The organism is Arthrobacter flavus, from assembly GCF_039526005.1.
Lineage (GTDB): Bacteria > Actinomycetota > Actinomycetes > Actinomycetales > Micrococcaceae > Arthrobacter_D > Arthrobacter_D flavus.
Map to the genome: position 1 here is coordinate 27,890 of NZ_BAAAIJ010000047.1, position 56,570 is coordinate 84,459.

The 56,570-nt window shown below is 63.2% G+C and carries 55 protein-coding genes and 3 tRNA genes (1 of these 58 cut by a window edge); 20 read left to right on the plus strand and 38 right to left on the minus strand.

Translation table 11 applies throughout. The annotated features are described in order from the left end of the window. Positions 1–186: 186 nt before the first annotated feature. The 12 genes from tuf to ABD059_RS10205 all read right to left on the minus strand — a co-directional run bounded on the left by tuf (position 187) and on the right by ABD059_RS10205 (position 17,976). Positions 187–1,377: an elongation factor Tu gene (gene tuf / locus ABD059_RS10150; protein WP_024475450.1), complete on the minus strand. Its 1,191-nt coding sequence runs from the start codon at positions 1,375–1,377 to the stop codon at positions 187–189. A gap of 151 nt (positions 1,378–1,528) precedes the next feature. Further along, positions 1,529–3,643 carry an elongation factor G gene (fusA, locus tag ABD059_RS10155; RefSeq protein WP_019481490.1) on the minus strand — a complete coding sequence of 705 codons (2,115 nt, stop codon included), beginning with the start codon at positions 3,641–3,643 and terminating at the stop codon, positions 1,529–1,531. A gap of 42 nt (positions 3,644–3,685) precedes the next feature. Continuing rightward, positions 3,686–4,156: a 30S ribosomal protein S7 gene (gene rpsG / locus ABD059_RS10160; protein WP_019481489.1), complete on the minus strand. Its 471-nt coding sequence runs from the start codon at positions 4,154–4,156 to the stop codon at positions 3,686–3,688. Continuing rightward, positions 4,156–4,530: a 30S ribosomal protein S12 gene (gene rpsL / locus ABD059_RS10165; RefSeq protein WP_019481488.1), complete on the minus strand. Its 375-nt coding sequence runs from the start codon at positions 4,528–4,530 to the stop codon at positions 4,156–4,158. The genes rpsG and rpsL overlap by 1 nt, the downstream gene beginning before the upstream one ends. Positions 4,531–4,869: 339 nt before the next feature. Beyond that, the gene (locus ABD059_RS10170; RefSeq protein WP_343879634.1) at positions 4,870–8,760 is read right to left on the minus strand and encodes a DNA-directed RNA polymerase subunit beta'; all 3,891 of its coding nucleotides are present in this window, start codon (positions 8,758–8,760) and stop codon (positions 4,870–4,872) included. Positions 8,761–8,935: 175 nt separating this feature from the next. Next, positions 8,936–12,445, minus strand: coding sequence for a DNA-directed RNA polymerase subunit beta (gene rpoB, locus ABD059_RS10175; protein WP_343879636.1), 3,510 nt, complete (start codon positions 12,443–12,445; stop codon positions 8,936–8,938). 260 nt (positions 12,446–12,705) lie between these two features. Beyond that, positions 12,706–13,596 (minus strand): prenyltransferase, encoded by an 891-nt coding sequence (locus ABD059_RS10180; RefSeq protein WP_343879638.1) that lies wholly within the window; start codon positions 13,594–13,596, stop codon positions 12,706–12,708. Continuing rightward, complete coding sequence (locus ABD059_RS10185; RefSeq protein ID WP_343879640.1) at positions 13,593–13,973, minus strand: lycopene cyclase domain-containing protein; 381 nt, start codon at positions 13,971–13,973, stop codon at positions 13,593–13,595. The genes ABD059_RS10180 and ABD059_RS10185 overlap by 4 nt, the downstream gene beginning before the upstream one ends. After that, entirely contained in the window at positions 13,970–14,302 is a 333-nt protein-coding gene (locus ABD059_RS10190; RefSeq protein WP_343879642.1) for a lycopene cyclase domain-containing protein, read from the minus strand. Before ABD059_RS10190 ends, ABD059_RS10185 begins: the two co-directional genes overlap by 4 nt. Beyond that, entirely contained in the window at positions 14,299–15,993 is a 1,695-nt protein-coding gene (gene crtI / locus ABD059_RS10195; RefSeq protein ID WP_343879644.1) for a phytoene desaturase family protein, read from the minus strand. Before crtI ends, ABD059_RS10190 begins: the two co-directional genes overlap by 4 nt. 19 nt (positions 15,994–16,012) lie before the next feature. Further along, complete coding sequence (locus tag ABD059_RS10200; protein ID WP_343879646.1) at positions 16,013–16,906, minus strand: phytoene/squalene synthase family protein; 894 nt, start codon at positions 16,904–16,906, stop codon at positions 16,013–16,015. Positions 16,907–16,911: 5 nt separating this feature from the next. Beyond that, positions 16,912–17,976 (minus strand): polyprenyl synthetase family protein, encoded by a 1,065-nt coding sequence (locus ABD059_RS10205; protein ID WP_343879648.1) that lies wholly within the window; start codon positions 17,974–17,976, stop codon positions 16,912–16,914. A 65-nt stretch (positions 17,977–18,041) separates the two neighbouring features. On the opposite strand from ABD059_RS10205, the gene idi reads away from it, so the two are divergent. Continuing rightward, positions 18,042–18,590, plus strand: a complete 549-nt coding sequence (idi, locus tag ABD059_RS10210; protein ID WP_343879650.1) for an isopentenyl-diphosphate Delta-isomerase — start codon at positions 18,042–18,044, stop codon at positions 18,588–18,590. Here idi and ABD059_RS10215 read toward each other — a convergent pair. After that, positions 18,575–19,333, minus strand: a complete 759-nt coding sequence (locus ABD059_RS10215; protein WP_343879652.1) for a glycosyltransferase — start codon at positions 19,331–19,333, stop codon at positions 18,575–18,577. The genes idi and ABD059_RS10215 overlap by 16 nt on opposite strands. A gap of 24 nt (positions 19,334–19,357) precedes the next feature. On the opposite strand from ABD059_RS10215, the gene ABD059_RS10220 reads away from it, so the two are divergent. Together ABD059_RS10220 and ABD059_RS10225 are read left to right on the plus strand one after the other, a co-directional pair. After that, positions 19,358–19,954: a DUF2238 domain-containing protein gene (locus ABD059_RS10220; RefSeq protein WP_343879654.1), complete on the plus strand. Its 597-nt coding sequence runs from the start codon at positions 19,358–19,360 to the stop codon at positions 19,952–19,954. Positions 19,955–20,021: 67 nt separating this feature from the next. Continuing rightward, on the plus strand, positions 20,022–21,224 hold the full coding sequence (locus ABD059_RS10225) for an acetyl-CoA C-acetyltransferase (RefSeq protein WP_343879656.1): 1,203 nt from the start codon (positions 20,022–20,024) through the stop codon (positions 21,222–21,224). Between the two features lie 63 nt (positions 21,225–21,287). Here ABD059_RS10225 and rplL read toward each other — a convergent pair whose 3' ends face one another. The 8 genes from rplL to ABD059_RS10265 form a co-directional block, all read right to left on the minus strand. Continuing rightward, positions 21,288–21,668, minus strand: a complete 381-nt coding sequence (gene rplL / locus ABD059_RS10230) for a 50S ribosomal protein L7/L12 (protein ID WP_019481475.1) — start codon at positions 21,666–21,668, stop codon at positions 21,288–21,290. A gap of 78 nt (positions 21,669–21,746) precedes the next feature. Further along, complete coding sequence (gene rplJ / locus ABD059_RS10235) at positions 21,747–22,355, minus strand: 50S ribosomal protein L10 (RefSeq protein ID WP_343879658.1); 609 nt, start codon at positions 22,353–22,355, stop codon at positions 21,747–21,749. A 531-nt stretch (positions 22,356–22,886) separates the two neighbouring features. Next, positions 22,887–23,978, minus strand: a complete 1,092-nt coding sequence (locus ABD059_RS10240; protein ID WP_343879660.1) for a GNAT family N-acetyltransferase — start codon at positions 23,976–23,978, stop codon at positions 22,887–22,889. Positions 23,979–24,122: 144 nt separating this feature from the next. Next, on the minus strand, positions 24,123–24,830 hold the full coding sequence (gene rplA / locus ABD059_RS10245) for a 50S ribosomal protein L1 (RefSeq protein ID WP_026553551.1): 708 nt from the start codon (positions 24,828–24,830) through the stop codon (positions 24,123–24,125). Positions 24,831–24,982: 152 nt separating this feature from the next. Further along, positions 24,983–25,414, minus strand: coding sequence for a 50S ribosomal protein L11 (gene rplK, locus ABD059_RS10250; RefSeq protein WP_024475782.1), 432 nt, complete (start codon positions 25,412–25,414; stop codon positions 24,983–24,985). A 122-nt stretch (positions 25,415–25,536) separates the two neighbouring features. Beyond that, positions 25,537–26,430, minus strand: a complete 894-nt coding sequence (gene nusG, locus ABD059_RS10255) for a transcription termination/antitermination protein NusG (RefSeq protein ID WP_343879664.1) — start codon at positions 26,428–26,430, stop codon at positions 25,537–25,539. Between the two features lie 60 nt (positions 26,431–26,490). Continuing rightward, the gene (gene secE / locus ABD059_RS10260; protein ID WP_343879666.1) at positions 26,491–26,748 is read right to left on the minus strand and encodes a preprotein translocase subunit SecE; all 258 of its coding nucleotides are present in this window, start codon (positions 26,746–26,748) and stop codon (positions 26,491–26,493) included. 66 nt (positions 26,749–26,814) lie between these two features. Then, positions 26,815–26,887, minus strand: a tRNA-Trp gene (locus ABD059_RS10265). A gap of 249 nt (positions 26,888–27,136) precedes the next feature. Between ABD059_RS10265 and ABD059_RS10270 the strand changes: the two genes are divergently transcribed. Continuing rightward, positions 27,137–28,384 (plus strand): pyridoxal phosphate-dependent aminotransferase, encoded by a 1,248-nt coding sequence (locus ABD059_RS10270; RefSeq protein ID WP_343879668.1) that lies wholly within the window; start codon positions 27,137–27,139, stop codon positions 28,382–28,384. Positions 28,385–28,419: 35 nt separating this feature from the next. On the opposite strand, the gene ABD059_RS10275 is transcribed toward ABD059_RS10270, so the two are convergent. Together ABD059_RS10275 and ABD059_RS10280 are read right to left on the minus strand one after the other, a co-directional pair. After that, on the minus strand, positions 28,420–29,079 hold the full coding sequence (locus ABD059_RS10275; protein ID WP_343879670.1) for a LuxR C-terminal-related transcriptional regulator: 660 nt from the start codon (positions 29,077–29,079) through the stop codon (positions 28,420–28,422). After that, positions 29,076–30,389 carry an ATP-binding protein gene (locus ABD059_RS10280; protein WP_343879672.1) on the minus strand — a complete coding sequence of 438 codons (1,314 nt, stop codon included), beginning with the start codon at positions 30,387–30,389 and terminating at the stop codon, positions 29,076–29,078. Before ABD059_RS10280 ends, ABD059_RS10275 begins: the two co-directional genes overlap by 4 nt. 124 nt (positions 30,390–30,513) lie before the next feature. Between ABD059_RS10280 and ABD059_RS10285 the strand changes: the two genes are divergently transcribed. The 9 genes from ABD059_RS10285 (at position 30,514) to ABD059_RS10325 (ending at position 38,385) form a co-directional block, all read left to right on the plus strand. Further along, positions 30,514–31,983: a PspC domain-containing protein gene (locus ABD059_RS10285; RefSeq protein WP_343879674.1), complete on the plus strand. Its 1,470-nt coding sequence runs from the start codon at positions 30,514–30,516 to the stop codon at positions 31,981–31,983. Continuing rightward, complete coding sequence (locus ABD059_RS10290; protein WP_343879676.1) at positions 31,980–32,231, plus strand: hypothetical protein; 252 nt, start codon at positions 31,980–31,982, stop codon at positions 32,229–32,231. The genes ABD059_RS10285 and ABD059_RS10290 overlap by 4 nt, the downstream gene beginning before the upstream one ends. A gap of 8 nt (positions 32,232–32,239) precedes the next feature. Next, on the plus strand, positions 32,240–32,482 hold the full coding sequence (locus tag ABD059_RS10295; RefSeq protein ID WP_019481463.1) for a PspC domain-containing protein: 243 nt from the start codon (positions 32,240–32,242) through the stop codon (positions 32,480–32,482). A gap of 180 nt (positions 32,483–32,662) precedes the next feature. Then, positions 32,663–33,634 carry an ABC transporter ATP-binding protein gene (locus ABD059_RS10300; RefSeq protein WP_343879678.1) on the plus strand — a complete coding sequence of 324 codons (972 nt, stop codon included), beginning with the start codon at positions 32,663–32,665 and terminating at the stop codon, positions 33,632–33,634. Between the two features lie 2 nt (positions 33,635–33,636). After that, positions 33,637–34,494, plus strand: coding sequence for an ABC transporter permease (locus ABD059_RS10305; RefSeq protein ID WP_343879680.1), 858 nt, complete (start codon positions 33,637–33,639; stop codon positions 34,492–34,494). A 43-nt stretch (positions 34,495–34,537) separates the two neighbouring features. Next, positions 34,538–35,824 (plus strand): sensor histidine kinase, encoded by a 1,287-nt coding sequence (locus tag ABD059_RS10310; protein WP_343879682.1) that lies wholly within the window; start codon positions 34,538–34,540, stop codon positions 35,822–35,824. After that, positions 35,821–36,534, plus strand: coding sequence for a response regulator (locus tag ABD059_RS10315; RefSeq protein WP_343879684.1), 714 nt, complete (start codon positions 35,821–35,823; stop codon positions 36,532–36,534). Before ABD059_RS10310 ends, ABD059_RS10315 begins: the two co-directional genes overlap by 4 nt. A 95-nt stretch (positions 36,535–36,629) precedes the next feature. After that, positions 36,630–37,655: a 6-phosphofructokinase gene (locus ABD059_RS10320; RefSeq protein WP_343879686.1), complete on the plus strand. Its 1,026-nt coding sequence runs from the start codon at positions 36,630–36,632 to the stop codon at positions 37,653–37,655. Between the two features lie 10 nt (positions 37,656–37,665). Further along, a complete protein-coding gene (locus ABD059_RS10325; RefSeq protein ID WP_343879688.1) occupies positions 37,666–38,385 on the plus strand; it encodes a GNAT family N-acetyltransferase in 720 nt (239 codons plus the stop codon). A gap of 12 nt (positions 38,386–38,397) precedes the next feature. Here ABD059_RS10325 and ABD059_RS10330 read toward each other — a convergent pair whose 3' ends face one another. The 4 genes from ABD059_RS10330 to ABD059_RS10345 all read right to left on the minus strand — a co-directional run bounded on the left by ABD059_RS10330 (position 38,398) and on the right by ABD059_RS10345 (position 41,566). Next, the gene (locus ABD059_RS10330; protein ID WP_343879690.1) at positions 38,398–38,850 is read right to left on the minus strand and encodes an ankyrin repeat domain-containing protein; all 453 of its coding nucleotides are present in this window, start codon (positions 38,848–38,850) and stop codon (positions 38,398–38,400) included. A 2-nt stretch (positions 38,851–38,852) separates the two neighbouring features. Further along, entirely contained in the window at positions 38,853–39,950 is a 1,098-nt protein-coding gene (ygfZ, locus tag ABD059_RS10335) for a CAF17-like 4Fe-4S cluster assembly/insertion protein YgfZ (RefSeq protein ID WP_343879692.1), read from the minus strand. 62 nt (positions 39,951–40,012) lie between these two features. Further along, on the minus strand, positions 40,013–40,612 hold the full coding sequence (locus ABD059_RS10340; protein WP_343879694.1) for a nitrobindin family protein: 600 nt from the start codon (positions 40,610–40,612) through the stop codon (positions 40,013–40,015). Positions 40,613–40,822: 210 nt separating this feature from the next. Further along, positions 40,823–41,566: a hypothetical protein gene (locus ABD059_RS10345; RefSeq protein WP_343879696.1), complete on the minus strand. Its 744-nt coding sequence runs from the start codon at positions 41,564–41,566 to the stop codon at positions 40,823–40,825. Between the two features lie 181 nt (positions 41,567–41,747). Between ABD059_RS10345 and ABD059_RS10350 the strand changes: the two genes are divergently transcribed. From ABD059_RS10350 to ABD059_RS10365, 4 genes are all read left to right on the plus strand, one after another. Then, entirely contained in the window at positions 41,748–42,449 is a 702-nt protein-coding gene (locus ABD059_RS10350) for a winged helix-turn-helix transcriptional regulator (protein ID WP_343879698.1), read from the plus strand. A 240-nt stretch (positions 42,450–42,689) separates the two neighbouring features. Beyond that, on the plus strand, positions 42,690–43,751 hold the full coding sequence (gene mshD, locus ABD059_RS10355; protein WP_343879700.1) for a mycothiol synthase: 1,062 nt from the start codon (positions 42,690–42,692) through the stop codon (positions 43,749–43,751). A gap of 74 nt (positions 43,752–43,825) precedes the next feature. Next, positions 43,826–46,048, plus strand: coding sequence for an RNA degradosome polyphosphate kinase (locus ABD059_RS10360; RefSeq protein ID WP_343879702.1), 2,223 nt, complete (start codon positions 43,826–43,828; stop codon positions 46,046–46,048). Further along, positions 46,048–47,013, plus strand: a complete 966-nt coding sequence (locus tag ABD059_RS10365; protein WP_343879704.1) for an NUDIX hydrolase — start codon at positions 46,048–46,050, stop codon at positions 47,011–47,013. Before ABD059_RS10360 ends, ABD059_RS10365 begins: the two co-directional genes overlap by 1 nt. Here the strand turns inward: ABD059_RS10365 and ABD059_RS10370 are convergent. After that, complete coding sequence (locus ABD059_RS10370) at positions 47,010–47,348, minus strand: cupin domain-containing protein (RefSeq protein ID WP_343879706.1); 339 nt, start codon at positions 47,346–47,348, stop codon at positions 47,010–47,012. The genes ABD059_RS10365 and ABD059_RS10370 overlap by 4 nt on opposite strands. Positions 47,349–47,495: 147 nt before the next feature. Between ABD059_RS10370 and ABD059_RS10375 the strand changes: the two genes are divergently transcribed. From ABD059_RS10375 to asd, 3 genes are all read left to right on the plus strand, one after another. Next, positions 47,496–48,344, plus strand: a complete 849-nt coding sequence (locus tag ABD059_RS10375; protein ID WP_343879708.1) for a thymidylate synthase — start codon at positions 47,496–47,498, stop codon at positions 48,342–48,344. Further along, positions 48,341–48,904, plus strand: a complete 564-nt coding sequence (locus ABD059_RS10380; RefSeq protein WP_343879710.1) for a dihydrofolate reductase — start codon at positions 48,341–48,343, stop codon at positions 48,902–48,904. Before ABD059_RS10375 ends, ABD059_RS10380 begins: the two co-directional genes overlap by 4 nt. Before the next feature lie 68 nt (positions 48,905–48,972). Beyond that, positions 48,973–50,127: an aspartate-semialdehyde dehydrogenase gene (asd, locus tag ABD059_RS10385; protein ID WP_343879712.1), complete on the plus strand. Its 1,155-nt coding sequence runs from the start codon at positions 48,973–48,975 to the stop codon at positions 50,125–50,127. Positions 50,128–50,163: 36 nt separating this feature from the next. On the opposite strand, the gene ABD059_RS10390 is transcribed toward asd, so the two are convergent. The 10 genes from ABD059_RS10390 to ABD059_RS10435 all read right to left on the minus strand — a co-directional run. Then, positions 50,164–51,237, minus strand: a complete 1,074-nt coding sequence (locus ABD059_RS10390; protein WP_343879714.1) for a UDP-N-acetylmuramate dehydrogenase — start codon at positions 51,235–51,237, stop codon at positions 50,164–50,166. Beyond that, positions 51,234–51,671, minus strand: a complete 438-nt coding sequence (locus ABD059_RS10395) for a MaoC family dehydratase (protein ID WP_343879716.1) — start codon at positions 51,669–51,671, stop codon at positions 51,234–51,236. The genes ABD059_RS10390 and ABD059_RS10395 overlap by 4 nt, the downstream gene beginning before the upstream one ends. Beyond that, positions 51,671–52,120: an FAS1-like dehydratase domain-containing protein gene (locus ABD059_RS10400; protein ID WP_343879718.1), complete on the minus strand. Its 450-nt coding sequence runs from the start codon at positions 52,118–52,120 to the stop codon at positions 51,671–51,673. The genes ABD059_RS10395 and ABD059_RS10400 overlap by 1 nt, the downstream gene beginning before the upstream one ends. A 51-nt stretch (positions 52,121–52,171) precedes the next feature. Further along, on the minus strand, positions 52,172–52,411 hold the full coding sequence (locus ABD059_RS10405; protein WP_019483700.1) for a hypothetical protein: 240 nt from the start codon (positions 52,409–52,411) through the stop codon (positions 52,172–52,174). A 43-nt stretch (positions 52,412–52,454) separates the two neighbouring features. Continuing rightward, the gene (locus ABD059_RS10410; protein WP_343879720.1) at positions 52,455–53,096 is read right to left on the minus strand and encodes a DUF2797 domain-containing protein; all 642 of its coding nucleotides are present in this window, start codon (positions 53,094–53,096) and stop codon (positions 52,455–52,457) included. A gap of 436 nt (positions 53,097–53,532) precedes the next feature. Continuing rightward, positions 53,533–54,099 carry a type 1 glutamine amidotransferase domain-containing protein gene (locus ABD059_RS10415; RefSeq protein WP_343879722.1) on the minus strand — a complete coding sequence of 189 codons (567 nt, stop codon included), beginning with the start codon at positions 54,097–54,099 and terminating at the stop codon, positions 53,533–53,535. Between the two features lie 95 nt (positions 54,100–54,194). Then, entirely contained in the window at positions 54,195–55,433 is a 1,239-nt protein-coding gene (locus tag ABD059_RS10420) for a MinD/ParA family ATP-binding protein (RefSeq protein WP_343879724.1), read from the minus strand. A 170-nt stretch (positions 55,434–55,603) separates the two neighbouring features. Further along, positions 55,604–55,677, minus strand: a tRNA-Met gene (locus ABD059_RS10425). Positions 55,678–55,735: 58 nt separating this feature from the next. After that, positions 55,736–55,807 (minus strand) — tRNA-Thr (locus ABD059_RS10430). A 129-nt stretch (positions 55,808–55,936) separates the two neighbouring features. Then, positions 55,937–56,570, minus strand: partial view of a DEAD/DEAH box helicase gene (locus ABD059_RS10435; protein WP_343879726.1) — the 3' portion only. 1,301 nt of this gene lie beyond the right edge of the window; only the last 634 of its 1,935 coding nucleotides appear in the window; its start codon lies off the right edge, out of view — the gene reads right to left on this strand; it ends in the stop codon at positions 55,937–55,939.

Genomic DNA, 56,570 nt, shown 5'->3' on the forward strand with positions numbered 1-56,570 from the left:
CCGCCACCACTGCAGCGCACCCACGTTCCTGCAGCTGCGCCACTTTCCTGCCGCCAGGGCTGCAGCGCAACCCGGTCCCTGCAGGAATGGGCACCTTCGTGCAAGCGGGCCCGGGCAACGCTCGCTTAAAAAGAAAGGCCCCGCTGCAACCGCAGCGGGGCCTTTCCATTAGTCACTCGTGAAGAGTTACTTCAGGATCTTGGTAACGCGTCCTGAGCCTACGGTGCGGCCGCCTTCGCGGATAGCGAAGCCGAGGCCTTCTTCCATAGCGATTGGCTGGATGAGCGCAACGGTCATCTCAGTGTTGTCGCCAGGCATAACCATTTCAGTACCCTCGGGGAGGGTAATGACACCGGTGACGTCAGTTGTACGGAAGTAGAACTGAGGGCGGTAGTTGGAGTAGAACGGGTTGTGACGCCCGCCTTCGTCCTTTGCCAGGATGTAGACGTTGGCATCGAAATCGGTGTGCGGGGTGATTGAACCCGGCTTGACGATAACCTGTCCACGCTCAACATCTTCGCGCTTGATTCCGCGGAGCAGGAGACCACAGTTCTCGCCTGCCCATGCTTCGTCGAGCTGCTTGTGGAACATCTCGATACCGGTCACCGTGGTCTTCTGGACCGGACGGATGCCGACAATCTCGATTTCCGAGTTGATCTTCAGGGTTCCACGCTCGGCGCGGCCCGTTACAACGGTGCCACGGCCGGTGATGGTGAAGACGTCTTCAACAGGCATCAGGAATGGCTTGTCCTTGTCGCGGACTGGGTCCGGAACGCTGTTGTCGACTGCGTCCATCAGGTCCTCAACGGACTTGACCCACTCGGGATCGCCCTCAAGTGCCTTCAGGCCGGAGACGCGCACCACTGGTGCCTCGTCGCCGTCGAAGCCCTGCGCGCTGAGCAGCTCGCGGACCTCCATCTCGACGAGATCAAGCAGTTCCTCGTCGTCGACCATGTCGGACTTGTTCAGCGCGACCAACAGGTAGGGAACGCCAACCTGGCGGGCAAGCAGAACGTGCTCGCGGGTCTGGGCCATCGGGCCGTCGGTCGCAGCAACCACGAGGATTGCTCCGTCCATCTGAGCAGCACCGGTGATCATGTTCTTGATGTAGTCAGCGTGGCCGGGAGCGTCTACGTGTGCGTAGTGGCGCTTCTCGGTCTGGTACTCAACATGCGAGATGTTGATGGTGATGCCGCGCTGCTTCTCCTCGGGGGCCGAGTCGATGGACGCGAAGTCGCGTGCCTCGTTGAGATTGGGGTACTTGTCGTACAGCACCTTGGAAATGGCAGCCGTCAACGTCGTCTTTCCATGGTCAACGTGACCGATGGTTCCGATGTTAACGTGCGGCTTAGTCCGCTCGAACTTTGCCTTCGCCACGGGTTCCTCCTAGAACGTTTTGAGAAGATTTGCTTCCCAGCCGCGCTGTTCGCGGCTGAAACTGTTGCAAGTCTACTGGGGGCTTTTACTTTGATGAAATTACTGCATGCTGCGGGAGCCGGGAGGCTCCCGCAGCTGGTCTGCGGAAAGGTTATTCGCCGCGGGTCTTTTGGATGATCTCGTCGGCAACTGCCTTCGGAACTTCCGAGTAGCTGTCGAACTTCATCGAGTACACCGCGCGGCCCTGGGTCTTCGACCGCAGGTCACCGATGTATCCGAACATCCCCGACAGGGGCACCATGGCCTTGATGACCTTGACACCGCTGGCGTCCTCCATGGACTGCATCTGGCCACGACGTGAGTTGAGGTCACCGATAACTTCACCCATGTATTCCTCAGGGGTGCGGACTTCAACTTCCATCAATGGTTCGAGCAGGACAGGGTTAGCCATCCGTGCCGCTTCCTTGAACGCCATCCGGCCAGCGATCTTGAACGCCATTTCAGACGAGTCAACATCGTGGTACGCACCGTCGAGGAGCACGGCCTTGATGCCGACAACCGGGTAACCGGCCAAGACACCGTCGTTGAGGGCATCCTGGATGCCCGCGTCAACGCTGGGGATGTATTCGCGTGGGATACGCCCACCAGTGACCTTGTTGTCGAACGCGTACAGGACGCCGTCTTCAACTTCCATTGGCTCAATGGCGATCTGGATCTTCGCGAACTGACCCGATCCACCCGTCTGCTTCTTGTGGGTGTAATCGTGCTTGGCCACGGCGCGCTTGATGGTCTCGCGGTAAGCAACCTGGGGCTTGCCCACGTTGGCTTCGACGCGGAACTCGCGGCGCATGCGGTCCACCAGGATGTCCAAGTGGAGCTCGCCCATACCAGCGATGATCGTCTGGCCAGTGTCAACGTTGAGGGAAACCTGGAAGGTCGGGTCCTCAGCGGAGAGCTTCTGGATTGCCGTGGACAACTTCTCCTGGTCACCCTTGGTCTTTGGTTCAATCGCAACCGAGATCACTGGGTCAGGGAAGCTCATCGACTCGAGAACGATCTGGTTGGCACTGTCCGACAGCGTGTCGCCGGTAGTGGTGTCCTTCAGACCGATGGCTGCGTAGATATGACCTGCAAGGGCTTCCTCAACCGGGATTTCCTTGTTGGCGTGCATCTGGAACAGCTTGCCGATGCGCTCCTTCTTGTTCTTCGTGGAGTTGGTCACCTGCGTGCCAGCCGAAATCTGGCCGGAGTACACGCGGATGAACGTCAACTGTCCGAAGAACGGGTGGGTAGCAACCTTGAACGCCAAAGCCGAGAACGGCTCTTCGGTGCTCGGCTTGCGAGTCAGCTCGATTTCTTCGTCCCGGGGATCGTGACCGATCATCGGGGGAACATCCAGTGGGTTCGGCAGGTAATCGACAACAGCGTCAAGCATCGGCTGAACGCCGCGGTTCTTGAACGCTGAGCCACACAGGACCGGGTAGATCTCCGAAGCAATGGTGAGCTTACGGATTCCGGCCTTGATCTCGGCAACAGAAGGCTCTTCGCCGGCGAGGTACTTCTCCATGAGCTCATCGTCAGCTTCGGCAACGGCTTCGAGCAGACGCGCCCGGTAGTCATTAGCCTTCTCCACGAGGTCAGCCGGGATCTCTTCGATCTCGTACTTTGCGCCCATGGTGACGTCGCCCTTGGAGTCCCCGCGCCAGGTCAGCGCGCGCATTTCGACAAGGTCGATAACGCCTTCAAAGTCGTTCTCCGCGCCGATGGGCAGCTGGATGACCAGCGGCTTGGCGCCGAGACGGCTGATGATGGTGTCAACGGTGAAGTAGAAGTCAGCACCGAGCTTGTCCATCTTGTTGACGAAACAGATACGGGGAACTTCGTACTTGTCGGCCTGGCGCCAAACGGTTTCGGACTGCGGTTCTACGCCTTCCTTGCCGTCGAACACTGCCACTGCACCGTCGAGGACGCGCAGTGAGCGCTCGACCTCGACCGTGAAGTCGACGTGGCCGGGGGTGTCGATGATGTTGATCTGGTTGTTGTTCCAGAAGCAAGTCACGGCGGCGCTCGTGATGGTGATGCCGCGTTCCTTTTCCTGTTCCATCCAGTCAGTCGTGGAGGCGCCGTCGTGCGTCTCGCCGATCTTGTGGTTTACACCCGTGTAGAACAGGATGCGCTCGGTAGTGGTGGTCTTGCCGGCATCAATGTGGGCCATGATGCCGATATTGCGGACCTTGTTGAGGTCGGTAAGCACGTCCTGTGCCACGGTGTCTCCCTTATTCTTGGGTTTCTAGAAGTCGGAGTCTGGTTACCAGCGGTAGTGTGCGAAGGCCTTGTTCGACTCGGCCATCTTGTGCGTGTCCTCGCGGCGCTTGACAGCTGCTCCGAGACCGTTGGACGCATCCAGGATCTCGTTCATGAGGCGCTCGGTCATGGTCTTCTCGCGGCGAGCCTTCGAGTAGCCAACCAGCCACCGCAAGGCGAGGGCCATGGAGCGGCCGGGCTTGACCTCGACGGGTACCTGGTAGGTCGCGCCGCCGACTCGGCGGGAACGGACCTCGAGGGAAGGCTTGACGTTGTCCATTGCCTTCTTGAGTGCTGCGACAGGATCGCCGCCGCTCTTGGCGCGGGCGCCCTCAAGCGCTCCGTACACGATGCGTTCTGCAGTGGACTTCTTGCCGTCGACGAGTACCTTGTTGATCAACTGAGTGACCAATGGCGAACCGTAAACGGGATCTACAACTAGCGGCCGCTTAGGGGCCGGGCCCTTACGTGGCATTACTTCTTCTCCATCTTCGCGCCGTAGCGGCTACGAGCCTGCTTGCGGTTCTTGACACCCTGGGTATCAAGCGCACCACGGACGATCTTGTAACGGACACCGGGCAAATCCTTCACACGACCGCCGCGCACCAGCACGATGGAGTGTTCCTGAAGGTTGTGACCGACACCTGGGATGTAAGCGGTAACTTCGATGCCGCCGTTGAGGCGCACACGGGCAACCTTACGGAGCGCCGAGTTCGGCTTCTTGGGGGTGGTCGTGTAAACGCGGGTGCAAACGCCGCGCTTCATGGGGCTGCCCTTCAGTGCGGGCGCCTTGGTCTTGACGACCTTAGGTGTCCGGCCCTTACGGACCAGCTGGTTAATAGTAGGCACTTCTGCGTTCTCCGTAATGTCTAGAGATAGTGGCTGTCGTTTGCGCCCAACCCACACATGTAAGCCGTCTCGACTTGACCGTAGGCGTGCGAAAATGTGGCATTCGTTGTACAAGTTCCCTACAACGCGGAGATACGTCCGTCAGGACGCCGATCCTCTGCCACACAAACAATTACCACTACTCTACCAGAGATCGCTTGCCGGCCAGACGCGCCCGGGAATCCGGGACTTCTCTCGGCCGCTCCCCCTTTGAATGCGGAAGGGTTAAACGTAGCGGGCCCCACCCACCCGAAGGTGTGCGGGGCCCGCTGCATCTATATTTCTAGATGACAGTTTCGCCTAGCGGAACTCGGAGCCCATGTCGTAGTCATCCAGTGGGATGGCGTGGAACTCGGGTGTCATCGAACCTTCGACCCCTGCGTAGTCGAAGTCGCTGAACGCGCTAGGACCGGTGAACAGGTTGGCCTTCGCTTCCTCAGTCGGCTCCACAGTGATCTTCGTGTAGCGGTCCAGGCCGGTACCGGCCGGGATCAGCTTACCGATGATCACGTTTTCCTTCAGACCCAGCAGAGGATCGCTCTTGCCTTCCATGGCGGCCTGCGTGAGAACACGCGTGGTCTCCTGGAACGATGCGGCCGACAGCCACGACTCGGTGGCGAGTGACGCCTTGGTGATACCCATGAGCTCGGGACGGCCTGAAGCCGGCTTCTTGCCCTCGGACACCACGCGGCGGTTCTCGTCCTCGAAGCGGCGGCGTTCTGCCAGCTCTCCGGGAAGGAGGTTCGACTCGCCGGACTCAATCACAGTGACGCGGCGAAGCATCTGACGGACGATCACCTCGACGTGCTTGTCGTGGATACCCACACCCTGGCTGCGGTACACGGTCTGTACCTCATCGACCAGGAATTCCTGGGCCTTACGGGGGCCGAGGATCCGGAGGATCTGCTTCGGATCGACAGCACCGAAGACCAGCTGCTGTCCCACCTCAACATGCTCGCCGTCCGTGACCAGCAGGCGTGCACGCCGCAGGACCGGGTAGGCAATCTCTTCGGAACCATCATCAGGAGTGACAACCAGCCGAAGCTGCTTCTCGCCGTCCTCGATGTTGACGCGACCGGCAACCTCGGAGATCGGAGCGACACCCTTGGGGGTCCGCGCTTCGAAGAGCTCCTGGATACGAGGCAGACCCTGGGTGATGTCCTCTGCCGACGCGATACCGCCGGTGTGGAACGTACGCATGGTCAGCTGCGTGCCTGGCTCACCGATCGACTGTGCAGCGATGATGCCAACGGCCTCACCGATGTCGACGGTCTTGCCGGTGGCCAGCGAGCGGCCGTAGCAAAGGGCACAGGTGCCCACGCTTGACTCACAGGTGAGCACGGAGCGCACCTTGATGTCGGTGACACCGGCGGCGAACAGCTCGCCGATCAGGACGTCGCCGACGTCGGAGCCTGCTGGTGCGAGCACCTTGCCCTTGGAGTCAACGACTTCGCTGGCCAGGGTGCGTGCGTAAGCGGAGTTCTCGACCTCTTCGTGCAGGACCAGTTCGCCGTCACTGTTCGGCACCGCAATGGTGACGTTCAGTCCACGCTCGGTGCCACAGTCGTCTTCGCGAACGATGACGTCCTGCGATACGTCCACCAGACGACGGGTCAGGTAACCCGAGTTGGCGGTACGCAATGCGGTGTCAGCCAGACCCTTACGGGCGCCGTGGGTTGCGATGAAGTATTCCAGCACCGACAGGCCCTCACGGTACGAGGACTTGATCGGACGAGGGATGATCTCACCCTTGGGGTTCGCCACCAGACCACGGATACCCGCGATCTGACGGACCTGGAGCCAGTTACCACGTGCACCGGAGGACACCATGCGGTTGATGGTGTTGTCCTTCGGCATCGCGCCGCGCATGGACTCGGCTACCTCGTTGGTGGCCTTATTCCAGATGTCGATCAGTTCCTGACGGCGTTCCTCATCAGCGATGAGGCCCTTGTCGAACTGGGACTGCACCTTGGCGGCCTGCTTTTCGTAGACCTCCATGATTCCGGCCTTATTGATCGGAGCGGAGATGTCGGAGATCGCGACTGTGACACCGGAGCGGGTGGCCCAGTAGAAACCGGCGTCCTTCAGGTTGTCCAGCGTTGCCGCCGTAACTACCTTCGGGTACCGCTCGGCAAGATCGTTGACGATGGTGGACAACTGTCCCTTGTCGGCAACCTTCTCAACCCAGGGGTAGTCCGCTGGCAACGTGTCATTGAACAGAACCTGCCCGAGGGAGGTTTCGATCAGCGCCGGGGTTCCTTCTTCCCAGCCTTCGGGCGCAGCGACATCAGCGCTGGGCACGAAGTGTGGGATGCGGATCCGGACTACCGAGTTCAGGTGCAGGACACCCATGTCGAAGGCCATGATGGCTTCGGCCGGGGTGCTGAACACGCGACCCTCCCCCGCTGAACCCTCACGCTTGGTGGTGAGGTGGTGCAGGCCGATGATCATATCCTGTGATGGCAGGGTCACCGGACGGCCGTCCGAAGGCTTCAGGATGTTGTTCGAGGAGAGCATCAGGATGCGCGCCTCGGCCTGGGCCTCTGGGCTCAGCGGCAGGTGGACTGCCATCTGGTCGCCGTCGAAGTCAGCGTTGAACGCGCCGCAAACGAGTGGGTGCAGTTGAAGGGCCTTACCTTCAACCAGCTGCGGTTCGAACGCCTGGATACCTAAACGGTGCAGGGTAGGCGCACGGTTGAGCAGCACGGGGTGCTCGGTGATGATCTCTTCGAGCACGTCCCAGACCTGCGGGCGGTAACGCTCGACCATCCGCTTGGCGCTCTTGATGTTCTGTGCGTGGTTGAGATCAACCAGGCGCTTCATCACGAACGGCTTGAAGAGTTCCAGGGCCATCTGCTTGGGCAGACCACACTGGTGCAGCTTCAGCTGGGGACCAACGACGATCACTGAACGGCCGGAGTAGTCAACGCGCTTACCCAGAAGGTTCTGGCGGAAACGACCCTGCTTGCCCTTGAGCATGTCAGAGAGCGACTTCAACGGACGGTTGCCCGGCCCGGTGACCGGACGTCCACGACGACCGTTGTCGAACAGGGAGTCGACTGCTTCCTGGAGCATGCGCTTTTCGTTGTTCACGATGATCTCGGGTGCACCGAGATCGAGCAGGCGCTTCAGGCGGTTGTTGCGGTTGATCACGCGGCGGTACAGGTCGTTGAGGTCGGAGGTCGCGAAGCGGCCACCGTCCAGCTGGACCATGGGGCGCAGTTCCGGCGGGATCACAGGAACGGCGTCGAGCACCATGCCGAGAGGGCTGTTGGTGGTGGTGAGGAACGCGTTGACAACCTTCAGGCGCTTCAGGGCACGCGTCTTACGCTGGCCCTTACCGTTCTGGATGATGTCGCGGAGCATCTCGGCTTCGGCTGGCATGTCGAAGTTCTCGAGACGCTTCTTGATCGCTTCGGCGCCCATCGAGCCCTCGAAGTACAGTCCGTAGCGGTCACGCAGCTCGCGGTAGAGGCCCTCGTCACCTTCAAGGTCAGCGACCTTGAGGCTCTTGAACCGGTCCCAGACCTGCTCGAAACGCTCGATCTCGATGTCGGCGCGCTTACGCACGTTCGCCATCTGACGGTCGGCGGAGTCGCGTGCCTTCTTCTTCTCGGCAGCCTTTGCGCCTTCGCCTTCCAGCCGTGCAACCTCATCCTCAAGGTCCTTGGCGATGGTGGCGATGTCGGAGTCGCGCTGGTCAATCATCTGCTTCTTCTCAAGGTCGTGCTCGGCCTGGAGGTTCGGCAGTTCCGCGTGACGGTTCTCTTCGTCGACGGAGGTGATCATGTAGGCGGCGAAGTAGATGACCTTTTCGAGGTCCTTCGGCGCCAGGTCCAGCAGGTAACCCAAGCGCGAGGGCACGCCCTTGAAGTACCAGATGTGGGTGACGGGAGCTGCGAGCTCGATGTGGCCCATGCGCTCACGACGAACCTTGGCGCGGGTTACTTCAACGCCACAACGCTCGCAGATGATGCCCTTGAAGCGGACGCGCTTGTACTTGCCGCAGTAGCATTCCCAGTCGCGGGAAGGTCCGAAGATCTTCTCGCAGAAGAGGCCGTCCTTCTCAGGCTTGAGGGTACGGTAATTGATGGTTTCCGGCTTCTTGACCTCGCCAAAAGACCAACCACGGATTTCGTCCGCAGTGGCAAGGCCGATTCGCATGAGGCCGAAGGAGGATTCGCTGGACATATGGTCCCTGTTCTCTCTTTGTTCTCTAAATTCTTGAAGTCTGATGGGGTGCGGTGGGCAGTTAGGCCCGCACCGAGCCGGTGTTCGAGGAAGCGGCCTTTAATATTTCAAGGCCGTCCGCGGCCGAAGAAATTTCGTTGGCTGCTTGTCGAACACCGGATCGGTGTGGTGAAACCTAGACTTCCTCGACAGAACTTGGCTCGGCCCGTGACAGGTCGATACCCAGTTCCTCCGCGGCCCGGAAGACTTCTTCATCCGAGTCACGCATCTCTATCGTCGTTCCGTCGGTGGAGAGTACTTCCACGTTCAGGCACAGCGACTGCATTTCCTTGATCAGCACCTTGAAGGATTCGGGGACACCCGGCTCTGGGATGTTCTCGCCCTTCACGATCGCTTCGTAGACCTTCACGCGGCCGTGGATATCATCCGACTTGATCGTCAGAAGTTCCTGCAGCGTGTAGGCGGCGCCGTAGGCCTCGAGGGCCCAGACTTCCATTTCACCGAAGCGCTGTCCGCCGAACTGTGCCTTACCACCCAGCGGCTGCTGCGTGATCATGGAGTACGGTCCGGTGGAGCGTGCGTGGATCTTGTCGTCCACCAAGTGGTGCAGCTTCAGGATGTACATGTAGCCGACCGAAATGGGGTCCGGGAACGGCTCGCCGGAGCGGCCGTCAAAGAGCAACGCCTTGCCGGATCCACCGATGAGGCGGTTTCCGTCGCGGGTTTCCCGGGTGGAGTTCATCAGACCAACGATTTCGTCCTCTGTTGCGCCGTCGAAGACCGGGGTTGCAACAGTGGTCGAACCGCTTTCGCGGGGCAGGTTCGGGAGGTTCTTCAACCATTCCGGTTCGCCATCGATCTTCCAGCCCTGCTTGGCCACCCAACCGAGGTGGATTTCCAGGACCTGGCCGACGTTCATTCGGCCTGGGACACCCAGCGGGTTCAGCACGATATCGACGGGGGTGCCGTCTTCCATGAACGGCATGTCCTCGATCGGCAGGATCTTGGAGATGACGCCCTTGTTACCGTGACGGCCAGCCAGCTTGTCGCCGTCGGTGATCTTACGCTTCTGAGCCACGTAGACGCGGACCAGCTGGTTCACGCCGGGGGGCAGCTCGTCGTCGTTGTCGCGATCGAAGATGCGCACACCGATGACCGTTCCGGACTCGCCGTGGGGAACCTTCAGTGACGTGTCGCGAACCTCGCGGCTCTTCTCACCGAAGATGGCCCGCAGCAGACGCTCCTCAGGGGTCAGTTCCGTCTCACCCTTCGGAGTGACACGGCCAACCAGGATGTCGCCGGCTTCAACCTCGGCACCGATGTGAATGATGCCACGCTCGTCCAGGGCCCCAAGGACCTCTTCGGAGACGTTCGGGATGTCGCGGGTGATTTCCTCGGCACCAAGCTTGGTGTCGCGGGCGTCAACCTCGTGCTCCTCGATGTGAATCGAGGTCAGTACGTCGTCGGAGACGATGCGCTGGGAAAGGATGATCGCATCCTCGAAGTTGTGACCTTCCCAGGACATGAACGCAACGAGCATGTTCTTGCCCAGGGCGAGCTCACCCTGGTCGGTGGACGGACCGTCGGCGATCATCGTGTTGTACTCGACCCGGTCACCCTCGGAAACCAGCACGCGCTGGTTGTACGCGTTGCCCTGGTTGGAGCGGGCGAACTTCATGATCGGGTAGTTCGTCTCGGTGCCGTCGTCGTTGAGGATGCTCACCAGATCGGCTGAGACCTCCTTGACAACTCCAGCCTTCGTGGCGGTGACAGCGTCACCGGCGTCGACTGCTGCGTTCTTCTCCATACCGGTGCCCACCAGGGGACGCTCGGAACGGAGCAGGGGGACAGCCTGACGCTGCATGTTCGCACCCATGAGGGCACGGTTCGCGTCATCGTGTTCCAGGAACGGAATCATGGCCGTAGCCACCGACACCATCTGGCGTGGGGAGACGTCCATGTACTCGACCTCAATGGCCTCGACCAGGACGGGCTCGCCCGAACCGCCTCGGGTACGCACCAGAACCGTAGGCTCGATGAAGTTGCCCTTGCCGTCGAGGGGTGCGTTCGCCTGTGCAATCAGGCGCTCCACCTCGTCGTCGGCGGTGAGGTAGTCAATCTGCTCGGTGACGATTCCGCCGACTACCTTGCGGTAGGGGGTTTCGATGAAGCCGAACGTGTTGATACGTCCGTAGGACGCCAGCGAACCGATCAGACCAATGTTCGGTCCTTCAGGGGTTTCGATGGGGCACATACGGCCGTAGTGAGACGGGTGAACGTCACGAACTTCCATGCCAGCGCGGTCACGGGACAAACCGCCCGGGCCCAGCGCTGACAGGCGACGCTTGTGCGTCAGGCCAGCCAGAGGGTTGTTCTGATCCATGAACTGCGACAGCTGGGACGTTCCGAAGAACTCCTTAATCGCCGCAACCACTGGTCGGATGTTGATCAGGGTCTGAGGTGTGATGGCCTCGACGTCCTGCGTGGTCATCCGCTCGCGGACAACGCGCTCCATCCGGGACAGGCCGGTGCGGACCTGGTTCTCGATGAGCTCGCCGACTGCACGGATGCGACGGTTACCGAAGTGGTCAATGTCGTCGACCTCGACGCGCAGTTCGACGTCGCCGCCGTCGCGCTTGCCGGTGAGGGTCTTCTCGTTGGCGTGCAAGGCCACCAGGAACTTGATCATCGCGACGATGTCGTCGATGTTCAGGACCGAAGCGTCCTTGTCATCAAGGTTCTTGTCGATACCGAGCTTGCGGTTGATCTTGTAACGACCAACCTTGGCCAGGTCGTAGCGCTTGGGGTTGAAGTACAGGTTGTCGAGCAGCGTCTTGGCGGCCTCGACCGTGGGTGGCTCTCCCGGGCGAAGCTTCCGGTAGATGTCCAGCAACGCGTCTTCCTGCGTTTCGGTGGTGTCTTTCTCCATGGTGGCGCGGATGGAGTCATACTCACCGAAGGTTTCGAGGATCTGGCCCTCGGTCCAGCCCAGTGCCTTCAGGAGGACTGTGACTGACTGCTTGCGCTTACGGTCAAGGCGGACGCCGACCTGATCACGCTTGTCGATTTCGAGTTCAAACCAGGCACCACGTGACGGGATGATCTTCGCGCTGAAGATGTCCTTGTCACTGGTCTTGTCGGCGGTGCGCTCGAAGTAGGCGCCCGGTGAACGGACCAGCTGTGACACGACGACACGCTCGGTGCCGTTAATCACAAACGTTCCCTTCTCCGTCATCAACGGGAAGTCGCCCATGAACACTGTCTGCTGCTTGATCTCGCCAGTGTTGTTGTTCATGAACTCGGCCTTGACATACAGGGGGGCCGCGTACGTAGCGTCGCGGTCCTTGCACTCAGCCATGGTGTATTTCGGATCGGCGAACTCCGGCTCCGAGAAGCTCAGGGACATGGTGCCCTGGAAATCCTCGATCGGGGAGATCTCTTCAAAGATGTCAGCGAGACCAGATGTGGAGGCCACACCCTGCAGCTTCAGCTCCAGGGCTTCCTGCACGCGCGCCTTCCAGCGATCGTTTCCAACCAGCCAGTCGAAACTGTCAGTTTGGAGCGCGAGGAGGTTAGGAACGTCCAGTGGTTCGTGAATCTTTGCGAATGAAAGCCGGGGGGAGACGCCGTCGGCGTCGACCTGGCTGGTAGCGGTTGCATTATTAGAGGTGCTCGAGGCGACCAAGAGGGATCCTTCCACAGACCTTCGGCTTGTTCAGCTATATCCGCCCTCTTTGCACTGCCATCGCGTATTAACGCGAGGATTGTGTGTGCGAACCAGGAGCCTGCGGTCAATGACCGGACAGTAAATCTGCCGTTAAATGACTAACGCAAGACAAAGCCCACCGCTATATGAAGGCCGAGGTTAAGAGGAAAGACGCAAATATCTACTGTACTGCAGAGCTCCCGTCCTGTCCAGCCCCGGTGTGGTATACGTCATCCGGGTCATCCCGCCTGGGTCACCCAGATCAAGAGCATGGTCACCAGGAAACCGGTGAGGAAGTTCAGCCTGAGGAACCGCCGCCACCCCCGGTTGGCGGTTTCACAGTGCTCATCGCTGAGGTTGGCGTACGGCAGGATACTGAGGATGTAGGGCACGGCCAGCAGCCCGCCCAGCGTCGCCGGCCACGGCGCGAGCAGCATCAGCAGTCCACTCAGCAGGTAAGCGACGACGGCGAACCGCACAACGGCTCGTGCCCCCAGGACCGTGGCAATCGAGGCGATGCCGCCTTCACGGTCGGCCTGGATGTCTTGGACGGCACCAAACGCCTGACTGGCGATCCCCCACAGGAAGAACGCCCCAAGCACTGCCCAGAGGCCGATGTCGAAGTGTGCGCCCGCAAGCACGAGCCCAAACACTGCGGGGCTGACGAAGTGGGTGCTGGAGGTAACCGAGTCGAGGAAGGGCCGCTCCTTGAACCGGAGCCCCGGCGCGCTGTAGGCGACCACCGCAAACACGCTCACCGCAAGCACCAGGGCAGACAGCGGGTTGCCCAGGAGCAGCAGCGCCACCAGGAACGGGACGTTGCTCAGCACTGCGGCCCACAGGGTGACCCGGTGGAAGCTGCGGTCCAGGACGGCGCCTTCTACCCCACCCTTGCGGGGGTTCCGGAGATCTGACTCATAATCGAAGACATCGTTGATGCCGTACATGGCGAGGTTGTAGGGGATGAGGAAGTACAGCGTCCCGAGCACGAAGGCCAGATCGATGGACCCGGTGGTGAGGAAGTACGCGGCCGCGAAGGGGAAAGCGGTGTTCACCCAGGACACGGGGCGTGAGGACAGCAGCAACATTTTCGCTGTCCCGGAGAGGCCGGTCCCGGCCTGGGCGCTCATGAACGGGTCCGTTCAACCGGCGCTGCAGTGGCCGACGGCGTGAAGAGGGTCCACAGTGCCGGCAGGAGCACCACCGCCGCCAGTGGATAGGCGAAGTCCTCGAGAGGCGCGACTCCCACAAACACGCCGGAAATCCATTCGGGGTTGTAGCCGAAGAATCCCAGCTGAATCATCAGGTTGTCGAAGACGGCTGTGAGGATGAGCAGAATGACCGCCGACAGTCCGACCGCCCGCCAGGAAAGCGTGGCAGCAGTTGAGGGAGCCGCCAGCGATCCGGTCACTGCAGGTCCCGCACGACGGCGGGAACTCACCTCCGCCACGATGGCGATGATCGCGACGGGGATCAGGAAGATGGCGTTGAGAGTCCAGTAGGTCACTGAGCCACCTGTGTCCGTGTCTCAATGGTCCGTTTCATGAGCAGGTAGATGTTCATCGCCATCCAGCAGAGGAAGGTCAGGAAGAACAATTCCTCCAGGGGAAGCTCGGGCGCCAGCATGACGCCGATCATGAACTCGGAGTCGCCCTTGTAGAAGATGTCCGATCCAATGCCGCCGAGGTCCCAGGCCAGAAAGAACGCCACCCCCAAGGCTAGGACCAGGCCCGCACGGCGCGGCGCTGCCCAGAAGAACAACCCGTACCGGTAATCCATCAGGGCCGCACACGCCAGTCCGCCCAGCAGTGAGACCAGGTATAGGGCACTGATCATTGCCGGACCTTGCCCTTGTCGACCACCGAACCGGCCGCTGCGCCGACCACCGAACCGGCCGCTGCGCCGGCCCCTGGGGTAACGAGGGGCTGAGCCAGCGGGCCGGTACTGGTGTCGGAGCGCAGCCGTTTGATCAGCAGTTCCGCGCTGATCAGACACATGGGAATGCCGATCCCTGGGATGGTCGAGCTGCCCGCATAGTACAGGCCCTCCACCTTGCGGCTTTTGTTGCGGCCCCTGAAGAACGCACTCTGCTTCAGCACGTGCGCCGGGCCCAGCGAGGTGCCTTGCCAGGCGTTGAAGTCCCCCACGAAGTCCTGCGGTCCATAGGTCCTCCGCACCACTATCCGGTCGGCGAGGTCGGGGATGTTCGCCCATTTGCTGATCTGGTCGATCACCGTGTCGGCAAGGTTCTCGATGCGCCGGTCCCCCGCACCGTCGATCCCGCCAGCGCCCAGCCCCGGATCAGCTGGCAGTGGGACCAGGACAAACACGTTCTCGTGACCTTCCGGGGCCACCCCGGGGTCGGTGGCACTGGGCCGGCACACGTATAGCGACGCAGGCGTCGGCACTGAGGTGATCTTGCCGAAGATCCGTGAGAAATTGTCTTCCCAGTCCGCGGTGAACAGAAGCGTGTGGTGTTCCAGCTCGGGCAGCCCGCCCTTGACGCCCAGGTACAACAGCAGGGCGCTGGGCCCTGCTGTTCGCCGGGACCAGTACTTTTCCGGGTAGGTCTGATCGGCGGGCTGCAGCAGCTGCGTTTCGGCGTGGTGCAGATCGTTGGCAGCGACCACCGTGTCAGCGGGGGTGGTGTGCTCCGTGCCGTCCGCCGACACCCAGCGGACGCCGGTCACCCGGGCCTTCTGGGACCGGCCATCGCCGGGCAGGGTGAGGATCTGGTCCACCCGGGCGCCGGTGATGACCTCGACGTTCCTCGAGCGGGCCTGGGAGCCAATGGCCTCGGTCAGCCGGGTGAACCCGCCCATCGGGTACAGGACGCCGTCGTCGAGATCCAGGTGGCTCATCAGGTGGTACATGCTGGGCGCTTCGAACGGGGAGGTGCCGAGGAAGACCGCCGGGTAGCCGAGGATCTGTCGCAGCCGGTTGTCGGTCACCGTTGCGGCAGCGAGACTGGACAGCGGCTGCAGGAGCAGGCGCACCAGCTTGGGGACGCGGCTGAGCACATCGGGGCGGAGCAACGGCAGGAAGGACTGGAAGGTGGTGTAGAGGAATCGGCGGGTGGCCATGGTGTACGTGTCGCCGGCCGAATCCAGGTACTTCTCCAGGGCCTCCCCCGCACCGGGTTCGATGTCGTTGAACAGCTTGACGACGTCGGCCCGTTCAGCGGGAACGTTGATGGGCTCGGTGTGTCCCTCGGAATACACCCGGTACCCGGGATCCAGTTTGACCAGGTCCAGGTGATCGGCTGCGCTGGTTCCGAGGAGCCTGAAGAAGTGGTCGATCACTTCGGGCATGAGGTACCAGGAGGGCCCGGTGTCGAACCTGAACCCGTCGCTCTCCCAAAGCCCGGCCCGGCCACCGGTGGCCGCCTGCTTTTCGAGCACGGTGACGGCGTGCCCCTCCTCGGCGAGCAGCGCGGCTGACGCGAGGCCGGCGATCCCGCCGCCGATGACTACGACGTTCCGGCGCGGGCCGCTCACTGGGCTGTTCAGGGGTGCGTGCGAGTTCATGGCAGCCTTCCGGTGGTCATCAGGGTGTTTCATCAGGCTGCGGGACACGGCCCGCCAGTGCCTGGGCGGCGATCCGAAGTTTCACGGGATTGGGGACCCGGATCCGTGAGGTGAGGAGGTCCTCGGCGGGAGTCCTGCGCAGCCGCAGGGACAGTTCGGCGAAGAGCCCCTGGGCCAGGGCGACGGCGCGGCGGCTGGAACTCGGCAGGTCGCGAAGGGCGTCGGCCGAGACGGCGAGATCCGCCGCAATGTCATCGAGCAGCCGGTGTTTATCCGCCTCCCCAAAACTTCCGGGCCAGATCCCCGGGAAGTAGCTGCGCCCCAGGGACTCGAAGTCGTCAGCGAGGTCGCGCAAAAAGTTGATCTTCTGGAAGGCAGCTCCCAACCGGCGGGCTCCATCGATGAGCTTGCTTTCCTGGTCGGTGCTGCGCGGGCTGGCTTCCTGGTAGAGGAAACACTTCAGGCACATGAGGCCCACCACCTCGGCCGAGCCGTAGACGTACTCATCAAACGATTCGTCTGTGTGCTCGGTCCGCTCCAGGTCAGCGCGCATCGAGGCGAAGAAGGGCCTGGTCAGGTCAACCGCGATTCCAGTTTCCCGTGCGGTGTTGGCAAAAGCGTGAACCACCGGGTTGGCGCTGTATCCCACGGCCATGGCCCGCTCGGTTTCCTGCTCCAGGTCGTCAAGCACCGCGCGCGTTTGATCACGGCTGAGCCCAGCGGCGGCGGCCGCGCCGTCCACCACTTCGTCGGCGACCCGGACCAGCGCATAGACCGTCTCGACATGCTGGCGGACGTCGCCGCCGAGCAGCCGTGATGCCAACCCAAACGAGGTGGAGTAGGACCTGATCACCACCGCCGAGGTGCGGTGGGTGACATCGGTGTAGAAGGCAAGGGCGTCGCGTGGCTGCATGGGAGCTACCGCACCCTCGCCAGTACTGCCGTGGCGACGGGAGCCAGCCCGTCACGCAGTGCAGCCGGGATATGGGCGGCACCCAGATGGTGCTGCGCCTGCAGTGCATGGTCGCCTGCCAGAGACACCACGTAATCCAGTGCCCCGCAGGACCGGAGGACTCCGCGGATCTTTTCGGCCCCGGCGGCCGAGAGCTCCGGCGATCCGACCAGTGCTGAAATCTGCTCCCACTCGGCCCGCTGGGCGACAAACGAGATCAGGGCGGTTCGCTTGCCCTCCCGCAGATCTCCCCAGGTAGTTTTTCCGGTGGTCTTCTCGTCACCGAACACGCCGAGAATATCGTCGGCCAGCTGATAGGCGATCCCCACGTCCCTGCCGAAGTCGCCAAGGGAGTCGACGATGGCCTCATCGGCGCCCGCCAGGACGGCACCGGCTTTGAGTGGGCTTTCGAAGGAGTAGACGGCCGTTTTCAGCCGCGCCATCTGAAGGGTTTCCTCGGACGACGACGTGTCGGAGGTTGAGGCGTCGACGTCGAGCAGTTCCCCAGCCGCCGAGGCAAATACTGCGTCATCGAGAAGCTCGCCGAGCCGTTCCCTGGTGGCGGGGTCGGTGCGGACGCCGTCGAGGAGCCGGTGGGCGCTGGAAAGAGCCAGGTCTCCGGCGATGACCCCCATGGAGAGCCCTCGGTGCGCGGCGTCGTCGGGCGCTAGGCCCGCATCTTCGGCCAGCAGTCGGTAAGTACCCGACACGTTGGGGATCCCCCGCCTGACAAAATCGCGGTCAATGACGTCGTCGTGAACGATCAGGGCTGTGTGAAGCATTTCGAAGGATGCAGCCACCATCGCCGCGGACGCCCGGTCGGTCCCGGCCAGGCAGTCGTAGGCGGTCATGACCATCCGCGGACGGAAGCGCTTGCCGCCGGCTGCGCAGGTTTCGAGGGTTTCCCACAGGTGATGATAGGTGGGTCCAAGGGTCGCGGCACGGGCCTTCGACCGGGCGAAACTGTTTGCGAGGACACTTTCCACCTGCTCCAAGCCACGGGAGTCGACCAGCAAGGTTTCCATGTCCATAGGTAAAGTAAACACTGACCCCGCAATCTTTAGCTAAACGACTCAGGTCAGAGAGCAGTCACACAGTGCTTCTAGCAGACGGCAGTTCAGGATCCGGTGCTGAACTGGTGGTCCTTGTTGACGAATCCGGCACTCCCACCGGGACCCAGGACAAGGCGGAGGTGCACCACACGTCGACGCCGCTGCATCTCGCCTTCTCCACCCATGTGTACGACGACGACGGCCGGATCCTCGTCACCCGCCGGGCGCTGTCCAAGCGCACGTGGCCGGGCGTCTGGACCAACTCATTCTGCGGTCATCCCGGACCGGGCGAGTCCACCGTCGACGCGATTGCGCGGCGTGCCGACTACGAGCTGGGAATCGCCGTCACCGATCTGTCCCCCGCCCTGCCGGACTTCAGGTACCGGGCAGTGGACTTCTCCGGGGTGGTCGAAAACGAGATCTGCCCCGTCTTCACGGCCCGTTGCGTCGGACAGCTCTCCCCGCGGGCATCGGAGGTCTGCCAGTGGGAGTGGGTTGAACCCCGCCAACTCGTGGAATCGGTCCGCCTCACCCCCTGGGCCTTCAGCCCGTGGCTGACGCTCCAGCTTCCGCTGCTCTACCCCGCAGGGTAGTCTCCCCGCCGGCCGGCCGGTCTCAGCTGATTCACCCAGCGCTGCCAGGGCGGTGAGACCCTCCAGTGCAGCCCGATCGTGCGGAAGGCACGGACGAAGCGGCGTCGTAGGTCGGCTCCCCCGATGAGCGCACGGGGCGAAATTCCGACCCGCAGTGAAAAATCGCACGCGGTCCGATGCCCTGGGGCCAACGCAAACGCGAGGTCGACGTCGTCGTGCACCTCGGGGTCGGTTGAATGCACCCGGGCACGCACCGCTTCCCATACCTCGGAGCGGAAGGCCATATTGGAGCCGAACAGCGGCCAATGTGCCATGGCCGCTCCCATGAGGACCAGGTAGGCCCGCATGTACAGCAGGTCTGCGGCAGCGGCCCGCCACCGGGAGACCTCGTAGAACTGTCCTGGTCCGGTAAGAGCGGCGAGCCCGACGTCATCGGCGAAGCGGGTAGCGATCTTTTCCAACCAATCCCCGGACGGCACCGAGTCGGCGTCGCACCGGACAATGATGGTGCCCTGGGCAGCGTTGTAGCCAGCTGCTGCGGCTGCCCCAATCCCGATCACCGGTTCGGTGACCACCCGCGCCCCGTGAGCCTCCGCGATCGCGATTGTTGAATCGGTCGAACCATTGTCGACCACGATCACCTCCAGCGGGGGCCGGGTCTGGGCGCCAAGAGCCTGCAGGCAAAGGGCCAGGAGGTCACCGTCGTTACGGCACGGGATGACCACTGAAAGTGTTGGGGACATGCCATTGATACTAGGCTGTTTTACATGATTGACGATCTACTTCGACCCCCGGCGACCCCCTGGGCGGTGACGGCCGACGCGGTCCGCGGGGCCGCTTTACTCAGCGTCATCGCTGTGTTGCTCTGGTGGGGTCCAGTTGAATTCGCAGTGCTGTTCCTGGTGCTCGGTGGCGTCCTCGTGTCCCGGATGGTCCGCGTGGATCCTCGGATCGATGCCGCCTACGGAGCTACCCTGCTTGTTGCGGGGTGGAGCGCCGTCATTGACCTGTACGAGCTCATCTCGTGGTGGGATCTTGCCGTCCATACGCTTGCCACCGCGGCCATTGCCCTCATCGCCTACCTGCTGCTGCTGCGGATGCGGTATCTCCCACGACCTGGGCTAGGCCGACGGGCCACAACCGGGGTCACCATCATCACCCTTGCCCTTGGCCTGAGCCTGAGCGTGGTGTGGGAGTTTGCCGAGTGGGCGGGAAACAGGTACATCACCAATGAGATCAATGTGGGCTATGAGGACACGCTGGGCGATATAGCTGCCGGAGGGGTCGGCTCGTGGGTGGCCGGGATGGCTCTGGCAGCCACACTGTCGAGGAGCTGGCAATCGGTTTCAGTTAATGCTCACTAGCTGAGCTGGACCGGACAGAGTAGCCTTGACGCAACTGCTTCAAAGACGAAAGTGAGCGTTCCCCTCGATGAATACTGAAGATAAGTCACCGGCCGACGTCGTCATCGTTGGGGGTGCCCGGACTCCTCAGGGCCGCCTGAATGGCCAGCTGTCCTCCTTTACCGCTGTGGATCTCGGAGCCCTGGCGATTGCGGGTGCACTGGATCAGGCAGGGGTCGACGCCGGGACGGTGGGTGCCGTCATTATGGGCCACGTCATCCAGGCAGGCTGCGGTCAGAATCCGGCGCGGCAGACCGCGCTGAAGGCCGGGATCGGGTGGGATGTCCCTACGGTCACCATCAACAAGGTCTGCCTCTCCGGCCTGACGGCAGTCATCGACGCAGCGCGGCTGATCCGCAGCGGCGAGGCGACAGTGGTGGTTGCGGGGGGCCAGGAATCCATGACCCGTGGGCCCCACCTGCTGCCGGGGTCCCGGCAGGGCTGGACCTATGGCAACATCCAGGCGATCGACTCGGTGGCCAACGATGGCCTGACCGATGCGTTCGATAACGAGTCGATGGGCGCGTCGACCGAGCGCGGCAACACCGGCCTCGGTATCAATCGGGACGAACAAGACGCCGTCGCTGCCGCTTCGCATCAGCGTGCTGCCGCAGCAATGGAATCCGGTGTGTTCGACGTCGAAATTGTGCCGGTCACGGTGCCCCAGCGGAAGGGCGACCCCGTGGTCCTCAACCGCGATGAGGGGGTGCGCCCGACGACGACCGTCGAGTCCCTCGCCGGGCTGCGGCCAGCGTTCGACCAGGCGGGCACGATCACGGCAGGTAATTCATCACCGCTCTCAGACGGTGCGGCAGCGCTTGTCCTGACCACCAGGGCACACGCCGAAGAGAACTCGCTGACCGTACTCGCGGTGGTGGGGCAACCGGGCCAGGTGGCCGGACCCGACAATTCCCTGCACTCGCAGCCATCGCGCGCGATCGAGCAGGCTTTGGGTCGGGCTGGCTGGCAGACATCGGAGTTGGACTTCGTGGAAATCAACGAGGCCTTTGGCTCGGTGGCCTGCCAGTCCCTGAAAGACCTGAATTATCCGCTGGAGAAGACCAACATCCACGGCGGGGCGATTGCGCTGGGGCACCCCATCGGCGCCTCGGGCGCCCGCCTGGCGCTGCATGCTGCGCACGAGCTCGCTCGGCGGGGTACCGGCAAGGCAGCCGTTTCGTTGTGCGGCGGCGGCGGGCAGGGAGAAGCCCTTCTTCTTTATCGCAACTGAGCCATGACATGAAAAAACCCCTGACTCCGTGAGTCAGGGGTTTTTTCGTAAACCAGAAAAATACTACTTCAGGGTTACCGTCGCGCCAGCGGCCTCGAGGGATTCCTTGGCCTTCTCGGCAGCTTCCTTGGTTGCGCCTTCCAGCACAGCCTTGGGGGCGCTGTCGACAACGTCCTTGGCTTCCTTCAGACCCAGGGAAGTCAGTGCGCGTACTTCCTTGATCACTGCGATCTTCTTGTCGCCTGCTGCTTCGAGGATAACGTCGAAGGAATCCTTCTCCTCTTCAGCAGCTTCGCCTGCGCCGCCACCGGCGGGGCCAGCAACTGCCACTGCAGCTGCAGTGACGTCGAAGGTCTCTTCGAACAGCGTGACGAACTCGGAGAGTTCGATGATGGTCAGTTCCTTGAAAGCTTCAATGAGCTCTTCGTTGGTGAGCTTCGCCATGGCGAGAGCCTTCCTTCCTATAGTGGTGCCTGGCATCGGGTTCGACGCTCGGTACCGGAGTTTGGTGGATGAGGAGAATTACTTCTCTTCAGGCGCTGCGGCAGCTTCGGGAGCGGCCTCTGACTCGGCTGCTGCTGGTGCAGCTGCTTCCTCTGCAGCAGGAGCGTCGGCGGCTGGCGTCTCTGCTGCTGCAGGCGCTCCACTTTCCTCCTCGTGCTTGATGCGCAATGCATCAATGGTGCGGGCAAGTGCTGCCATGGGTGCTTGCAGCACTCCGGCAACGCGGGCCAGCTGAAGTTCACGCGACTCGAGAGCAGCGAGAGCCTTTACACCGGCGGCGTCAAGGGCTCGGCCCTCGAAAACACCAGTCTTGATGATGAGCTGTGGGTTGGACTTCGCGAAATCCGTCAGGCTCTTTGCCGCTGCAATAGCGTCACCCTTGATGAAGGCGATTGCAGTGGGTCCGGCGAGCTGGCTATCGAACGCGTCGATGCCGGCTTCCTTGGCTGCAATGCCCGTCAGGGTGTTTTTGACGACAGCGTATTTGGTGTCCTGGCCGAGTGAACGGCGCAGTTCCTTGAGCTGTGCAACGGTGAGCCCGCGGTATTCGGTTAGGACTGCAGCATTTGAGTCTTTGAAATCGGTGACGATTTCCTCAACTGCGCTTACCTTGATTGCGGTTGCCATAACCCTCCTTCCGGGGAATTGATGCCGGCTTTTACTGCCCCAATAAAAAACGCCCCGCGCAGATGCACGGGGCTTCAGCCAGGACAGCGGAGTTACCGTGTCTACTGAGGAGCTTCGTTCACCTACGCTGGCCGCCCTTGACGGGAACCTTCAGACACATGCCCCGGCCCGCATGCCTCAGAAACCTGAGGATAAGGGTGGGGTACGCATCGACCGACGGTCTTTGGTTCTTCAAGAGTACGTCACCCGCCAGAGGGTAACCAAATCCTGGCCCTCCCACCGCTCCCGAGCCAACCCAGCACGCGCCAGGACCAGCTATGGCCAGCCTTCCCCACGAAAAAGTGGCCCACCCGCAGGAGAGCGGTTGGGCCACCACTTTCCTGCGGGTCAGCCACTTTTCTGCCCGGCCGGACGCGCCGCAGCCACTTTTCTACGCGGCCGGGCGCGGGTCAGCCACTTTTCTGCCGGCCGGCTGCGGGTCAGCCACTTTTCTGCCGGCCGGACGCGGGTCAGCCACTTTTCCGTGCGGAGTCAGCCCTTCTTCTGCCACGCGGCGGTGTACCCCGCGGGCACGAAACCCAGCTCTACGTTCACGGCGAGCATGTGCGCATTTTCCTCGGCGTTCCAGGTGTAGACACGCTGCGCATCGGGCCAGACGGAGGGCACAGACAGGAGATTCGCCGCCTTCAACCACATCCCGAGTCGATGTCCTCGGTGGGTGCGCAACACCAGGGTGTCATCCTGGGACACCACTTCCGGCCTCTCCGGTTGGTACTCCAGGATGGTGTGGCCTGCGAGCAGCCCAGTGGGACGATGCCGGACCGCCCGGACCAGCGACTGGCCACCGGAGCGCAGCAGGCGGTCTTCGCCCTCCCTGATCCGTGCGGCGCCCCAGACTTCCTCTTCCCAGTCCAGGTCCCCCATCGGCACGTCCGTGCTCATCGTCTGGCGCAGCAGGGCGTATTGCTCCACGAGGTCGTCCGGGCAGCGGTCCCGCCACAGCACCAACTCGTAGTCCTGTCCGGCTGACTCCCGGGCGGCCCGGGACAGCGCGTCGGCCCTCGGAAGTGACTCATCCAGGACCAAGACGCTACACCGATCGATCTGCGCCAACTGAAACCCGTTACGGAGGGCAAGCGCCGTCGTCGCATTGTTCAGGGGGAAGGCTCCCGCGTCCGTCGCCGGAACCAGCACATTAGCTGGACTGGCGTCGAAACCGGCGGGCTCGTCGGTCCAGGCCATGATGGTTGACCGGCCGATCCCTGCTGCGTGACCCTCCAGGGCGCGGTAGAGCAGCGAGCCGATACCCTGTCTGCGGTAGTCAGGATGGACTGCCACGAAGACGTAGCACGTGCCGAGGTTATCGGTGAGGGGAATGTCGATGACCGCTTTCCCGACGACGACGTCGCTGTCGCGCGCGACGAACATCACGCGCTCCTCGTACTCGTTCGGCTGCGAGGACTCGTGCCGCGCCTGCGGACTGTAATAGTGGTCGTCATTGCCCCACAGCACCCGCTCAACCAGATTGCTCAGCTCAGCTGCCGCGACGAAGTCGGCCCCCTCAGGAAGGTCGAGTGACGCCGGTCGGGGAAGGACTTCAATGGTGATGTCTGACGTTTTCATTCTGAAAGTCTAACCGAGTGATTGACAACTGCCAATCACTAATTCTTGTCTTCTCCCATTGGGAGTTAAACGACGAAGGGACGCAGCGTCACGCTGCGCCCCTTCGGGTGTCTAGCTCAGAATGCCTGACGGCGTTCCAGGTGCCTAGGCGTCGGCCAAAACCTTGGTGACGCTCGGGTCAACGGCGATGCCTGGACCGAAGGTAGTGGATACCGTGGCCTTCTGGATGTAGCGACCCTTGGAAGCCGAAGGCTTCAACCGAAGGACCTCTTCCAGAGCTACCGCGTAGTTCTCGGCGAGCTTCTGCACATCGAACGACACCTTGCCGATGATGAAGTGCAGGTTGGAATGCTTGTCGACGCGGAAGTCGATCTTGCCACCCTTGATGTCGGTGACAGCCTTCGTAACGTCGGCGGTGACGGTGCCGGTCTTCGGGTTCGGCATCAGGTTACGGGGACCCAGCACCTTACCCAGACGGCCAACCTTGCCCATGAGGTCAGGGGTGGCAACGGCGGCGTCGAAATCTACCCAGCCGGCTGCAACCTTTTCGATCATGTCGTCCGAACCAACGAAGTCGGCTCCAGCAGCAATTGCCGCTTCTGCCTTTTCGCCCGTTGCGAAGACCAGGACACGCTTGGTCTTGCCGGTGCCGTGCGGGAGGTTGACCGTGCCGCGGACCATCTGGTCAGCCTTGCGAGGGTCAACACCCAACCGGAATGCGACCTCAACGGTGGCGTCGAAGGTCGACGGGTTGGTTTCCTTGGCCAGAACTACTGCCTCGAGCGGGGCGTACTGCTTGTCTGCCTCGATCTTGGCTTCGGCCGCCTTATATGCTTTGCTGCGCTTTGCCATCTGCTTTTTCTCCTTATGCAGTTGTGGTCTGCGGACCGCGCGGGCCCTGCCACACTCCGACGCTCGATCCCGCCAACTTGGCGGCTCTCACGTCTACGTTTTGTTTGTGGGGTGCACGGTGAATCACTTCGCCGAGCGGTGGGTGAAAGGCTTTAGCCTTCTACCGTGATGCCCATTGAACGGGCGGTACCGGCGATGATCTTGGCTGCTGCCTCGACGTCGTTGGCGTTGAGGTCTTCCATTTTCATGGTGGCGATCTCGTTGACCTGGTCCTTGCTCAGCTTGGCAACCTTGACGGTGTGCGGCGTTGCAGAACCCTTGGCAACTCCGGCAGCCTTCTTGATGAGCTCGGCAGCAGGAGGGGTCTTGGTGATGAACGTGAATGAGCGATCCTCATACACAGTGATTTCGACGGGGATGACGTTTCCGCGCTGGGATTCCGTTGCAGCGTTGTACGCCTTGCAGAATTCCATGATGTTGACGCCGTGCTGGCCAAGAGCTGGACCAATGGGTGGTGCCGGGTTAGCGGCGCCCGCATTGATCTGCAACTTGATCAGGCCGGTGACCTTTTTCTTGGGGGCCATGAAGGGTCCTTCTTTCACATTACGTCCACAGGACAGGAGCGTCCCATGGGTTGTTGGTCACCATGGCGTGATGACCTACCGCACCACCTGAGCTAAGCCGGCCCTGGCGGTACGAAGCTTGATTAATGCAGCTTGGTGACCTGGCCGAACGAGAGCGTCACAGGGGTTTCGCGCTCGAAGATCGATACCAAGACAACCAGCTGCTGGGACTCCGGCTTGATCTCGGAGATTGTCGCCTGCAAGGTCTCGAAGGGGCCTTCGTTGACCGTGACCGGCTCGCCGACTTCGAAGTTGACCGTCGCCGGGGTGAGCTGGTTCTTCGCTGGCTTGCCCGATTCAGGATCGGTGTGGACCACAGTGTGTTCGAGCATGGAGAACACTTCGCCGAGGCTCAGAGGCACCGGGTTGTGGGCGTTGCCCACGAATCCAGTTACTCCTGGGGTATGCCGGACGGCGCCCCACGATGCGTCGGTGAGGTCCATGCGGACGAGCACGTACCCGGGAATACGGACCCGGTTGACGATTTTGCGGGTGGTGTTCTTGATCTCCACCACTTCCTCCATCGGCACCTGGATCTCGAAGATGTGCTCTTCCATGTCCAGGGTCTGGATACGAGTCTCGAGGTTCGCTTTCACCCGGTTCTCATAACCCGCGTAGGAGTGGATGACATACCAGTCACCCTCCTGACGGCGGAGCTTCGCTTTGAAGGCTGCTACTGGATCTTCGGCCTGGACTGCTTCCGCAGCGGCTTCGTCAGCTTCAAGAGCGTCGCCGTCAGCAGCATCTCCGTCAATACCGTCTTCGTCGGAGGAGGCGCTGTCGTCGTCGGAGGTGGTGGCGTCCGCAACAGCGGCACCCTCACCATCGACGTCGTCTGCAACAGACTCGGTCTCGCCGTCGGCCGAGGCATCGCTGTCAGCCGGGGTCGCTTCGACTCCGGAATCAGCTACCTGATCCTCGTTCTCCAGATCATCCTCAACAGAAGTGATCTGCCGTTCGAGTTCTTGCTCGGACACCTAGCTGCCTGCTTTCTAAGAATTCTTCAGCTTGTTTAATGCATTACCGCGCGGGTCCCGCTATGCGCCGCCGAAGACCCATACCGCAGCCGTCCCGAACAGGAAGTCCAGGGCGGTCACAATCAGCATCATGATGATCACGAAGATCATCACGGTGATGGTGTACCGCACGAGTTCCCTGCGAGTCGGTACAACGACCTTCTTGAGCTCAGCGACAACCTGCCGCACGAAGAGGATGATTCGGCCGAAGAAACCCCGCTTGGGAGTGTTCTTCTCGGAAGGGCTACCCTGGGGGCTGCCCGCAGCCGTTTCGGTCACCTTCAACCTCTTCCATTTGTGTCGGATTCTGTAGTCCGTGAGGACTCTCTTGCTACGTCGAATGCGCAGGGCAGACAGGACTCGAACCTGCAACCTGCGGTTTTGGAGACCGCTGCGCTACCAATTGCGCCACTACCCTTTGGATTGATTCCGCCGGTCCGACTACGCTAACGCAGGCACGAACCATCATGGCGATTTCAACACCGAGGAATAAGTCTACGCAATGTCCGCCCCGGCGTCGAACCGGAAGACCCGGCGAACCGTCTGGGCCGCCACATGTCCCCGGAAAAAGCAGAGTTGTGCGACAGCAGCGTGGCCGGAGGACGTCTTCGGCCTAAGCTGGAATCACGTCACAGTCCACTGCACCACCAAACTCTAAGGGAACACCATGACTGCCACCCCTGACGCCCAGACGCAGAACTCCCCCAACGAGCCACGACGGCGGATCTCGAAGCGGATTGCCGCCATTGCTGAATCGGCGACACTCGCCGTCGATGCCAAGGCGAAAGCGCTTAAGGCCGCTGGCCGCCCGGTCATTGGGTTTGGTGCTGGTGAGCCCGATTTCCCGACACCCGACTACATTGTGCAGGCAGCCATCGATGCGGCGCGGCAGCCCCGTTTCCACAGGTATTCGCCCGCAGCGGGGCTTCCCGAGCTGAGGCAGGCGATTGCCGAGAAGACCTTGAGGGACTCGGGCTATACGGTGGATCCGGCCCAGGTACTTGTCACCAACGGTGGCAAGCAGGCCGTCTACGAATCGTTCGCCACCCTGCTCGATCCCGGAGACGAGGTTCTGGTCCCCACGCCGTTTTGGACCACCTACCCCGAGGCGATCCGGTTGGCTGGCGGGGTTCCGGTGGAAGTGTTTGCCGGGCCCGAGCAGGGCTATTTGGTGACTGTCGACCAGTTGGAGGCTGCGCTGACTCCGCGCACCAAGATTCTGCTGTTTGTTTCCCCGTCCAACCCCACCGGAGCGGTTTACAGCCCGGAGCAGGTCAAGGAGATTGGCGATTGGGCTGCGGGCCATGACCTGTGGGTGGTTACCGACGAAATTTACGAGCACCTCACGTACGACGGCGTCCCGTTCACTTCCATTGCCACTGCGTCACCCGCACTTGGCGATCGGATGGTGATCCTTAACGGTGTCGCAAAGACCTACGCCATGACCGGGTGGCGGGTGGGCTGGATGATCGGGCCGAAAGATGTGGTGAAGGCCGCCACCAACCTGCAGTCCCATGCCACGTCCAATGTCTCGAACGTACCCCAGATGGCAGCCCTGGCGGCAGTGTCTGGCCCGTTGACGGCCGTCAACGAGATGAAGGTCGCGTTCGACCGCCGCCGGATTGCGATGGTGGAGGGGCTGAACGCGATCGACGGCGTCGAGTGCCCGGTCCCTAAGGGCGCCTTCTACGCCTACGCTGACGTACGGTCTCTGCTGGGTCGGGAACTGGGTGGGATTCGGCCAGCAACGTCAGCTGAACTGGCCGCGTTGATTCTGGACAAGGTGGAGGTGGCGGTGGTGCCGGGCGAAGCCTTCGGCCCCAGTGGTTACCTTCGGCTTTCCTATGCCCTGGGCGATGCTGACCTTGCTACCGGCGTCGGTCGCCTACAGGAGTTCCTCGCCACCGCACGGTAGGTTTCACAGGGTCCTCCCGGCGAGTCGCCCGGGCGCTAGAGAAGCCGCCGTTCGGCGGCCCACCGGGTGAGTTCATGCCGGGAGGACAGCTGGAGTTTACGGAGCACCGCCGATACGTGCGTTTCGACCGTCTTGATAGAGATGAACAGTTCCTTGGCGACCTCTTTATAGCTGTAACCGCGGGCGATGAGGCGCATCACCTCGAGTTCGCGGGCCGACAGCCGGTCGAGTTCGCTATCCACGGAGGCGACTGCCGCTGTCCCGAAAGCGTCAAGGACAAACCCTGCCAACCGCGGGGAGAACACGGCGTCTCCGGTGGCGACTCTCAGCACGGCGTCGGAAATCTCGGCCCCGGAAATGGTCTTGGTGACGTATCCCCTGGCACCGGCACGGATCACAGTCACCACGTCCTCGGCGGCGTCTGACACGCTCAGCGCCAGAAACTGTGTCCCCGCGAGCAAGGCAGTACAGCCCGCGATCACCTCGGCACCGCCGCCGCCGGAACCGCCCGGCAGGTGCACGTCCAGGAGCACCACCTGGGGCCGGTGCTCCTGGATAGCAGCGATGGCTTCGGCTACTCCGGCGGCTTCTGCCAAAACTGTGATCCGGCTGTCGAGGTCGGCGCGAAGACCGGATCGGAAGATGGCATGGTCATCGACCACGACCACCGTGATTGGCTGCTGGGATTCATTCACTGCGCACCGTCTGCTTCCTTTTCTGGCATCACCAGCTTAACCTCGGTGCCTTCCTGGTTGCTGCGGATCGACACCTCACCTCCGTGTCGGTCCATCCGGCTATACAGGGAAACGCGGATCCCCATTCGATCCTCAGGAATGGTCGCCGGATCGAACCCATTGCCCCGATCCCTGACGAAGATCGTCGACCCGGTGGGGCCAGCCTCCAAATACACGGAAATATTGCCGCCAGCGTGTTTCGCGGCGTTAAGCACGGCCTCGCGGGCTGCCTGCGCCAGAATCTCCTGCCGCGCGGAGAGTTCCGCGTCCCCCACAACCACTACGTCGATAGGAGTGCCGTAGCTGTCCTCGATCTCGGCAGCAACGGCCCGAATCCGCTCGGCCAGGTTTCCCGACTGGTGAGTGGCATCGGCGTACAGCCAGTTTCGCAACTCACGTTCCTGCGCCCGGGCTAACCGGACCACATCCTGTTCGGAACCCGCTCGGTTCTGAATCAGCGCGAGTGTCTGCAGCACCGAATCATGGAGATGAGCGGCAATCTCAGCACGTTCGGTTTCTCTCGCCCGCCCCGATCGTTCGGTTTCGAGGTCCCTCCAGAACTTCAGTCCCCACGGCGCCAGCACCAGAAAGACCCCAGCCAGCACCGCTCCCGTGGCGATCAGTGTTGACCAGGTGAGCTCCCAGGAAATAGACCCGGAAACCAGGATCAACACTCCGACAGTCACCAACAGCAAGCCGGCGACCAGCCGGGCCAGGCCCCCGGCCTGCGATGCCCCGGCGCGGTTCATCAGGCCTGCACGGCGGGTCTCGTCCAGCTGGGTCCAGGCCAGCACAGCCCCAGCTCCCACCACACCCACCGGAAGCAGAGTGTCGAGCGGCAGGTTTGCACCAAGCTGTTGGGCAATAACCACTGCCGCCACCAGCAAGAGTGCAGTGCCCAGCAGGACTTCACGTTTGCCGATGAGGGATTGAGAGCTGCCTCGCGGCCCAGACGAGGGATCCGCCGTCGGGCTCGCCTGTGGGCTTCCAGAACTCCCCGCGGAGCTTCCGATGGTCCTACCAACGGCCTCCCGCGTTGCTGGGAAGGTGAGGCGGGGGCCCACTGGGGCGGGGCCCTTCCGGAGTTGTTCTTCCTGGGTGGGGACCAACACCCACAACCAGCCATAAAGGAAGATCCCGGCCCCGCCAGCGAGCGTCAGGCCCACCATGCCGATCCGTGCCACATTGACCGTAATGCCAAGGTGGGCGGCAAGTCCCGCACACACACCAGCGATCATCGCGTCGTTGGAGCGAAGCAGGGCTGGTCTCATAACTCAATCCAAACACGATCCCGGGCCGACCGGAGCGGGATTCAGGGAAAGTAGGGTGCCCCTCAGGGACAGATCAGGGTAGCCCCCGATAGAAACTCTTCTCCCCTGCCGACAGGATTGACCTATGAACCCGCATCAGGACCCAAATGATCCCTCGGATGACCCCCCGATTGAGACAACACCTGATCCCGTGGAGTCGGCTGCCGAAACCAGCCAGGACTCAAGCTCCCGGGACCAACCCGTAGGCGAGGCTCCACCTACCCATGCCGGCACGTCCCGCCCAGACAGCGCTCCGGGGGAGACGCCTAGAGCCGACGCGCCGGCAGCAACCTCCACCAACTTCTTTGGCTGGCTTCGTGGCCTTGGCATCGTCAGGGGCCAGGACCGCTGGATCGGCGGGGTCGCGAGCGGTATCGCCGTCCGGACCGGCCTGGACCCGGTCCTCATCCGTGGCGGGTTCATCCTGCTGGCAATCTTCGGCGGGGTGGGAATCCTGCTGTACGGCCTCGCATGGGCACTGCTGCCCGAACCGGACGGACGCATCCACCTCGAATCCGCAACGCAGGGCAGCTGGACCTCAGGTATGACCGGCGCGCTGATCCTGACGATCATGGGGATCGGCCGCCCCAACTTCCCCTTCTTCGTCGATGACGGCGGGGGCGGATTTTTCTGGACCATCTTCTGGATCGGCGCAGTGATCTTCGGGGTTTATGTGCTGGTCACTATCTTGAACAAAAAGAAGGACGCGCCAGGGATTGCGGACGCGCCACCTGCCGGCGCCCACAGTAGCTCGACTCACACGGTCGCTGCCGACAAGCCGGGCACGTCCCTCCCGCCGCGCACCCTGACCCCGCCACCTTTGTATAGTGAGCTGCCCCCGCTCCCGGCTCCCAGGCAACGACCGACGGTGCCGCAGAGACCTCCGGTTCCCAAGCCGAGCGGAGCAGAACTCTCCCTCTACCTGGGCGGTGCACTGATCGCCGTCGGCGCCGTCCTGGCCCTCGACTACACCGGGATTTTCAACCTGGGCAACTCAGTGATCCCCGTAGCAATCGCCGCTGGTCTGATCCTCCTCGGGGTAGGCATCGTGGCGCTGGGTCTTCGCGGCCGCACCTCAGGCTTCCTCGGCTTTATGGCTGCGGTCGGCATAGCGGCAGCAGTGGTGACCGGCTCGACCCTGGGCACGGGAGCACTCACAGTCGGCAGCAGTGCCGTCTGGAGTCCCACCACCGAGAGGCCTGCCAGCGAGGGATACACCGTAGTTGCGGGACAGGGCACCGTTGATCTCAGCAATCTCACCAACCTCGACGAAGACCTGGTAGTTCGAGTGAACTCGCTCGCAGGAAACGTGGGCATCCTGATTCCCGACGACGTCCCGGTTGAGGTGCGCTCATCAATCGCGCTTGGAGCTCTCAGCACAGTGGATGACGGCCAGGAAGCGACAGCCGGCGGTATGTGGCATCCCGCCGAGATCGATTTAAACCAAAACGCCTCCGGACCGAGGATCATCCTCGAAATCCGCGGTGCCATGAGCCACACCACTGTGGCCGCCACCCAATCCGAACTTGAAAACGTAGGAGGCATCTCGCGATGAGCACCACTGGGTACACCGCCAAGAACGACGGCGAGAAAACAGTCCGTGCCGGCACCGTGGTCTGGGGGCTGATAGCGATCGCGGTGGGAATTCTGGTGCTGCTGGCTCAACTTGTCGACATCAACCTGGACACCGGTCTGGTGCTGATGGGTCTGCTGGTCGGCGCCGGCGTCGCCCTTGTGGTCGGCGGTCTGATTTCGATGACCGGCCGCAAATCCAACCACCACTCGACTACCGAAACGGGTTAGCCTAAATCATGGACAAATTCTTCGATATTCTCCGCAAATCACCCATCAAGCGCGCCCCGGGCGGGTGGCTGGGGGGAATTGCATCCGGCATCGCGCTGCAGTTCAACTGGCCAGTCGCATATGTCCGGATCGGCATCCTCCTGAGTTTTCTCCTGCCGTTCATCAGCATCCCGATGTACTTTGTGGCCTGGCTGCTCCTTCCCAAGACGGACGGCACCGTCGCGTTGCAGAAGATCATCGCCAGCCGATAACAACCGCCCTGAAGTATTGGGGTGCCCCCAGTGGCGGTGTGTGAAGATGCAGACACTGCCCAGAAGGGCGGGGGTATCTCGGCTGGTGGGTCTGGTCGGGCCTGTCCTGCTGTAGCAGGATACCGCTACTCGTCCTCCCGGACCTGTCGCCCAGGCTGACCCTAGTGGCACGCTGGTGTAATGAATCAGCCAACTGTGTCCAGTCGCACCACCTCACCAGGTTCCGCGCCCCCGCCTGCTCCGGCGAGCGCCGTCGTCGTCGACTCCCTGACAAAGTCATACCGGCAGCCAAGGAAGGGGAATCTTGTCGCCGTCGACAAGCTGTCGCTGACTATTGAGACCGGCGAAACCTATGCCCTGTTGGGCCCCAACGGCGCCGGGAAGAGCACCACCATCGAGATCCTTGAAGGCCACCGCGAACCAACATCCGGCACTGTTACCGTTCTGGGGCAGAACCCGTACAAGGCGCCGGCTTTGTTTCGCTCACGCATCGGCATCGTGCTGCAGGAAGCCACTGATATGGGCACCTTGAAGGTCGCCGAGGCGCTCAAAGACGCCGCCGCTTTCTATCCCAACCCTCGCCGCGTTGATGAAGTGATGGATGCTGTGGGGATCGAGGAGAAGGCCGGGGCCCTCATCAAATCCCTCTCCGGTGGGCAGCGCCGACGGGTTGACGTGGCGCTGGGCATGATCGGCAACCCGGAGCTCCTGTTTCTCGACGAGCCCACTACCGGCTTTGACCCTGCCGCACGCCGCCGGTTCTGGGACCTGATCCGGGGCCTGGGGAAAGATGGCACCACAATTGTGCTCACCACCCATTACCTGGACGAAGCCCAGCACCTCTCCGATCGGCTTGGCATCATTGCGTCCGGACGGGTCATCGCCACAGGCACAGCCGACAGTGTGGGCGGCCCGGACCTGCGGATCCCCCGAGTGCGGTGGAGGGACGACGACGGCCAGCACGAAGAGGCCACCACCTCCCCCGGTGCCCTGATCCACCAACTCACCGAGGGAGGTGCCTGGGAGCCGACCGATCTGGAGGTGATCCGGCCCAGTCTCGAGGATGTCTACCTCGAACTCCTCCGCCGGCACGACGCCGATACCGCAGCCACCACGACCGCTGGCCCGTTGACCTCGTACGAAGGAGCATAGGCATGACCACTCTCAACGCCGGTCAGCAGACCGGCACCTCGCACAACGCAGCCTGGCGGCCCAGCACCCTTGCCCTTGGTGGACGCCGGGCCGTCACGGAGATCAAAGCCTTCAACCGGGACGGGCTGTCGCTAATCCTGATCCTGTTCTTCCCGATCGTCATGATGGCACTCTTCGGGACCGTGTTCGGCAACGACCCCTCGGTGGGCCCGCCCGAGGCGCAAGTCACGATGGCACAGTACTACTTCCCGGGGATGCTGGCGCTCGGCACGATCCTCAGCGGCTTCCAGAACCTCAGCGGCTATGTGGCCGCCGATCGGTTCAATGGCGGCATTAAGCGGCTCGCCGGAACCCCACTACCCATGCTGTCCTATTTCATCGGCAAGATGGGTGTCACCCTGTACCTGATCGTCGGGCAGTCGGTCATCCTCGTGACCGGCAGCACCCTCTTCCTCGGCATCGAACTCCCCACCACCTGGGACGCCTGGCTAACCGTCGCCTGGCTGCTGCTGGGCGCCACGGCCGCCTGGGCAGTGGTTGGCACGGCCTTCGCCTGCATTGCCAAGTCGGCTGAAAGTGCTTCAACCCTGGCAGTGATGCCGGTCCTCATCTTGTCCTTTATCTCGGGTGTGTATTTCCAGTTCACCGGTCTCCCCGAGTGGCTGCAACAAGCAGCCAACCTGACGCCACTGCGCTGGACCGCCAGCGGCCTGCGCAGCGTGTTCCTGCCCGAACAGTTCGAACTGGCTGAGCCTGGCCAAACCTGGGCGTTGGGCATGTCGGCCATAGTGATTGGTCTTTGGCTGGTGGTCGGGTTGATTCTGACCCGGCTCACCTTCAAATGGCCACCGCAGAAGTGAGGACGTGTGGGCCGCGGCGCCTCACCGGACATAGGGTGTTGGCATGAACACCAGACCTGAGCGCACCGATCGGCTCCTGCCTGAGAACTCGGTGTGGATCCATGGGATGAAGTGGTGGCACATCGGGTTCTATACAGCACTAGTGGTGGTGGTACTCGTGGTTCTCAACGGAGAGCCGAACCCCGCCATCACAGCTGTGACCCTCGGCGCGCTGGCGGCGTTGGCAGCCGCGTACCCTTTCCTGACCCGCCAGCGCCACCTGGGGACGTGGCGTCCGACGGTCTACGTGGTCCTCCTCATCCTGGTGGTCGGATTTCTGGCCTTCCTCCCCGGTTCTGGAGCCGTACTCCTCTTCGTGGCGTTTCCGCAGATCTGGATGTTCTCCAGCACCGCTCGTGCAGGGCTCATCAGCACGGCAGCCATCTGCGTCGCGGTGGCAACCGGGCAGCTTGTCCGGTTCAGTGGGTCCCCCGAAGACCTCGTTGGAATCGGCCTGCAAGCCGGCCTGTCCTTCCTGGCCTCAACAATGCTGGGGCTGTGGATCTACAAGATCATTGACCAGAGCGAGGACCGTGCGCAGCTCCTCGCCGAGCTGGAGGCCGCCCGGACCGAACTCCAACTCGCCGACCAGCGGCAGGGTGCCATGGCAGAGCGGGAACGGATGTCCCGTGAAATTCATGACACCCTCGCACAGGGTTTCACTTCGGTGGTGATGCTATCCGAAGCAGCACTCGCACAGCTGCGCAGCAACCGGTTGGACAGCGGCGCCGCCCACGAATTGGGGGCACGGCTGGACGCCATCAATACCACCGCACGGGACAACCTGCAGGAAGCCCGGTCACTGATAGCGTCGACCGGACCGTCCCAGCTACAAGGTGGAGACCTGCTGGGGGCACTGGGTAGGCTTGCCTCGGCGGCGACATCGGCGGGCTGTCTCACCACCTCGTCACTGCCCGAGTCCCTGCCGCACCTGACCTCGAACCAGCAAATCGCGCTCCTCCGCTCGGCGCAGGAAGCACTCACCAACGTCCGGCGGCATGCTTCAGCTTCACGGTCACAGCTGAAACTCGATCATTCAGGATCCAATCTGCTCTTGACCGTCAGCGATGACGGCGGTGGATTCGATCCGGATCTGGACACCTCCGGCTACGGGCTGAAATCCATCAACGCCCGGCTCAACGAGATTGGGGGAACCCTCAGCATCACCTCGGCCATCGGCGAGGGATGCGCCCTCCGCATGGTGGTGCCCGTCCAGGACCACCATGCGGAGGGCGCAGCGGCCCCGCGCACTGGGGTGCAGGACCAGCCGGAACGGGTTGAGGCTCAGTGACGCCTGCCCCGCCGCCCGGCAGCGGTCCCACCTCACCCAACTCTCCCGCCCACAGTGCCGACGCCGACACAGTCCGACTTCTGGTGGTTGATGACCACCCGGTAGTGCGAGCCGGGCTGATCAACCTGCTCTCCACTGATTCCCGGATTGTGGTTGCCGCTGAGGCATCCAACGGGGAGGAAGCGGTGGCCGCCGCGACCGACGTCGTGCCCGACGTCGTCCTCATGGACCTGCGGATGCCGCTAATGGATGGGGCGAACGCCACCGCCCGGATCCTGGCGGATCAGCCCGCGGTCAAGGTGCTGGTCCTCACCACCTACGACGGCGACGCCGACATTGTGCGGGCAGTCGAGGCCGGCGCTGTCGGTTACCTACTCAAAGACACTCCGGGCGAAACCATCATCAGTGCAGTGTTCGCGGCGGCCCGCGGGGAAACAGTTCTCGCACCACCGATCGCGGCGAAACTGGTGTCACGGCTGAGGGCTCCCGAACAACCGCGCATGTCACCACGGGAACGTGAGGTGCTCCAATGCGTCGCCCAGGGCTTGAGTAACCCGGATATCGCAGCGAAGCTCTACATTGCGGAGACCACCGTGAAGACGCATCTGCTGCGGATCTTCGCCAAACTGGACGTCGATGATCGGACGCGCGCGGTCGTGGTAGCGATGGAACGCGGCATCCTCAACGGGTACACGCCGGATTCACGATAGGGGCCTCGTCCCAAAAGTGTGTTTAGAATCATAGCTGAGCTCAATGGGGCGCTCTGACCTTTTTACCTCCCCAATCTGCAAGGACCCAGCTCCACATGAAAATCGGAATACTCACCAGCGGTGGCGACTGTCCTGGACTTAACGCCGTGATCCGTGGAGCGGTCCTCAACGGCATCAAGACCCACGACCTGGAGTTCGTCGGATTCCGTGACGGCTGGCGTGGAGTGGTGGAGGGCGACATCATTGACCTTCCCCGCAGCGCCGTCCGAGGCATCTCCAAGCAGGGTGGCACCATCCTGGGCACCTCCCGCACCAACCCCTTCGAGGGCAACGGTGGCCCGGATGCCATCAAGGCTAATCTTGAGCGGCTCGGTATTGACGCGATGATCGTGATCGGCGGCGAAGGAACCCTGGCTGCGGCGAAGCGGCTCACCGACGCCGGCCTGAAAATCGTCGGCGTACCCAAGACCGTCGATAACGATCTGGACGCCACCGACTACACCTTCGGCTTCGACACCGCCGTACAGATCGCCACCGAGGCTATTGACCGGCTCCGGACGACAGGAGAGTCGCACAGCCGCTGCATGGTCGCCGAGGTGATGGGGCGCCACGTAGGGTGGATTGCCCTGCACGCTGGGATGGCGTCCGGCGCCCACGCGATCCTCATACCTGAGCAGCAGACCAGCCTGGAGCAGATCGCCGAGTGGGTCACCGAGGCCAACCATCGTGGACGCGCTCCCCTGGTGGTGGTGGCCGAAGGTTTCGTCCCGGCCCACTTGGACCAGGCCCATTCCGAACGTGGCCTCGACACCTTCGGACGGCCGCGCCTCGGCGGCATCGCTGATCAGCTGGCCCCGGAAATTGAATCCCGCACCGGGATCGAGACCCGCGCCACGGTGCTCGGTCATATCCAGCGCGGCGGGGTTCCCTCGGCGTTCGACCGGGTCCTCGCAACGCGCCTCGGCATGGCCGCAGTTGACTCGGTGGTGGACGAGGCCTGGGGCACCATGGTTTCGCTGAAGGGAACGGAGATCGCGAGGGTGGGCTTCGAAGCCGCTTTGGGCAACCTCAAGGTAGTCCCCCAGCACCGGTACGACGAGGCAGCCATCCTCTTCGGCTAACGTTGCCTAGATGGAACTTGATCCCGGCACCGTGTCAATCATTCAGCTCGGATGGTCCCGGCTGCTGAAACTCGATGACACTGCTTTCGCCGAGGCAGCTGGCGAACGGATTTACCGCCGGGACGACGACGCCGAGCTGTTCACCTTCGTGCGACTGTTCGGCGAGGAAGCGTTGGTCGGACCCGGTTGGGCCCTCGACGCAGCAGCGGGGCTCGACGGCGATCTGCTCGCCAGCCACTCGACCCTGCTGCGGCTCTCCAGAGAACAGGGGGGCCGCGGTCTGGGAGCGGCTGGCCTGTACTTCTGCGACAACCTGCCGACCCTCGAACCCCGCGACGACGTGGCGGTGAGCGATGAGCTGGAATTCGCCGTCGAGCTGGAGCGTCTCTGCCCTCCCGATGACATCGCCGAAGTGGGTCTGAGCGCGCTGGAGTACCGCACTATCCTGGTTGACGACTCGATCGCTCCCCCCGCACCGTTCGCCGGCGCAGGGTACGACATCTGGAGCGGTATTCTCGCCCATCTGGGGGTACTGGCCGCGCCGGGTCACCGTGGTCAGGGCCATGCCACCTTCATCACCAAGGTGGTGGTTGAGGATGCCATGGCGGCGGGGCTGATTCCGCAGTGGCGGGCACGTACGGACAACAGCGCCTCGATCAGGACAGCGTTGAAGTCAGGCTTCGTCGAGTGCGGGAGCCAGACCAGCGTGCTGCTACCAGCGGGAGCCTAAACGGGTCAACCGTTACTGTCCGCCGAACAGCTCCAGCAGGTCCTGACGCTTGAACATCTGGGCGGTCTGTCGTGCTGTGGGGCTCCCCTGGTCGGGGTCGGCCCCGGCGCCTACCAGCACCGCTGCGACGTCGGCATACCCTTTGAAAGCCACCCCCGCCAGAGGGGTCTGACCCTTGTCGTTGACAGCGTTGACATCAACCCCGCGGCGGGCAAGGTCCGCCACGACGCTGGCGTGCCCGTGGTAGGCAGCGAGCATGAGGAGACCGTCACCGGCGCTGTTGGTTAGGGTGGCAGGAACCCCCGCGTCCAGGTAGCGGGTCAGGGTGGACGCGTCGCCGGCACGGGCGGCGTCGAACAGCTGGTGTGCCAGCGCGACCGCCTGATCCGCGCTGGCGTCCGGTGAATCGGTGTCCGGAGAGCTGGTGTCAGGCGAGCTGGTGTCCGGTGAGTTGGTATCCGTCATGGCTACCGGCGTCCTTTCAGGAACCCGGTGGCGCGTCCTACCACCTGACCGGCGTCCGGCGCCACAATGATTTCCTGCGCTGCGGCGTACACGTCATCGCCGTCCTGCACCACCAGCTCACCCAGCGGGTCAACCGAACGTTTCACGATGGCAAGCGCCACCGCACCCATCTCGTAGTGCTGTGCCACGGAGGTCACCCTGCCGACGGTGCGTCCACCGGCGACGACGACGCTGCCCACCGCGGGCAGGGTGTGCTGGCTACCGTCGAGCTGCAGGAAGACGAGGCGGCGTGGTGGGTGTCCGAGGTTGTGCACCCGGGCGACGGTTTCCTGGCCCTTGTAGCAACCTTTGTCCAGGTGAACAGCTGTCCGGATCAGGTCCAGTTCGTGCGGAATCGTCTTCTCATCGGTCTCGGCGCCAGCCCGCGGACGCCACGCGGCGACACGCAGTGCCTCGGATGCCATGGCGCCGGCGAGGCTCAGACCGTGGTCAGCGAGTTCATCCACGGTGCTGGCGAGTTCGGCCTGCGGGATCAGATATTCGAACCAGGGGCGTTCCAGCCCGGGGTGCTCTTCCTCAGTCACCACCGAGTAGGCGTACCCACCCACGGCGACCCGCGGCCACGGATCGACCCACACAGTGCGTGCTGCCAACGCCTCGAGACGTTTCACCGATCCAAGGACCGCCCAGGTGTCTGAGACATCCGCGATCTCCACCCTGAGCATGAACTTCATCCGGTCCAGCCAGGCGGCCATACCTTCGGCTTCAAAGCCTTCGACAAGCAGCCAGGTAGTGGTTCCGTCGTCGACCACCCGGGCGTTGTACTCGATCCGTCCCTGCACACTCAACAGGAGGGTCTCCGTGCTGCTGCCAGGCTCCAGACCCAACAGGAGTTGGGAGGAGAGAGTGTTCAGCCAGCTCAGGCGGTCCGGGCCGGTCACCGTGACCACGCCCCGATGGGACAGGTCGACGAAGGCAGCGCCCCGGGCGAGGGCACGCTGTTCCTTGAAGGGGTCACCGTAGTGGGATGCGGTGCCCTGATCGGGTGCGCCAGCGGCGACGGCGCCGGGCCGGGTGAGCAGCGGGCTGAGATAGGTCATGGTGTTGTTAACGCATCCTTAGGCGGGCCGTATTCCTTGGGCCAGCCGTGGAGCACAACTGGTCAGGATTCTTTCTTGAGAATCGCGGAGGCGTGGGCTTTCAGCGGCTGGCCGTCGGCGGCGACGTCCCAACGCCAATACAGGTCACCCTCCACCAGGCCGTACAGGCGCGTGGCGGCCGTGTATTCCTTGGAGTTCTGGCCCCGCATTACCAGGTCGGTGCTGAGCCGAATCTGCGGGCCCTTGATGACCCCGTAGTACAGTTCGGCGATTCCTCCGGGGTGCACAATGGTGGCGGTGATATCGAAGCCGTCTTCGGCGTTGCGGAGCTGCTCCACCTCATCGGCGCTCTTCAGCGCCGGGACGATGTCGGCTGGTTCCAGCCCGGGCCCGCCGTCGGCGTCGTTGAGTTTGCGGTCCAGCGCCCAAAACCCGGTTTCCACTGAGAGTGGGCGCAGACGGGCGCCGTGCTCGTCGGTGAGCCAGCTCTCCGCCGTATACCGCAGGTATGGGAGCCCGTTCTGGGTGAAGGTGACGAGCTGCTCGAAGTGCTCGGACTCGGACGACCCCTCGCCGAGACGTCCGGAGCCCCTCCAGGTACCCAGCAACCAGGACAGTGGCACCAGCTCGGGTGTGAGGTCAGTGGGAATCTCAAACGACATGGTGAGCGGGCAGCCTTACTTCTGGCCCTTGTACAGGCGGGTGATCACCAGCGCCGCCACCCCGGCCATCGCCAGTGAAGCGAGTACCAACAGTCCAATGAAGAAGATTTCAAGCGCAAGAATCGACATGCGTCCATCCTAACGTGACGTTTCGACAGCTCTCGACCCCAACGGCGCTCCGGTGCGGCGCGGTCCGGCGAGAGGTAGGAGTCAGGCGGTGAGCAGCTTTTCCAGGAAGTAGACGAGCGAGCCGATTACCAGGATCGGTGCGACGCCGACGGACAGGGCAGCTGCCACGTTCAGTGGCGCTTCGCGGGCAAGAAGCAACCGCCGGGTGCACACAATGACCGCTCCACTGATGGCCCCAACAATACCTGCGGCCAGTCCGGGCACATCGGTGAACAGGATGGCGCCCAGCGGGCCGGCAGTTGCGGCCAGTACCGTGCCCAACGGCGCAACAATCCGGTCGGGCCAGGGCAGCAGCGACACGGCCAGGGCAATCATGACGCTGATCCCGGTGACCAGCATCATCCCGGTGTTTCCCGCATTGACCGACAACTGGTCAGCGGCCACCCAGCCGGACCCAAGGCAAACCAGGAAGACCCCGACCCCGACGCCGAGCGTCGATTCCAGACGAAGACTTTGACCGGTTCCGCGGAACAGCTGAATCAGGAAGACAGCCCCGAGACCAAGGGCAGCAGCGATGGGCATCCACCGCAGGTACTCGCTGTCCGGGGCGGTGTAGGCGGTAGCCGTAGCCGCCAGCGCACTCATGGCCATGACCGTTGACTGGGTCTTCTTGGCGGGGACCCCCAGCAGATGAGGCCAGCCGATAGCACCCACCAGGATGAGGACCGCGGTGACGGCTGCAACAGCGCTCAACGAGACATAGGACGCAGCCACCACTGAGGCGACTGCCGTTGCCGCCGCAGCGGCCACCATCCATATTCTCACCCCAGCAATACTGCCTTACCACTCCAGCAAGTGAAAACGAAGGTCCCGGGTGGGTCGCGTCACACCCGGTATACTGAACCAAATCTGCCAGGACTGCTGACCCGTGGTGATCGGCCACAATCTCCACCAGCAGCCCGACCCAGAGCGCCCGATGATGCGCGTCCAATTATATGGAGGACACATGCCGCACATCCTGATGTTGACGAATAGCCCCGGATCCTCGGTGGGTGTGCTTCCCGCGCTCGAATTGCTGAACCACAAGGTCCACATTCTGCCCGCTGAACCGACCGCACTGCTGGAGACCGAGCCCTGCGACGTGGTGATGGTTGACGCTCGTAAAGACATGGTCGGGGCGAGATCGCTCACTCAACTCCTGAAAGCCACCGGGCTGAGTGCCCCGCTGATGCTGGTGCTCACCGAGGGCGGGATGGCCGCCGTCGCCGCGAACTGGCTGGCTGACGACGTCGTCCTCGACTCCGCCGGTCCAGCCGAAGTAGAGGCCAGACTGCGCCTCGTCATCGCGCGGTCCGGTGCCGCCGAGACTGAAAGCAGCAGCGAGATCCGCGCCTCCGGCGTCGTTATTGACGAGGCCAGCTATACCGCCCGGGTCGGCGGTGAGCCGTTGAACCTGACCTATAAGGAATTCGAGTTACTCAAGTACCTGGCGCAGCATCCGGGGAGGGTGTTCACCCGGGATCAGCTACTGCACGAGGTGTGGGGCTACGACTATTACGGCGGCACCCGCACCGTTGACGTACATGTGCGGCGACTGCGGGCAAAACTTGGCGCCGACCATGAGCAACTGATCGGGACCGTGCGCAACGTGGGGTACCGGTTCACGCTGAACCGGTCCACCGACGACCGGCCAGCGGTTGACGCCTGAGGATCGCCGCCCTCCGGGACCAGCTACCTCAAACACGCCGCTTAACGAAAGAAGTCCCTCCCCCACATCCGTGGCGGTGGGACTTCTTTCGTCGTGCTGAGTGGAGGACATACGGGTCGAACGTATCGCGGGCACCCCACTGGTGCATCCCCCGTGAACGATCACCAACATTACCCCACCGTCTGCGCCAGGCCAAAATTCTCTCCGACGCACGGGGCACCGGGGGGTTAGGCTGGCATTATGACCACAGCCCACGTTCCCACCTGGCCCATTCTCCATTCCGCTGGGGCTCCCGACCCGCGGGTCCTGCAGGACATTCTCGGGCTCGCCGCGGCTGCTGCGGAGGCCGACGGCAACCCTCCGCTGTCCGAGCAGACCCTGGTCAACCTGAAAACCGCGGGTTCCCATCCGGGGTCCCTGCTGGTTTTCGCCACCTATGCGGTCGACGAGCACCCTTCGGGTGACGATCCGGCTGGCGCCCCCCACGACACCGAAGAACTGGCCGGGGTCGCGGTGGTGAGCCTGCCCCGCTCCGGGACTGGATCCGACAATGCCGATGAGGGTGAAGCTGGTGACCCAGGCGTGCTCGAGCTGGTGGTCCGGCCGACCTACCGCAGCCAGGGAGTCGGGACCGCCCTGGCCGACGCCGTCCAGGCCCACGGCCTGCCGAACCTGCATGCCTGGTCCCACGGCAATCACGCGGCGGCTGTCAGCCTGGCCACCAAAAACGGGTTCGCGCCCGTCCGGGAACTGTGGCGGATGCGTCAGACCCGGGCCGCGTTGGAGGAGTCGGTCCTGTCCCCCTCCGCCGACCAGATCGCTTTGCCCGACGGCGTCGTCCTTCGTGCCTTCCAGCCCGGTGTCGACGAGTCGGCATGGCTAGCGGCGAACCGGGCGGCCTTCGCCCATCACGCAGAGCAGGGCTCAACCACGCTTGAGGACCTCCAGGCGCGGATGGTCGAAGACTGGTTCGACCCCGCAGGGTTCCTGCTGGCGGTCCGTGAGTCCGACGGAGAGCTGCTGGGATTCCACTGGACCAAGGTGCATCCACGCTCTGGGGACCACCCGGCGATGGGCGAGGTGTACGTCGTCGGCGTCACCCCCCAGGCCCAGGGCATGGGCCTGGGGAAGGCACTCACCGTCGCCGGAATCGAGCACCTGCATCGCCAGGGTCTGCAGGCAATCATGCTTTACGTAGACGCCGACAACACCGCCGCTGTGGCCCTCTACCGCAAGCTGGGATTCACCCGCTGGGATGTTGACGTCATGTACGCGCCGCAGGTTTCCGGGGCAAGCTTGTAAGGTGGATCCTGATGCCGTGAAACCCCTCCCAAGAGGGGCGGATCAAGGCAACCTACCCGCTGTCAGGAGACACCATGGAATCGGAAACCGCAGCACGCGTTCCGGCACGGTATGGCTCGTCCGAAGTTGCACCAGCACGTGCCACCCAGGACCGCATCGACATCCCCGAGTTCGCCCCGAGCCTGCTCCCCGCCGGCGAGATCACCCCTGACCGGTTCCTCGACCGTGAGTCGAGCTGGCTCGACTTCAACGCCCGGGTGTTGGAGCTCGCCGAGGACCCCGACCTGTACTTGCTGGAGCGGGTCAGCTTTCTGTCCATTTTCGCGTCCAACCTGGACGAGTTTTTCATGGTGCGCGTTGCCGGCCTGAAGCGCCGCATCGCGACCGGTCTGGCCGTCCCCTCAGCCGCCGGCCTGAGCCCCATTGAGCAGCTCGAACAGATCATGGCCGACGGCTACAAGCTGCAGCAGCGTCACGCCGCCGTCTTCGCCGAGAACATTCGACCCGCCCTGGCCGAGGAGAACATTCACCTCACCACGTGGGACGAGCTCGACGATGCCGCTCGCACCGACCTCAACAAGCTCTTCGCCGAGAAGGTCTTCCCGATCCTGACCCCTCTGGCCGTGGATCCAGCGCACCCCTTCCCGTATATTTCGGGGCTCTCTCTGAACCTCGCCGTCGTCGTCCGCAATCCGGTGAGCGAAAAGGAACTCTTCGCGCGCGTCAAGGTCCCCGACCAGTTGCCTCGCCTGATTTCGGTCGACGGCCCCCGCGCCGGGAACGTCACCGGCCGCACGGCCCGGTTCATCCCGCTGGAAGAGGTCATCGCCGTCCACCTGGACCAGTTGTTCCCGGGGATGGAAGTCCTCGAACACCACACCTTCCGAGTGACCCGGAACGAGGATCTCGAAGTGGAGGAGGACGACGCCGAGAACCTCCTTCAGGCGCTGGAGAAGGAGCTGCTGCGCCGCCGGTTCGGCCCGCCGGTCCGGCTCGAGGTCACCACCGACATCAATCCGAGCATCCGCGCCCTGCTCTCACGTGAACTCGGCGTGGAGGAAGACGAGGTGTACGGCCTGCCGGCGCCGCTGGATCTCCGCGGGCTCAGCGTGATCGGCGGCATCGACCGCGGCGAGCTGCGCTACCCGAAGCACGTCCCGCACACCAACCGGGACCTCAAGGAGAGCGAGACGTCGAAGGCCGCGAATGTGTTCGCCGCCATGCGTCGCCGGGACATCCTGCTGCACCACCCGTACGATTCGTTCTCCACCTCGGTCCAGGCGTTCCTGGAGCAGGCGGCAGCCGACCCCAAGGTGCAGGCAATCAAGCAGACCCTGTATCGCACCTCAGGCGATTCGCCGATCGTCGATGCGCTGATTGACGCGGCGGAGTCCGGCAAGCAGGTGCTCGCCCTCGTCGAGATCAAGGCCCGGTTCGACGAACAAGCCAACATCTCCTGGGCACGCAAGCTGGAGCAGGCCGGGGTGCACGTGGTGTACGGGATTGTGGGACTGAAGACGCATTGCAAACTTTCCCTCGTGGTCCGGCAGGAAATCGATGGACTTCGCCGGTACTGCCACATCGGCACCGGCAACTATCACCCACGCACGGCCCGCTACTACGAGGATTTCGGCCTGTTGACCGCCAATGACCAGGTGGGCCAGGACTTGACCCGACTGTTCAACCAGCTGTCGGGGTATGCGCCGAAATCCACCTTCAAGCGTCTCCTTGTTGCCCCGCGTTCGGTGCGCTCCGGGCTGATCGACCGGATTGAACGCGAGATTGCCAACCAGAAGGCCGGACTCGCTGCTCGGGTGGTGGTGAAGGTCAATTCGATTGTTGACGAGGCAATCATCGACGCGCTCTATCGTGCATCGCAGGCCGGCGTGAAGGTGGACGTCATTGTCCGTGGAATCTGCTCGGTACGCCCCGGCGTCCCGGGTCTCAGCGAGAACATCACCGTCCGCTCGGTACTGGGCCGTTTCCTTGAGCATTCACGGGTGTTCGCGTTTGCGAACGGCGGAGACCCAGCAGTATTCATCGGTTCGGCGGACATGATGCACCGCAACCTGGACCGCCGGGTGGAGGCGCTGGTGCAGCTCAGCGCCCCCGAGGATATTGCCTATCTCATGTCCTTGCTCGACCGGTACATGGATAAGGGCACGGCAAGCTGGCACCTCGACAACCAGGGTGATTGGACCCGCCATCATAAGGACGACGACGGCGCGCCGCTCAGTGACGTACAGAGCTACCTGCTCGCTTCCCGAGCACGCAACCGATCAGCGGTCCGCCACTGATGTCCTCAACTGACGAGGCAGTCACGGAAACCGCTCAGGAGGCGGCGCCGGCGGTGGTGGCAGCCGGTGCTATCTGCTGGCGGAAGGAACAGGGGCAGCTCGAGGTACTCCTGATCCACCGTCCCAGCTACACGGATTGGTCCTGGCCCAAGGGCAAGATCGACCCCGGCGAAACCACCCCCGAGTGTGCAGCCAGGGAAGTGCTGGAGGAGGTTGGCCTCCGGATTTCGCTGGGCATTCCCCTGGCATCGACTCGTTACGCTGTGGCCTCCGGGCAGAAGGTGGTCTACTATTGGGCGGCCCGCACGGAGCGTATGGTGGTCCGCCCCGATGGCAAGGAAGTAGACAAGTACCTATGGGTCGCACCGGCCCGGGCGTTGGAGCTGTTGACCAACCCTACCGATCGGGAGCCCCTTGATTCGTTGATTGCGGCTTACGAAGCGGACCAGCTGGAAACCTGGCCACTGATCGTGGTCCGCCATGCCAAGGCGAAGCCGCGCTCGTCCTGGACCCGTGCGGAAGGCGAACGCCCCCTGGCGGCCACCGGTCGACGGCAGGCCGCCGCCGTGAGCCGCCTCCTTGAAGCCTGGGGCCCGTCCTGGGTGGTGAGCAGCCCGTGGGAACGGTGTGTTCAGACCGTCGCTCCGTACCTGAAGTACAAGGACATTAAACTCAAACTCGCCGATTCAATGACCGAGCGTAACGCCACCCGCAAGCCGGACAAGGCCCGTTCAACAGTCGAGAAACTGTTCGATAAGCGCCGTCCCGTGGCGTTATGCACCCACCGGCCGGTCCTCCCCCTCGTCTTTGGAGTGCTGCAGCGCCACATGGCTACCCCCCTGGCCGCCGGGCTGCCAGCTGACGACCCGTATCTGGCCCCCGGAGAAGTACTGATCTCCCACGTCAGCACCAGGGCTCCGGGCCGCATTGTCGCGCTCGAGCAGTTCAGGGCCTACGACGACTAGTTCCCGTGGCTGTCCCCCACCTGGCTGGTCACTGTCGTCAGGAGGAACACCGAGTCCTCCACGGCCTCAACCCCGTGACGCACGTGGGTCAGTGCGACAATTTCGCCAGCTATCACTTCCGCCGGGTCCTGGCCTGTGATCCGCACCCGGCCGCGCAATACGTACATGCTCGCCGCCGGTGGAGAATTGTGCTCGGCAAGAACCTGGCCCTTTCTGAGCCCGAGGACTGTCTGACGTAGTGGTCCATCATGGACAACGATCTTCGCGGACCGGCCCTTGTCGCTCGCCATCGCTTCTTCCAACGCCGTCGTCAGGGCCGCTTCAACAATGGTCATAATGCCTCCTGGGGGCGCTATCGGCTCGGATCCACCCGGGTGGTCCAATAATGCTGGCAAGTCTATCCACCTACAGGGACTACTGGTTCTAGAGTCCTCCAGGCCCACCAAACAACCGGCCGGTAAATAGGGGGACGCGCCGCTTAGATGGCCTTAAAGCACGTAACCATTAGAGTGGAATGCGTGAGTTCACAACCCATCCCCACCCCGTACGAGGATCTGCTGCGCGACGTGATGGCCAACGGCGCTGTCAAGACCGACCGCACCGGCACCGGAACGCGCAGCGTCTTCGGAAGACAGCTGCGCTTTGACCTCGCGGACTCCTTCCCGCTGGTCACCACCAAACGCGTGCATTTCAAATCCGTGGCCCTGGAGCTCCTTTGGTTCCTGCGCGGGGATTCAAACGTGTCCTGGCTGCAGGAACGCGGCGTCAAGATCTGGAACGAATGGGCCGGCGACGACGGCGAACTTGGCCCCGTCTACGGCGTCCAGTGGCGCTCCTGGCCCACGCCCGACGGCGGTCATATTGACCAGATCGCCCAGGTCATTGAGGACCTGAAAACCAACCCGGATTCCCGGCGGCACCTGGTCTCGGCGTGGAATGTCTCCGAGCTGCACAACATGGCCTTGCCACCGTGCCATGCGTTCTTCCAGTTCTATGTAGCGGACGGCAAGCTGTCCTGCCAGCTGTACCAACGTTCGGCGGACACCTTCCTTGGCGTTCCCTTCAACATCGCCTCCTACGCGCTGCTGACCCTGATGGTGGCCCAGCAGGTGGGCCTGGCTCCCGGCGAACTGATCTGGACCGGCGGCGACGTCCACATTTACGACAACCATGTCGAACAGGTCAAGGAACAGCTGTCTCGAGAGCCGTACCCGGCACCGCAACTACTGATCAACCGCACACCCGAGAGCATCTTCGACTACAAGCTGGAGGACTTTGACGTGGTGAATTACCAGCACCATCCCACCATCAAGGCACCGATCGCCGTATGAGTTCAATGAATCGCGGCATCATCGAGACCATCGGACGGGAACCGTTCGTTGGAATGATCTGGGCCCAGACGGAGAACGGCGTGATCGGGAAGGACGGCGGCATGCCGTGGCGTCTCCCCGAGGATATGGAACACTTCAAGCGGACCACCACGGGACACCCGGTGATCATGGGCCGGAACACCTGGCAGTCCTTTCCCGCCAAGTACCGTCCCCTGCCGGACCGCACCAACATTGTGGTGAGCAAGCACGGACTCGAAGCGGGCGAGCTCGCGGGGGCTGTCGTCGTCGACTCCCTGGACGACGCATTCGAGGAGGCCCGGCGCAGTCCGGGTGCCGAGCAAATCTGGGTGATCGGTGGCGGCCAGATTTACGAGGCCGCCCTGCCGATCGCCCAGGCAGCCGTCGTGACAGTGATCGAGTCAACCACCAAGGGCGACACCTTCGCCCCGACACTGGGGGCGGACTGGCAACTCGGTGGTGTCACTCCACCGCAGGGCTGGCTTTCGGGCGCAAACGGCACCCGTTACCGGATCAGCCTCTGGACTCGCGGCCGGGACTAGCCGGATAGGCCCCGTGAGCTCTTCGTAACCAAGCGGGGCTCGTGGGGGTCCTGACCTAGACTGGCAGCATGACTTCTGCAGTAAACAGTTCATCGTCAGCGCCCAGCGTCGGCTTCGTCGGCTGGCGCGGCATGGTGGGATCGGTCCTGATGCAGCGGATGCAGGACGAGGGCGATTTTCGCCTGATCAACCCCGTGTTCTTCTCAACTTCCAACGCCGGGGGCCCCGCGCCGTCATTCGCTGAGGGCGCCCCCGCGCTCCAGGACGCGTACGACGTCGACACGCTAGCCAAGCTCTCTACCATCGTCACCGCACAGGGCGGCGACTACACCGCCGAGGTCTATCCGAAGCTGCGCGACAGCGGCTGGGACGGGCTGTGGATCGACGCGGCGTCAACGCTGCGGATGGAGTCCAGCTCCATCATCGTCCTGGACCCAGTGAACCGGGACGTCATCGACGCTGGCCTCTCCCGCGGTGTGCGCGACTTCGTTGGCGGTAACTGCACCGTCTCCTGCATGCTCATGGGGCTCGGCGGCCTGTTCCGCAACGGCCTGATCGAGTGGGGCACCTCGATGACGTACCAGGCGGCGTCGGGCGGCGGCGCGCGGCACATGCGTGAGCTGTTGAACCAGTTCGGTACCATCCACGGTGCCGTGGCGCCCAATCTGGACGATCCGGCGTCGGCTATCCTGGCCATCGATCAGGCGGTCCTGGCGCAGCAACGCAACCCTTCGATGGACGCATCACAATTTGGGGTGCCGCTGGCGGGATCGGTGATTCCCTGGATTGACGCCGATCTCGGGAACGGGATGTCCCGCGAGGAATGGAAGGCTGGCGCCGAGACCAACAAGATCCTCGGCACCGATACCGTCGACGGCGGCCGGATCCCCTTTGATGGGCTCTGCGTCAGGATCGGGGCCATGCGTTCACACTCGCAGGCGCTGACCCTGAAGCTCACCGAAGACGTGCCACTCGCCGAGATTGAGCGCCTCATTGACAGTGACAACGAATGGGCGACGGTAATCCCCAACACCAAGGAAGCCACCCTGGCCGGGCTGACACCGGTCGCGGCGACCGGTTCGCTGTCAGTCCCCGTGGGACGGCTCCGGAAGCTGGAGATGGGGCCGCAGTATCTGAGCGCCTTCACCGTGGGAGATCAGCTGTTATGGGGCGCCGCCGAGCCACTGCGCCGGATGTTGCTCATCTCCACCGGAAACCTCTAACCGCTGTCGTTCCCCGGCCACCCACCCACGGTCGGTCTAGAGGGTGCAGCCGATCAGGAGCGGCTCCGGGTGGAGCCGGATCCCAAACCGGTCTTCGACACCGTCCGCCACCAGAGCGGCGATAGCCAGCAGGTCGGCGGCTGAGGCACTCCCCCGGTTGGTGACGGCGAGAGTGTGCTTGGTCGACAGTGAGGCCCGGCCTCCGACAGCCGCGTGGCCGGCGTCGTCGGCGAGCCCGAAGCCCTTTCCGAAGCCCGCCTGATCGATGAGCCAGGCGGCTGAGAGCTTGATCTGGCCGTCCTCGGCGGTGGGATACTGTGGTGCACCCTCCGGCAGGGTCGCTGCGGTACCGGCGTCAACTATGGGATTGGTGAAGAAGGATCCGGTGCTGTAGGTATCGCGGTCATCGGGATCCAGCACCATCCCTTTGGCCGCGCGCAGCTTCAGGACCGCACGCCGGACATCATTGGCGTAGGCCCGCTCGCCGATATCGACCCCCACCTCGCGCGCCAGCTCGGCGTACCTCACGGGAGCGCTCATGCGACCTGGCGCCAGTTGGAACTCGACGGTCAGCACCACATACCGCGGCGACCCGTTTGTCGTGGTGCGTTTCAGTAGGGAATCCCGGTAGCCGAACTTCAGTTCGAAGTTTGTAAAGGACTTAACAGTATTTGTTTCCCGATCCCAGGTGCGTACCGTGGCGATGGTCTGCGAGACATCGGCCCCGTACGCACCAACGTTCTGCACGGGGGTCGCCCCGGTGGAACCTGGGATACCGGACAGCGCCTCCAGCCCGGACAGGGCGTGCAGCACCGTGTAGTCGACGAGGGCATCCCAGGGCTGGCCCGCCTCGGCCTTCACCATCACACCCCCGCAGGTGGCGTCGTCGTCGTTGACGACAAATCCGGTCGAGGCTAGCCGTATCACCGTGCCGGGGAAGCCCTCGTCAGCGATGATGAGGTTTGATCCGCCGGCAATGATCAGGACCGGATCGCCGACGGCGTCGGCTGACCGAACCGCGTCAATGATTTCCGCTTCGGTGCGTGCCTCCACATAGGTGCGGGCGGAGCCTCCGACGCCGGCCGTCGTGAGCTGTGACAGCAGGGTCACCAGATGCGCACCACGGCCTGGGCCTTGACCAGCACCTTCTGGCCTGCAGACAGTACGGTCAGGTCCACGCGGACCGTTGAATTGTCCAGATCAATGGCACCAATCTTGCCGGCCACCTCGATGACAGCGCCGGGGGTACCAAGCGCCGTGGTGTCGTCGACGATGACCGGTTTGGTGAATCGCGTCTGATAGTCGACGACGGCGGCGGGGTCGCCAATCCAGTCGGTGACCAACTGGACAGCCGCTCCCATGGTGAACATGCCGTGGGCAATGACGCCCGGCAGGCCGACGCTCTGGGCGAAGTCGGAGTTCCAGTGAATGGGGTTGAAGTCACCCGAGGCGCCCGCGTACTTCACGAGGTCCTGACGGGTCACTTCCACCGTGGTGGTGCCGATCTCCTGGCCGACGCTGAGGTCGGCGATAGCAATGCCCATTACTGTTCCTCTCCGCGCACCAGCAGGGATGACGTGGTGGTCGCGGTTTTTTCGCCGTCCGTGGTGGAGATCTCCGCGCGGGTGGTGATCATTGCGCCGCCGCCCATGGCGCGGACGGAGTCAACATGGAGCTCGGCTACCAGTTCATCACCGGCCACGATCGCACGGTGGTGGATGAACCGCTGGTCGGCGTGGACCACACGGCTGAAGTCGATACCGGCGTCGGGATCGTTGATCAGCTGGGCATCCGCCAGTTGCGCCACAATAATCGCGAAGGTGGGCGGTGCCACCAGGTCCCGATGCCCCAGGTCCTGGGCGGCTTCAACCTCATAGTGCGATGGGTGGGTGGCTTTGACAGCACGAGAAAATTCGCGGATCTTCTCGCGACCCACTAAGTAGGCAGGACCGGCGGCATAGCTGCGGCCCTGCAGCTCTGGATTGATGGTCATGAGGCTCCTGACGGGTGCGGTGAAAGTTCGTTTCCAGCCTAGTGCAGTGAGCTACTTCTTCTGGGTGCGCGCCTGGTGCCGACGCTTGGCATCCCGCGCACGCACCACCAGGCCCGCCAGATGCGTCACCAGCCCGGCGACAAGCACCGGGATACCCGTGAACACTGTGGCATTACTGCCAGTAGCTGCGCCCAGAACGGCGATCAGAATGCCCGCACCGGTCAGGATGAGGGCGGCGATGACCAACCGACGATACAGGTCCGATCCGGTGTCCCAGGGGGTGTTCAACATGGGTTAAGCCTACCGGGCGTCGCGCATTCCAGTGGAGAGCGGACTAGAAAAGGGCGGCCTGAACGTCTGGGACCTCAGACACATACGGGCCGAGCTCAATCCGTTGTCCCTTGAGCCGCGAAAAGTCGACCAGGAAGGGCACCTCCGACCCCCTGATAAAGACCAGCGCGGTAGGTCCGAGCAGAGCTTCCACCCTGAACCCGTGCTCCCCCGCGGCCAGGCTATGAGGGTAGAGGTGAACCCCAGCCTCGCCAAGCACTGCTCCCCAGGACGACGGCGCCTCCCACTGCTCCTCCACCACCCGGAACCCGGCCAGGTCCAAACCGCCCCGAAGCAGGCTCCTAACACTTGCGGCACATTCGGCATTGATTTCGTTGAGCACCGCCCCCGCGCGTGGCGACGCCAGCGCTGCGGTTTTCGCCGACGCCCGGATGGCCTGTGGCAGGCCCACCTCGCGGGTAACAACGTCCTCAAGCACCCGGACAATCCGGCCGTCGTCCGCACACGCCACATAACGAGCGACGACGGCGCCCTGCTCCGCCAGCCGGTGCCACTTGCGGAGGTTCGAGGCAGTCCCGATCTTGGTGGCCCCATCGGCGAAGGTGGCAACATACAACCAGTGCTCCTGCGCCAGGTAGCTCAACAGTCCGTCGGGGGCGATGCCTGACCGGTGCACATCATGCATGAACCGAAGGTCATCCCGGGAGAAGCAACTCCCGCACTGGTAGCCTCGCTCGGCAGTGGTTTGCTGCGGACATGGCGTGTGATCACGCGCCTCGGGGCCGAACACTCGATGGAACCCTAGGCAATGCCGTTCGCCGTACTGGCTCAACAACCTAAACCCTAGGTCGTTGCCACCCGTCCCGGCTGTCCTTCGAGGGGCCAACGCCAAATCGTGCTGATCCCCCTCGGGTGTGGCTAGAGAGAGCACCGGCCCGTCCCGATGCCAGCTCACACCCCGGCAGAGAAAACGTTCATCGCCCATTCGGCAACTCTAGACACCGGACCCGAGAGGCCATAACCCACTGAAGGACCGATGGTTCCCCACCGGTCCTTCAGTAAAGCTCTGATTCAGCGCAGCTCTCCGCGTTTCGGGGAGTGCTCTGCGCGAAGTGAGGCAGTTAGGCTGTCTGGCCTTCGTGCTCGCCTTCGGCGATCTCCTCGATCATCTTGTCGTTGAAGGCTGGGAGGTCGCCAGGGGTGCGGCTGGTGACGAAGCCCTGATCAGTGACCACTTCGTCGTCGCTCCAGTTGGCTCCGGCGTTACGGAGGTCGGTCTGCAGCGTGTGGTAGGAGGTCAGGTCGCGACCGCTCACTACGCCCGCGTCGATCAACAGCCACGGCGCGTGGCAGATGGCCGCGACGGGCTTGTGCTGGGCAAAGAAGGCGCGCGCAAACTCCTGGGCGTCCTTGTCGACGCGAAGGTGATCCGCGTTCACCACTCCGCCCGGGAGGACCAGGGCGTGGAAGTCGTCAGCCTTGGCGTCGGCAACCGCGAGGTCAATGGTGAACGTGTCACCCTTGTCGGTGCCGTTGAAACCCTGCACCGTGCCGCTACCCGGCGCTACGAGTACGGGCTCGCCGCCAGCCTGCTTGACCGCATCCCAGGGGCTGGTGAGCTCAATCTGCTCGACTCCGTCGGTGAGTAGGAATGCGACTTTTTTACCGGAAATGTTATGGGGGGACATGCTTCCTCCTGTGTTCAGAACGTCGATGTCGTACTCATCAACACTATGAACACCGGAGATAATAAGCAAGCTGTCTAACTGTCGTGGCGGTCGTGCTACAGGCCCTCGGCCACGCCCGCCGCTGCGGACAGCCAGGCGCGTTGCGTCGCCGGCCGCAGTGAGCCCCAGCGGATCCGTCCTTTGTGCAGCGCCGCATCGTAGGGAATGGTCACCGCACGGCGGGCGAGCTGCGCGAAACCGTCGGCAATTTCCTGTGCCTGGGCTGCTGTGCCGTTCTTGTCGGACTGACTGACAATGACGACGGCATTCTGCGACAGCTCGGCATAACGGCCACCCCTGGCCTGCAGCGCCTCAAGCAACAGCGCTCCGGCCTCCGCGTGCTCTTCGAGTGTGGTGGTCGCGATCACCAACTGGTCGGTGTGGTGGATCATCCGCAGCCAGCGCTCGGCTGTTTCGTCGTTGCCGGAGTCGACGATGTTGAGTCTGAAGTACTTCGACGCGACCTCGTGCAGGTCGTCGAAGTTGTCGGCGGTGACCTTCTGTTCGGAGGCGAGGACATCGGGCTTGGAGCGCAGCACGTCGTACTTGTCTTCGGTCTGGTGGTGCACGTAGCGGGCCAGCAGCGCCGATTGTGCCGAGGGGGCCAGCAGCTGATCGGTCTGCGGCAAGAGATCCATCACCGTCGCGCTGTGCGGCCCTTGCTCGGTGCGCCACCCGAGGGTGCCGCGGGTTTCATTGTTGTCCCAGGCGAGTACCGGACCGCCACCATTGCGGGCGAAAACTGAGGACAGCATCACGGTGGTGGGAGTCTTGTTGGCGCCGCCTTTGCCGTTGACCACGGAGATGGTGCGGGGACCGGGCCAGTGCTGGCTCACCGCACGGGTGTTCGCTCGGTCCTCCAGCTCCCGCTTGGAAGGCGCAATCCGGATCCCCAGTTTGGTCAGGATGCCCCGGAACCCGGTTTCAGCCGGCACCCGTGTGGTGTCAGCGGCCAGGAAAGACTTCCGGGTGCTCGGCGCTGCCTGTTGGCGACCAGGCGCAGCCGCCCCTGCTGCTGACGCTGCTGGCGCTGCTGGCGCTGCTGGCACCGAGGCTACGGGCGACGCCGGGACGGCCGGGGTTGTCGAGGGCGACGCCGGAGGGGATGTGGGCACTGACGTCACCGGCGGCGCGGCCTCAGCAGGTTCAGCCGGGACTACCCGGTCGGCGAAGCGTGGGACCTCGGAGATCGGCCCGGCGACCGGACTAGCCGCCACGTCCCGACGTCGTCGTGCACGCGTAGGGAGATCCTCGGGATTAACGTCGGGTCCCCAATCGGAGTTCTTGTCGGTCATGGTTCCGTCCGTTTCGTGCGCCGGGTGCAGGTGGTGTTCAGTACCGGTGTGCTCGCACCATCCTATAAGGATGCTCTTGGTGGAGACCGACCAGTCAGAACCTTGATCAGAGAATGCCGATAAAAAGAAAGCAGGTCAGCGGCTGCTCAGCCTCTGACCTGCTATGTCTGTAGCGGTGCCGGGACTCGATCCCGGGACCTCACGATTATGAGTCGTGCGCTCTAACCAGCTGAGCTACACCGCCACAAATGAGTGTGCCCGCAGCCGGACCAGTTGGCCTGCCTGCGGGACTCCCACTTGAGAGCCCCCCACCGGAATCGATCCGGTGACCTCGTTCTTACCAAGAACGCGCTCTACCACTGAGCTAGGGGGGCAACAGCAGAAAACTTTACCAGCTTCTGCCACCTACACGAAATCAGAATCCGGCCACTGGAGCCGGGCCCTGATTTCACCGTCAGACCCCCGGAAAACCGGGGATCTGACGAAATCAATCAGCTACTAAATTACCACTTGTCGCGGCGCTGGGTGGTGCCCGCACCGGCGCCCTTACCGTGACGTTCCTTACGGTCCCCGCCACCGCCACCGGCGCTGTGTCCGGAGGAGCGGAAGCCGCCGTCGTGACCGCGGTCCTTGTTGAAGCCGCCACCTTCGCCTTCACGCTTCTTGAACGGCTTCTTGAAGCCGTCGCGGTCACCGGAGGGCTTGCGGCCCTTGTCCAGTTCGAGGTGGATCAGCTCGCCGCCGATGCGGGTCTTGGACAGGGCACGCCACTGATCCTTCGACAGATCAGCGGGCAGTTCCACGAGCGTGTGATCGGCGCGGATATCGATGCCGCCGATCTGCGCGGAGGACAGGCCGCCCTCGTTGGCGATAGCGCCAACGATTGAGCCCGGCATGACCCGCTGGCGACGTCCTACAGCGATGCGGTAGGTGGCGTTGCCCTCGGTGAGGCTGCGTGTTGGTCCGCGTGAGCCGAAGCCATCCTTGCGTCCCGCAGCGCGTTCCTTCTGCCCTGCCGGAGCCACCGGGATGTCCTTGACGAGGATCGGGTTTCCACCCTGTGCCATGACGGCGAGGGCTGCAGCGATCTCGTTGGCTGGCACATTGTGCTCGGTCTCGTAGCTGGTGATCAGGTCA

Bases quoted from the DNA above. Each gene is read 5' to 3' on its own strand.
- ABD059_RS10205 (WP_343879648.1), bottom strand. From the start codon at position 17,976: ATGGACATGGAAACCTTGCTGGTCGACTCCCGTGGCTTGGAGCAGGTG.
- ABD059_RS10405 (WP_019483700.1), bottom strand. From the start codon at position 52,411: ATGTTGAACACCCCCTGGGACACCGGATCGGACCTGTATCGTCGGTTG.
- ABD059_RS10295 (WP_019481463.1), top strand. From the start codon at position 32,240: ATGGACAAATTCTTCGATATTCTCCGCAAATCACCCATCAAGCGCGCC.
- ABD059_RS10200 (WP_343879646.1), bottom strand. From the start codon at position 16,906: ATGCAGCCACGCGACGCCCTTGCCTTCTACACCGATGTCACCCACCGC.
- ABD059_RS10310 (WP_343879682.1), top strand. From the start codon at position 34,538: ATGAACACCAGACCTGAGCGCACCGATCGGCTCCTGCCTGAGAACTCG.
- ABD059_RS10375 (WP_343879708.1), top strand. From the start codon at position 47,496: ATGGCCTTAAAGCACGTAACCATTAGAGTGGAATGCGTGAGTTCACAA.
- ABD059_RS10215 (WP_343879652.1), bottom strand. From the start codon at position 19,333: ATGTCCCCAACACTTTCAGTGGTCATCCCGTGCCGTAACGACGGTGAC.
- ABD059_RS10350 (WP_343879698.1), top strand. From the start codon at position 41,748: ATGCCGCACATCCTGATGTTGACGAATAGCCCCGGATCCTCGGTGGGT.
- rplJ (WP_343879658.1), bottom strand. From the start codon at position 22,355: ATGGCAACCGCAATCAAGGTAAGCGCAGTTGAGGAAATCGTCACCGAT.
- mshD (WP_343879700.1), top strand. From the start codon at position 42,690: ATGACCACAGCCCACGTTCCCACCTGGCCCATTCTCCATTCCGCTGGG.
- ABD059_RS10400 (WP_343879718.1), bottom strand. From the start codon at position 52,120: ATGACCATCAATCCAGAGCTGCAGGGCCGCAGCTATGCCGCCGGTCCT.
- ABD059_RS10325 (WP_343879688.1), top strand. From the start codon at position 37,666: ATGGAACTTGATCCCGGCACCGTGTCAATCATTCAGCTCGGATGGTCC.
- crtI (WP_343879644.1), bottom strand. From the start codon at position 15,993: ATGAACTCGCACGCACCCCTGAACAGCCCAGTGAGCGGCCCGCGCCGG.
- ABD059_RS10410 (WP_343879720.1), bottom strand. From the start codon at position 53,096: ATGCATGATGTGCACCGGTCAGGCATCGCCCCCGACGGACTGTTGAGC.
- ygfZ (WP_343879692.1), bottom strand. From the start codon at position 39,950: ATGACCTATCTCAGCCCGCTGCTCACCCGGCCCGGCGCCGTCGCCGCT.
- asd (WP_343879712.1), top strand. From the start codon at position 48,973: ATGACTTCTGCAGTAAACAGTTCATCGTCAGCGCCCAGCGTCGGCTTC.
- rplA (WP_026553551.1), bottom strand. From the start codon at position 24,830: ATGGCAAAGCGCAGCAAAGCATATAAGGCGGCCGAAGCCAAGATCGAG.
- ABD059_RS10330 (WP_343879690.1), bottom strand. From the start codon at position 38,850: ATGACGGATACCAACTCACCGGACACCAGCTCGCCTGACACCAGCTCT.
- rpsG (WP_019481489.1), bottom strand. From the start codon at position 4,156: ATGCCACGTAAGGGCCCGGCCCCTAAGCGGCCGCTAGTTGTAGATCCC.
- ABD059_RS10380 (WP_343879710.1), top strand. From the start codon at position 48,341: ATGAGTTCAATGAATCGCGGCATCATCGAGACCATCGGACGGGAACCG.
- ABD059_RS10190 (WP_343879642.1), bottom strand. From the start codon at position 14,302: ATGATCAGTGCCCTATACCTGGTCTCACTGCTGGGCGGACTGGCGTGT.
- ABD059_RS10270 (WP_343879668.1), top strand. From the start codon at position 27,137: ATGACTGCCACCCCTGACGCCCAGACGCAGAACTCCCCCAACGAGCCA.
- ABD059_RS10420 (WP_343879724.1), bottom strand. From the start codon at position 55,433: ATGACCGACAAGAACTCCGATTGGGGACCCGACGTTAATCCCGAGGAT.
- ABD059_RS10300 (WP_343879678.1), top strand. From the start codon at position 32,663: ATGAATCAGCCAACTGTGTCCAGTCGCACCACCTCACCAGGTTCCGCG.
- ABD059_RS10220 (WP_343879654.1), top strand. From the start codon at position 19,358: ATGATTGACGATCTACTTCGACCCCCGGCGACCCCCTGGGCGGTGACG.
- ABD059_RS10285 (WP_343879674.1), top strand. From the start codon at position 30,514: ATGAACCCGCATCAGGACCCAAATGATCCCTCGGATGACCCCCCGATT.
- ABD059_RS10360 (WP_343879702.1), top strand. From the start codon at position 43,826: ATGGAATCGGAAACCGCAGCACGCGTTCCGGCACGGTATGGCTCGTCC.
- ABD059_RS10180 (WP_343879638.1), bottom strand. From the start codon at position 13,596: ATGAGCGCCCAGGCCGGGACCGGCCTCTCCGGGACAGCGAAAATGTTG.
- ABD059_RS10340 (WP_343879694.1), bottom strand. From the start codon at position 40,612: ATGTCGTTTGAGATTCCCACTGACCTCACACCCGAGCTGGTGCCACTG.
- ABD059_RS10225 (WP_343879656.1), top strand. From the start codon at position 20,022: ATGAATACTGAAGATAAGTCACCGGCCGACGTCGTCATCGTTGGGGGT.
- ABD059_RS10170 (WP_343879634.1), bottom strand. From the start codon at position 8,760: ATGTCCAGCGAATCCTCCTTCGGCCTCATGCGAATCGGCCTTGCCACT.
- ABD059_RS10320 (WP_343879686.1), top strand. From the start codon at position 36,630: ATGAAAATCGGAATACTCACCAGCGGTGGCGACTGTCCTGGACTTAAC.
- ABD059_RS10395 (WP_343879716.1), bottom strand. From the start codon at position 51,671: ATGGGCATTGCTATCGCCGACCTCAGCGTCGGCCAGGAGATCGGCACC.
- ABD059_RS10370 (WP_343879706.1), bottom strand. From the start codon at position 47,348: ATGACCATTGTTGAAGCGGCCCTGACGACGGCGTTGGAAGAAGCGATG.
- ABD059_RS10240 (WP_343879660.1), bottom strand. From the start codon at position 23,978: ATGAAAACGTCAGACATCACCATTGAAGTCCTTCCCCGACCGGCGTCA.
- rplL (WP_019481475.1), bottom strand. From the start codon at position 21,668: ATGGCGAAGCTCACCAACGAAGAGCTCATTGAAGCTTTCAAGGAACTG.
- ABD059_RS10290 (WP_343879676.1), top strand. From the start codon at position 31,980: ATGAGCACCACTGGGTACACCGCCAAGAACGACGGCGAGAAAACAGTC.
- ABD059_RS10305 (WP_343879680.1), top strand. From the start codon at position 33,637: ATGACCACTCTCAACGCCGGTCAGCAGACCGGCACCTCGCACAACGCA.
- ABD059_RS10365 (WP_343879704.1), top strand. From the start codon at position 46,048: ATGTCCTCAACTGACGAGGCAGTCACGGAAACCGCTCAGGAGGCGGCG.
- ABD059_RS10415 (WP_343879722.1), bottom strand. From the start codon at position 54,099: ATGTCCCCCCATAACATTTCCGGTAAAAAAGTCGCATTCCTACTCACC.
- rplK (WP_024475782.1), bottom strand. From the start codon at position 25,414: ATGGCCCCCAAGAAAAAGGTCACCGGCCTGATCAAGTTGCAGATCAAT.
- ABD059_RS10280 (WP_343879672.1), bottom strand. From the start codon at position 30,389: ATGAGACCAGCCCTGCTTCGCTCCAACGACGCGATGATCGCTGGTGTG.